This is a genomic window from Pseudomonas guariconensis (genome assembly GCF_900102675.1).
GTDB classification, from domain to species: domain Bacteria; phylum Pseudomonadota; class Gammaproteobacteria; order Pseudomonadales; family Pseudomonadaceae; genus Aquipseudomonas; species Aquipseudomonas guariconensis.
Genome location: NZ_FMYX01000006.1, coordinates 113,608 through 169,803, shown reverse-complemented (window position 1 = coordinate 169,803; position 56,196 = coordinate 113,608). Strand labels below are relative to the sequence as shown.

Annotated in this window: 50 protein-coding genes and 1 tRNA gene (2 of these 51 cut by a window edge); 28 read left to right on the top strand and 23 right to left on the bottom strand. The window is 63.7% G+C overall.

The features are described from left to right. Window positions 1-1,145 carry the 5' portion of a sensor histidine kinase gene (locus BLS27_RS12380; protein WP_043206459.1) on the bottom strand. Its footprint begins 235 nt before the window's first position, so the window shows 1,145 of its 1,380 coding nt (coding positions 1-1,145); it begins with the start codon at window positions 1,143-1,145; the stop codon falls past the left edge of the window. Continuing rightward, the gene (locus BLS27_RS12375; RefSeq protein ID WP_043206458.1) at window positions 1,138-1,809 is read right to left on the bottom strand and encodes a response regulator; all 672 of its coding nucleotides are present in this window, start codon (window positions 1,807-1,809) and stop codon (window positions 1,138-1,140) included. Before BLS27_RS12375 ends, BLS27_RS12380 begins: the two co-directional genes overlap by 8 nt. 201 nt (window positions 1,810-2,010) lie before the next feature. Here BLS27_RS12375 and BLS27_RS12370 point away from each other — a divergent pair, with 201 nt between their 5' ends. From BLS27_RS12370 to BLS27_RS12350, 5 genes are all read left to right on the top strand, one after another. Next, window positions 2,011-3,300: an OprD family porin gene (locus BLS27_RS12370; protein WP_043206457.1), complete on the top strand. Its 1,290-nt coding sequence runs from the start codon at window positions 2,011-2,013 to the stop codon at window positions 3,298-3,300. A 31-nt stretch (window positions 3,301-3,331) separates the two neighbouring features. Continuing rightward, window positions 3,332-4,312, top strand: coding sequence for a Bug family tripartite tricarboxylate transporter substrate binding protein (locus BLS27_RS12365; RefSeq protein WP_070574884.1), 981 nt, complete (start codon window positions 3,332-3,334; stop codon window positions 4,310-4,312). A 147-nt stretch (window positions 4,313-4,459) separates the two neighbouring features. Then, window positions 4,460-4,918, top strand: coding sequence for a tripartite tricarboxylate transporter TctB family protein (locus BLS27_RS12360; protein ID WP_043206454.1), 459 nt, complete (start codon window positions 4,460-4,462; stop codon window positions 4,916-4,918). Between the two features lie 3 nt (window positions 4,919-4,921). After that, the gene (locus BLS27_RS12355) at window positions 4,922-6,436 is read left to right on the top strand and encodes a tripartite tricarboxylate transporter permease (RefSeq protein ID WP_043206453.1); all 1,515 of its coding nucleotides are present in this window, start codon (window positions 4,922-4,924) and stop codon (window positions 6,434-6,436) included. Beyond that, entirely contained in the window at window positions 6,429-7,457 is a 1,029-nt protein-coding gene (locus BLS27_RS12350) for an AbrB family transcriptional regulator (protein WP_090344998.1), read from the top strand. The genes BLS27_RS12355 and BLS27_RS12350 overlap by 8 nt, the downstream gene beginning before the upstream one ends. A gap of 93 nt (window positions 7,458-7,550) precedes the next feature. Here the strand turns inward: BLS27_RS12350 and ung are convergent, their stop codons facing one another. Further along, the gene (ung, locus tag BLS27_RS12345) at window positions 7,551-8,243 is read right to left on the bottom strand and encodes a uracil-DNA glycosylase (protein ID WP_043206451.1); all 693 of its coding nucleotides are present in this window, start codon (window positions 8,241-8,243) and stop codon (window positions 7,551-7,553) included. A gap of 125 nt (window positions 8,244-8,368) precedes the next feature. Here ung and BLS27_RS12340 point away from each other — a divergent pair, with 125 nt between their 5' ends. After that, window positions 8,369-9,475 carry an enoyl-CoA hydratase/isomerase family protein gene (locus BLS27_RS12340; RefSeq protein ID WP_043206450.1) on the top strand — a complete coding sequence of 369 codons (1,107 nt, stop codon included), beginning with the start codon at window positions 8,369-8,371 and terminating at the stop codon, window positions 9,473-9,475. A 39-nt stretch (window positions 9,476-9,514) separates the two neighbouring features. On the opposite strand, the gene BLS27_RS12335 is transcribed toward BLS27_RS12340, so the two are convergent. Beyond that, complete coding sequence (locus BLS27_RS12335) at window positions 9,515-9,988, bottom strand: hypothetical protein (RefSeq protein ID WP_090344996.1); 474 nt, start codon at window positions 9,986-9,988, stop codon at window positions 9,515-9,517. A gap of 202 nt (window positions 9,989-10,190) precedes the next feature. On the opposite strand from BLS27_RS12335, the gene BLS27_RS12330 reads away from it, so the two are divergent. From BLS27_RS12330 to BLS27_RS12305, 6 genes are all read left to right on the top strand, one after another. Then, entirely contained in the window at window positions 10,191-10,412 is a 222-nt protein-coding gene (locus BLS27_RS12330) for a cysteine-rich CWC family protein (RefSeq protein ID WP_043206448.1), read from the top strand. A 25-nt stretch (window positions 10,413-10,437) separates the two neighbouring features. After that, a complete protein-coding gene (locus tag BLS27_RS12325; RefSeq protein ID WP_090344994.1) occupies window positions 10,438-11,130 on the top strand; it encodes a pseudouridine synthase in 693 nt (230 codons plus the stop codon). 368 nt (window positions 11,131-11,498) lie between these two features. After that, window positions 11,499-12,383, top strand: a complete 885-nt coding sequence (locus BLS27_RS12320; RefSeq protein ID WP_043206446.1) for an alpha/beta fold hydrolase — start codon at window positions 11,499-11,501, stop codon at window positions 12,381-12,383. A gap of 117 nt (window positions 12,384-12,500) precedes the next feature. Next, window positions 12,501-12,574: transfer RNA gene (locus BLS27_RS12315), tRNA-Gly, on the top strand. A 306-nt stretch (window positions 12,575-12,880) separates the two neighbouring features. Continuing rightward, complete coding sequence (locus BLS27_RS12310) at window positions 12,881-14,584, top strand: SulP family inorganic anion transporter (protein ID WP_090344992.1); 1,704 nt, start codon at window positions 12,881-12,883, stop codon at window positions 14,582-14,584. A 132-nt stretch (window positions 14,585-14,716) separates the two neighbouring features. Beyond that, the gene (locus tag BLS27_RS12305; RefSeq protein WP_043206441.1) at window positions 14,717-15,733 is read left to right on the top strand and encodes a DUF4917 family protein; all 1,017 of its coding nucleotides are present in this window, start codon (window positions 14,717-14,719) and stop codon (window positions 15,731-15,733) included. Window positions 15,734-15,774: 41 nt separating this feature from the next. Here the strand turns inward: BLS27_RS12305 and BLS27_RS12300 are convergent, their stop codons facing one another. Continuing rightward, window positions 15,775-16,992: a class I SAM-dependent methyltransferase gene (locus BLS27_RS12300; RefSeq protein WP_090344990.1), complete on the bottom strand. Its 1,218-nt coding sequence runs from the start codon at window positions 16,990-16,992 to the stop codon at window positions 15,775-15,777. Window positions 16,993-17,097: 105 nt separating this feature from the next. Continuing rightward, window positions 17,098-17,715, bottom strand: coding sequence for a TPM domain-containing protein (locus BLS27_RS12295; protein ID WP_070574840.1), 618 nt, complete (start codon window positions 17,713-17,715; stop codon window positions 17,098-17,100). Between the two features lie 228 nt (window positions 17,716-17,943). Here BLS27_RS12295 and bglX point away from each other — a divergent pair, with 228 nt between their 5' ends. The 4 genes from bglX (at window position 17,944) to BLS27_RS12275 (ending at window position 25,012) form a co-directional block, all read left to right on the top strand. Then, window positions 17,944-20,235 (top strand): beta-glucosidase BglX, encoded by a 2,292-nt coding sequence (bglX, locus tag BLS27_RS12290; RefSeq protein WP_043206527.1) that lies wholly within the window; start codon window positions 17,944-17,946, stop codon window positions 20,233-20,235. Between the two features lie 117 nt (window positions 20,236-20,352). Continuing rightward, complete coding sequence (locus tag BLS27_RS12285; RefSeq protein WP_043206439.1) at window positions 20,353-22,110, top strand: ATP-binding protein; 1,758 nt, start codon at window positions 20,353-20,355, stop codon at window positions 22,108-22,110. Further along, complete coding sequence (locus BLS27_RS12280; RefSeq protein WP_090344988.1) at window positions 22,104-23,438, top strand: sigma-54-dependent transcriptional regulator; 1,335 nt, start codon at window positions 22,104-22,106, stop codon at window positions 23,436-23,438. The genes BLS27_RS12285 and BLS27_RS12280 overlap by 7 nt, the downstream gene beginning before the upstream one ends. A gap of 254 nt (window positions 23,439-23,692) precedes the next feature. Continuing rightward, window positions 23,693-25,012, top strand: coding sequence for an MFS transporter (locus tag BLS27_RS12275; RefSeq protein WP_043206437.1), 1,320 nt, complete (start codon window positions 23,693-23,695; stop codon window positions 25,010-25,012). Window positions 25,013-25,117: 105 nt separating this feature from the next. On the opposite strand, the gene BLS27_RS12270 is transcribed toward BLS27_RS12275, so the two are convergent. Continuing rightward, window positions 25,118-25,867: a COG4705 family protein gene (locus BLS27_RS12270; RefSeq protein WP_090344986.1), complete on the bottom strand. Its 750-nt coding sequence runs from the start codon at window positions 25,865-25,867 to the stop codon at window positions 25,118-25,120. A gap of 328 nt (window positions 25,868-26,195) precedes the next feature. On the opposite strand from BLS27_RS12270, the gene BLS27_RS12265 reads away from it, so the two are divergent. Both BLS27_RS12265 and BLS27_RS12260 read left to right on the top strand, forming a co-directional pair. Continuing rightward, complete coding sequence (locus BLS27_RS12265; RefSeq protein ID WP_090344984.1) at window positions 26,196-26,600, top strand: heme utilization protein; 405 nt, start codon at window positions 26,196-26,198, stop codon at window positions 26,598-26,600. A 117-nt stretch (window positions 26,601-26,717) separates the two neighbouring features. Further along, a complete protein-coding gene (locus BLS27_RS12260) occupies window positions 26,718-27,323 on the top strand; it encodes a flavin reductase family protein (RefSeq protein WP_043206434.1) in 606 nt (201 codons plus the stop codon). Here the strand turns inward: BLS27_RS12260 and BLS27_RS12255 are convergent, their stop codons facing one another. Further along, window positions 27,324-27,557, bottom strand: coding sequence for a hypothetical protein (locus tag BLS27_RS12255; RefSeq protein WP_090345107.1), 234 nt, complete (start codon window positions 27,555-27,557; stop codon window positions 27,324-27,326). A gap of 112 nt (window positions 27,558-27,669) precedes the next feature. After that, window positions 27,670-27,963: a putative quinol monooxygenase gene (locus BLS27_RS12250; RefSeq protein ID WP_090344982.1), complete on the bottom strand. Its 294-nt coding sequence runs from the start codon at window positions 27,961-27,963 to the stop codon at window positions 27,670-27,672. A gap of 200 nt (window positions 27,964-28,163) precedes the next feature. Between BLS27_RS12250 and BLS27_RS12245 the strand changes: the two genes are divergently transcribed. Further along, window positions 28,164-29,081, top strand: a complete 918-nt coding sequence (locus tag BLS27_RS12245) for an AraC family transcriptional regulator (RefSeq protein WP_090344979.1) — start codon at window positions 28,164-28,166, stop codon at window positions 29,079-29,081. Window positions 29,082-29,170: 89 nt separating this feature from the next. On the opposite strand, the gene BLS27_RS12240 is transcribed toward BLS27_RS12245, so the two are convergent. Continuing rightward, window positions 29,171-30,808, bottom strand: a complete 1,638-nt coding sequence (locus tag BLS27_RS12240) for a 5-guanidino-2-oxopentanoate decarboxylase (protein WP_090344977.1) — start codon at window positions 30,806-30,808, stop codon at window positions 29,171-29,173. A gap of 113 nt (window positions 30,809-30,921) precedes the next feature. Here BLS27_RS12240 and BLS27_RS12235 point away from each other — a divergent pair, with 113 nt between their 5' ends. Continuing rightward, the gene (locus BLS27_RS12235) at window positions 30,922-31,830 is read left to right on the top strand and encodes a LysR substrate-binding domain-containing protein (RefSeq protein ID WP_090344975.1); all 909 of its coding nucleotides are present in this window, start codon (window positions 30,922-30,924) and stop codon (window positions 31,828-31,830) included. Here BLS27_RS12235 and BLS27_RS12230 read toward each other — a convergent pair. Then, entirely contained in the window at window positions 31,801-32,415 is a 615-nt protein-coding gene (locus BLS27_RS12230) for an NAD(P)-dependent oxidoreductase (RefSeq protein WP_090344973.1), read from the bottom strand. The two genes, BLS27_RS12235 and BLS27_RS12230, sit on opposite strands and share 30 nt — an antisense overlap. Window positions 32,416-32,443: 28 nt before the next feature. Further along, the gene (locus BLS27_RS12225) at window positions 32,444-33,319 is read right to left on the bottom strand and encodes an MBL fold metallo-hydrolase (RefSeq protein WP_090344970.1); all 876 of its coding nucleotides are present in this window, start codon (window positions 33,317-33,319) and stop codon (window positions 32,444-32,446) included. Window positions 33,320-33,422: 103 nt separating this feature from the next. Between BLS27_RS12225 and BLS27_RS12220 the strand changes: the two genes are divergently transcribed. Continuing rightward, window positions 33,423-34,328, top strand: coding sequence for a LysR family transcriptional regulator (locus tag BLS27_RS12220; protein ID WP_043206427.1), 906 nt, complete (start codon window positions 33,423-33,425; stop codon window positions 34,326-34,328). Between the two features lie 32 nt (window positions 34,329-34,360). Here BLS27_RS12220 and BLS27_RS12215 read toward each other — a convergent pair whose 3' ends face one another. Continuing rightward, window positions 34,361-35,230 carry an isocitrate lyase/PEP mutase family protein gene (locus tag BLS27_RS12215; RefSeq protein ID WP_043206426.1) on the bottom strand — a complete coding sequence of 290 codons (870 nt, stop codon included), beginning with the start codon at window positions 35,228-35,230 and terminating at the stop codon, window positions 34,361-34,363. Between the two features lie 383 nt (window positions 35,231-35,613). Here BLS27_RS12215 and BLS27_RS12210 point away from each other — a divergent pair, with 383 nt between their 5' ends. Further along, a complete protein-coding gene (locus tag BLS27_RS12210) occupies window positions 35,614-37,065 on the top strand; it encodes an MDR family MFS transporter (protein WP_090345105.1) in 1,452 nt (483 codons plus the stop codon). A gap of 92 nt (window positions 37,066-37,157) precedes the next feature. Here BLS27_RS12210 and BLS27_RS12205 read toward each other — a convergent pair whose 3' ends face one another. Next, window positions 37,158-37,790: a TetR family transcriptional regulator gene (locus tag BLS27_RS12205; RefSeq protein WP_043206425.1), complete on the bottom strand. Its 633-nt coding sequence runs from the start codon at window positions 37,788-37,790 to the stop codon at window positions 37,158-37,160. 255 nt (window positions 37,791-38,045) lie between these two features. Here BLS27_RS12205 and ttgA point away from each other — a divergent pair, with 255 nt between their 5' ends. The 6 genes from ttgA to BLS27_RS12175 all read left to right on the top strand — a co-directional run bounded on the left by ttgA (window position 38,046) and on the right by BLS27_RS12175 (window position 47,117). Next, window positions 38,046-39,200, top strand: a complete 1,155-nt coding sequence (gene ttgA, locus BLS27_RS12200; RefSeq protein ID WP_070576014.1) for a toluene efflux RND transporter periplasmic adaptor subunit TtgA — start codon at window positions 38,046-38,048, stop codon at window positions 39,198-39,200. A gap of 3 nt (window positions 39,201-39,203) precedes the next feature. Beyond that, entirely contained in the window at window positions 39,204-42,356 is a 3,153-nt protein-coding gene (ttgB, locus tag BLS27_RS12195; RefSeq protein WP_043206423.1) for a multidrug efflux RND transporter permease subunit TtgB, read from the top strand. After that, window positions 42,353-43,807: an AdeC/AdeK/OprM family multidrug efflux complex outer membrane factor gene (locus tag BLS27_RS12190; protein ID WP_070576017.1), complete on the top strand. Its 1,455-nt coding sequence runs from the start codon at window positions 42,353-42,355 to the stop codon at window positions 43,805-43,807. Before ttgB ends, BLS27_RS12190 begins: the two co-directional genes overlap by 4 nt. 260 nt (window positions 43,808-44,067) lie before the next feature. Further along, entirely contained in the window at window positions 44,068-45,321 is a 1,254-nt protein-coding gene (locus BLS27_RS12185) for an OprD family porin (protein WP_090344968.1), read from the top strand. Window positions 45,322-45,511: 190 nt separating this feature from the next. Continuing rightward, a complete protein-coding gene (locus BLS27_RS12180; RefSeq protein WP_090344966.1) occupies window positions 45,512-46,441 on the top strand; it encodes a LysR family transcriptional regulator in 930 nt (309 codons plus the stop codon). 151 nt (window positions 46,442-46,592) lie between these two features. Next, window positions 46,593-47,117, top strand: coding sequence for an Mpo1 family 2-hydroxy fatty acid dioxygenase (locus BLS27_RS12175; protein ID WP_090344964.1), 525 nt, complete (start codon window positions 46,593-46,595; stop codon window positions 47,115-47,117). Window positions 47,118-47,160: 43 nt separating this feature from the next. On the opposite strand, the gene pcaC is transcribed toward BLS27_RS12175, so the two are convergent. The 9 genes from pcaC to pcaR all read right to left on the bottom strand — a co-directional run. Continuing rightward, window positions 47,161-47,553: a 4-carboxymuconolactone decarboxylase gene (pcaC, locus tag BLS27_RS12170; RefSeq protein WP_043206417.1), complete on the bottom strand. Its 393-nt coding sequence runs from the start codon at window positions 47,551-47,553 to the stop codon at window positions 47,161-47,163. Between the two features lie 10 nt (window positions 47,554-47,563). Next, complete coding sequence (pcaD, locus tag BLS27_RS12165) at window positions 47,564-48,355, bottom strand: 3-oxoadipate enol-lactonase (RefSeq protein WP_090344962.1); 792 nt, start codon at window positions 48,353-48,355, stop codon at window positions 47,564-47,566. A gap of 11 nt (window positions 48,356-48,366) precedes the next feature. Beyond that, window positions 48,367-49,719, bottom strand: a complete 1,353-nt coding sequence (locus tag BLS27_RS12160; protein ID WP_090344959.1) for a 3-carboxy-cis,cis-muconate cycloisomerase — start codon at window positions 49,717-49,719, stop codon at window positions 48,367-48,369. A gap of 9 nt (window positions 49,720-49,728) precedes the next feature. Beyond that, window positions 49,729-51,018: an MFS family transporter gene (locus BLS27_RS12155; protein ID WP_043206413.1), complete on the bottom strand. Its 1,290-nt coding sequence runs from the start codon at window positions 51,016-51,018 to the stop codon at window positions 49,729-49,731. 174 nt (window positions 51,019-51,192) lie between these two features. After that, window positions 51,193-52,398 carry a 3-oxoadipyl-CoA thiolase gene (gene pcaF / locus BLS27_RS12150; RefSeq protein ID WP_180962712.1) on the bottom strand — a complete coding sequence of 402 codons (1,206 nt, stop codon included), beginning with the start codon at window positions 52,396-52,398 and terminating at the stop codon, window positions 51,193-51,195. After that, window positions 52,395-53,174: a CoA-transferase subunit beta gene (locus BLS27_RS12145; protein WP_043206411.1), complete on the bottom strand. Its 780-nt coding sequence runs from the start codon at window positions 53,172-53,174 to the stop codon at window positions 52,395-52,397. Before BLS27_RS12145 ends, pcaF begins: the two co-directional genes overlap by 4 nt. Beyond that, window positions 53,171-54,031 (bottom strand): CoA transferase subunit A, encoded by an 861-nt coding sequence (locus BLS27_RS12140; protein ID WP_043206410.1) that lies wholly within the window; start codon window positions 54,029-54,031, stop codon window positions 53,171-53,173. The genes BLS27_RS12145 and BLS27_RS12140 overlap by 4 nt, the downstream gene beginning before the upstream one ends. A gap of 258 nt (window positions 54,032-54,289) precedes the next feature. Next, complete coding sequence (gene pcaK, locus BLS27_RS12135) at window positions 54,290-55,636, bottom strand: 4-hydroxybenzoate transporter PcaK (protein WP_090344955.1); 1,347 nt, start codon at window positions 55,634-55,636, stop codon at window positions 54,290-54,292. Window positions 55,637-55,976: 340 nt separating this feature from the next. Continuing rightward, window positions 55,977-56,196, bottom strand: partial view of a pca regulon transcriptional regulator PcaR gene (gene pcaR, locus BLS27_RS12130; RefSeq protein ID WP_232095196.1) — the 3' portion only. 656 nt of this gene lie beyond the right edge of the window; only the last 220 of its 876 coding nucleotides appear in the window; the start codon falls outside the window, past its right edge; its stop codon occupies window positions 55,977-55,979.

Genomic DNA, 56,196 nt, shown 5'->3' with positions numbered 1-56,196 from the left:
TTGCCGCCCTTGGGCGTATGGGCCAGGGCATTGTCCACCAGGTTGCTGAGCAGCTCATTGAGCAAAGTCGGCTCGCCTTTGAGCCATACCGGCGCCTCGGCTTCCAGCGCCAGGGCCACGCCCCGGGCATGGGCCAGAGGCGCCATGGCCATGCCGAGCTCACGCGTCAATTGGCACAGGTCCAGACGCTGGGCACCCCCTTCGGCAATCGCGCGGGCCCCATTTTCCACCCGCGCCAGGGACAACAACTGATTGGCCAGGTGAGTCAGACGGTCAGTACCCTGGGTGGCGGCTTCGAGGGTTTGTCGCCACTGCTCCGGCTCCTGGGAGCGCAAGCCCAGCTCAAGCCGCGCCTTGAGGGCGGCCAACGGCGTGCGCAACTCATGGGCGGCGTCGGCGATGAATTGTGCCTGACGCTCGAACTGACCACGCAGCCGCTCGGTGAAATGGTTCAAGGCGTGCACCAAGGGCCCGAGCTCTCGCTGCACCTGAACCACCGGCAAGGACCGCAAGTCATCGGGTTGGCGCTCTTCGACCGCCGTACGCAGCCGCTCCAGCGGCCGCAGTGCTGCGCTCACGGCGAACCAGACCATCATGAGCGCCCCCAGCGCCAGCATGCCCAGACGCAGCAAGGTATCGGCCATCAGGCCCCGGGCCATGCGCACCCGTGCCTCCTCGGTCTCGGCCACGCGGATCTCGGCCATGCCGTTCATGTTCGGTTCGCTGACTGGCTTGAGCAAGCTGACCACGCGTACATCCTGGCCCTGGTAGGTGGCGTTGTAGAAACGCGCCAAGGCCGGATAGTCGTCGGTACGCGGGGTGCCCGGCGGCGGAGGCGGAAGGTTCTCGTAGCCGGAAATCAGCCGCTGATGAATATCCAGCACTTGGTAGTAGATACGTCCGGCGCTGTCGTAGGCAAAGGTGTCCAGGGCCACGTAGGGCACATCCGCGCTCAGGGTCCCGTCGCGCTGCGACAGGCCTGCGGCGATGGTCCGTGCCGAAGCCAGCAACGTGCGATCGTAAGCGGTGTCGGCGGCCTCGCGGCCGTTCCAGTAGGCGCTCAGGCCGCTGGCGAGCATCAGCACCACCAACAGCAGCGCCAAATTGCCCAGCAAACGCCCACGCAGGCTGCCGTTGTCACGCATCGCGGTGCTCGAGCAAATAACCCAGGCCGCGGAACGTGACGATAGCCACTGGATGGCCATCGAGCTTCTTGCGTAGCCGATGGATGTAGATCTCGATGGCATCGGGGCTGGCCTCTTCGTCCAGGCCAAATACCTGGGCCGCCAGTTGCTCCTTGCTCATCACTCGGCCCGGGCGGGCGATCAGGGCTTCGAGCACGCTTTGCTCGCGCTGGGTCAGGGTCAGAGCTTCTTCACCCAGGGTGAAGCGGCGGGTATCCAGATCGTAGACCAGCGGCCCGCAGCGCTGCTGACGCTCGCCACCGAGCACGCTACGGCGCAGCAGTGCCTTGACTCGCGCTTCCAGTTCGGTCAGTTCGAAGGGTTTGGCCAGGTAGTCATCGGCGCCCAGGTTCAGGCCATGTACCCGATCCTTGACATCGCTGCGCGCGGTGAGCATCAGCACCGGCAGCGTCTTGCCACGGCCACGCAGGCGCGCCAGCACTTCGAAGCCGTCCATGCGCGGCAGGCCGACATCGAGCACTGCCACCGCATAGTCCTCGCTGGCCAGGGCCAGGTCGGCGGCCACGCCATCGTGCAGCACATCCACGGTCAGACCTTGGCTTTTAAGGGCCAGGGCCACGCTTTCGGCCAGTTGCAGGTGGTCTTCGACCAGCAACACTCGCATCGGATTCTCCCTGCTCGGGTGGGGCTTTGGCGCGGAGTGTACCGCCGTCGGGGGGCCTGTGAAGCCCTCCCGGCAAACCTTTCACTCTGAAAGGTTAGCGAAAGGTTCATTACCTAGCATCGCACCACGGTCGCCCCGCGCGCCGAAAAAAAGCACCAGCAAGGTGCGCCCGATAAGAACAATAAACGGAGTCTCCCGACGATGCTGTCCATGCAGCCGCAGGCGTTCGCGCCTACCCGTTCCCTGTCCGCACGCCCGTCCGCCATCGCCAGCGCCCTTGCGCTAGCCGGTGTCGCCCCGCTGAGCCAGGCCGCTTTTTTCGAAGACAGCACGGCCACCTTCGAAACCCGCAACATGTACTTCAACCGTGACTTTCGCGATGGCACCAGCAGCCAGCAATCCAAGCGCGACGAATGGGCCCAGGGCTTCATGCTCAATTTCGAGTCCGGCTACACCGACGGCACCGTAGGGTTCGGCCTGGACGCGCTGGGCATGCTCGGCATCAAGCTCGACTCCAGCCCAGACCGCACCGACACAGGCCTGCTGCCGACCCATGATGACGGTAAGGCCGCCGACGAATACTCCAAGCTCGGCCTGACCGGCAAGATCAAGGTCTCCAACACCGAGCTCAAGGTCGGCACACTCATCCCGGAACTGCCGACCCTGCAGCCCAACGACGGGCGCATCCTGCCGCAGACCTTCGAGGGCGGCCTGCTCACCTCCAAGGAACTCAAGGGCCTGACGTTCACCGGCGGGCGCCTGGAAAAAGCCAAGGACCGCAACGACACCAACTGGGAAGACCTCGCCCTCAACAACAAGAATGGCCGTTTCGGCGGCACTTTCAGCGCCGACAACTTCGACCTGGCCGGGCTGGATTACCAGTTCACCGATCGCATCACCGGCAGCTACCACTTCGCCGAACTCGACGACATCTACCGTCAGCATTTCATCGGCATGGTCGCTACCCAGCCCTGGGGCCCGGGCACCTTCGGTGCCGACCTGCGCCTGGCAGTGAGCGACGATGCAGGTCAGGCCAAGGCCGGCAACATCGACAACACCACCGTCAACGGCATGCTCAGCTATGCCCTTGGCGGTCACAAGGTCAGCGCCGCCTACCAGCACCTGTCGGGCGACAGCGCCTTCCCCTACGTCGATGGCGCCGACCCGTACCTGGTCAACTTCGTCCAGATCAACGACTTCGCCGGCGCCGACGAGCGCTCCTGGCAAGCACGCTACGACTACAACTTCGCTGCCCTGGGCATCCCCGGGCTGACCTTCATGACCCGCTATATCAGCGGCGACAACGTCAGCCGCGCCGACGGTGGCGAGGGCAAGGAGTGGGAGCGCAACACCGAGTTCAAGTACGTGGTACAAAGCGGCCCGTTGAAGGACGTCGCCGTTCGCCTGCGCAACGCCACCTTCCGCTCCAACTTCGCCCGCGACGCCGACGAAGTCAGGCTGCTGGTGAGCTACAGCGTGGCTCTGTGGTAACCCATAACAACAACGCTCACGGAGATAGACGATGACCTTTTCAATGCGCCGCCTCGTCCTGGCTACCGGTTGCCTGCTGCTGGCTGGCAACGCCCTGGCCGCTGAACCGAAACGCCCCGAATGCATCGCCCCCGCCTCGCCCGGTGGCGGCTTCGACCTGACCTGCAAACTGGTGCAAAGTGCCTTGGTCAACGAGAAGATCCTCTCCAAGCCCATGCGCGTGACCTACATGCCCGGCGGCGTCGGCGCGGTGGCCTACAACGCCGTGGTCGCCCAGCGCCCGGCCGATGCCGGCACTCTGGTGGCCTGGTCCAGCGGCTCCCTGCTCAACCTGGCCCAGGGCAAGTTCGGGCGCTTCGACGAGAACGCCGTGAAATGGCTGGCAGCTGTCGGCACCAGCTATGGTGCCATCGCCGTGAAGAGCGACTCGCCCTACAAGACCCTCGATGATCTGGTCGCGGCCTTGAAGAAAGACCCGAGCAAAGTCGTCATCGGCTCCGGCGGCACCGTCGGCAGCCAGGACTGGATGCAGACCGCCCTGATCGCCAAGGCCGCCGGCATCAATCCTCGCGACCTTCGCTACGTGGCCCTGGAAGGCGGCGGTGAAATCGCCACAGCGCTGCTCGGCGGGCATATTCAGGTGGGCTCCACCGACATCTCGGACTCCATGCCGCACATCCAGAGCGGTGACATGCGCATCCTCGCGGTGTTCTCCGAAACCCGCCTGGACGAGCCGGAAATGAAAGACATCCCCACCGCCAAGGAACAAGGCTACGACATCGTCTGGCCAGTAGTACGCGGCTTCTACCTAGGGCCAAAGGTCAGCGACGAGGACTACGCCTGGTGGAAAGCCTCCTTCGACAAACTGCTGGCCTCCGAGGACTTCGCCAAGCTGCGTGACCAGCGTGAGCTGTTCCCGTTCGCCATGACCGGGCAGGAGCTGGACACCTACGTGAAGAAGCAGGTCGCCGACTACAAGGCCCTGGCCCGGGAATTCGGCCTGGTCCAGTAGATCGAGCTGCAACGCTGCTCCCCTTTAGGGGGCGGTTTACCCGCGAAACGGACACCGCCGACGCGTGGCCTGGGCTGCGCCCTGGGTCGCAGGTAAACCCGCTCCCAAAGGGTCGGCGCCGTACCGAACAATTCCGAGGATTCCCTCATGATCCTGCAACGCATTTTTGCCCTGGCTCTGCTGGCGGTATGCGCCGCCCTGGCCGTGATGGCCTGGCCGTACCAGGCTGCGTTTTCCTACGAGCCTGTAGGTCCACGGGCCTATCCCTTGCTGATGCTCGGCCTGATGGGCGTGGCTCTGCTCTACCTGGCCGTTCGCCCAACGCCCATCGTGCGCAAGGACGACGAACCGCCGCTGGACCGTGAAACCCTGGTCAAGATCAGCGGCTGTGTGGGCCTGCTGATCGTCTTCGCCAGCACCTTCGAGTCGCTCGGTTTCATCCTCAGCGCCGTACTCGTCGGCGTACCCATGGCACGCCTGTATGGCGGGCGCTGGCTGCACAGTCTGATCGTGGTGGGCGCCATGAGCCTGCTGCTCTACTGGCTGTTCGACCGCGTGATGGATGTACCTCTGCCCCTCGGCCTGCTGGATGTACTGGAGAACTGACACATGGATACCTTGAGCTATCTGGGCCAGGGCTTCGGCGTCGCCCTGAGCCCGTACAACCTGGTCACCGCCCTGACCGGCACCCTCATCGGCACCGTGGTCGGCCTGCTGCCGGGCCTTGGGCCGATCAATGGTGTGGCACTGCTGATCCCCATCGCCTTTGCCCTGGGCCTGCCACCTGAATCGGCGCTGATCCTGCTGGCCGCGGTCTATCTCGGCTGCGAGTATGGCGGAAGGATCAGCTCGATCCTGCTGAACATTCCCGGCGAAGCCTCCACCGTGATGACCACCCTTGACGGCTACCCCATGGCCCGCCAAGGCCTGGCCGGCGTCGCTCTGTCGCTGTCGGCGTGGAGCTCGTTCATCGGCGCCTTCATCGCCACCTGCGGCATGGTGCTATTCGCTCCGCTGCTGGCGAAATGGGCGATCGCCTTCGGGCCCGCCGAATACTTCGTGCTGATGGTGTTCGCCATCGTCGCCCTGGGCGGCATGGCCGGCGACAAACCACTGAAGACCTTCATCGCCGCGCTGATCGGCCTGTTCCTGTCCAGCGTCGGCATCGACGCCAACAGCGGCGTGTACCGCTTTACCGGCGACAGCGTGCACCTGGCCGATGGCATCCAGTTCGTGGTGCTGGTACTGGGTCTGTTCTCCATCAGCGAGATCTTGCTGTTGCTGGAAAAGACCCACCATGGCCACGAAGCGGTGAAGGCCACTGGGCGCATGCTGTTCAACCTCAAGGAAGCCGCTTCGGTGTTCATCGTCAACCTGCGCTGCGGCCTGCTGGGCTTCGTCATGGGCGTACTGCCCGGCGCCGGCGCGACCCTGGCCAGTGCCGTGGCCTACATGACCGAGAAACGCATCGCTGGCGACAAGGGCAAGTTCGGCAAGGGCGACGCGCGCGGCCTGGCCGCTCCGGAAACCGCCATCGGCGCCTCCTGCTGCGGCGCCCTGGTGCCGATGCTGACCCTGGGCGTGCCGGGTTCCGGCACCACCGCGGTGATGATCGGTGCACTGACCCTGTACAACATCACCCCAGGCCCGCTGCTGTTCGAACAGCAACCTGACATTGTCTGGGGGCTGATCGCCTCGCTGTTCATCGCCAACATCATGCTGGTGATCCTGAACATTCCGATGATCCGCATCTTCACCCGCATCCTCGCCGTGCCGAATTGGGCGCTGGTGCCGGTGATCGCGATCATCACCGGGATCGGCGTGTACGCCGTGCATGCGACCACCTTCGATCTGTTCCTGATGGTCGGCATCGGCATCATGGGCTACATCCTGCGCAAGCTGGACTTCCCGCTGTCGCCGATTCTGCTCGGCTTCATCCTGGGCGGGCTGATGGAGCAGAACCTGCGCCGCGCACTATCGATCTCCAACGGCGAGCTGGGCATCCTCTGGTCGAGCCCGATCAGCATGTCGGTGTGGGTGCTGACCTTCTGCATGCTGACCCTGCCGTTGCTGCGCAGCTGGCGTAAACGTAGCCTGCAGCGTCGGGCGATGGCCGATGCCTGATCGGTCACCGCCGTTCTGGGCTACCGGGCTGGTCGGTCTTGCTGGCGGGTTTCTCGCCAGCAAGGTCGGCTGGCCTTTGCCGTGGATGGTCGGCTCGTTGTTGGCAATCATCCTGGTGCGCTGCCTGACACCCTGGCAGCTGTCGGAAATCCCCAATGGCCGCAAGTGCGGGCAGTGGATCATCGGCATCGGTATCGGCCTGCACTTCACCCCAGCGGTCATCGAGCAAGTGGCCAGCCACTTTGGTCTGATCTTCTTCGGGGCACTGTTCACCACGTTGTCAGCAGTGATCAGCGTCTGGCTGCTCAGGCGTACCGGTGAAGACCGCGCCACGGCGTTCTTCGCCAGCATGCCGGGGGGCTCGGGTGAGATGGTCAACCTGGGCGCACGCAACGGTGCGGTGCTCAGCCAGGTGGCCGCAGCCCAGAGCCTGCGGGTGTTGGCAGTGGTGCTGTGCGTGCCGGCGCTGTTCAAGTTTTTGCTCGGCGATGGCGTGCCGCTGACCCACGCAGGCAGCGTCAGTTGGGGCTGGCTGACCCTGATCGCGCCGTTTGGTGTGTTGGCCGCGTTGATCTGGCAGCGCCTGCGCCAGCCCAACCCGTGGCTGTTCGGTCCGCTGTTGGTTGCCGCCTGCGTGAGCCTGGCGGGGAACCTGCAGATCGCCCTGCCGCCCGGCGCCAGCCAGATCGGACAGTGGCTGATCGGCAGTGGCTTGGCCTGCCACTTCAACCGGGCGTTCTTTCGCCGGGCGCCGTCCTTCCTGGGGCGGACCTTGCTGGCGACCTTCCTGTGCATGTTGATCGCCGCCAGCGCGGCCTGGGTGTTGAGTATGATGACCCAGCTGGACCTGCGCTCGCTGACCCTGGGAATGATGCCTGGCGGTATCGCCGAAATGAGCCTGACGGCCGAGACCTTGCAACTGTCAGTACCGTTGGTGACGGCACTGCAGGTGATGAGGTTGCTGTTCGTGCTGTTTCTGGCCGAGCCGTTGTTCCGGCGCTGGAACACGAACCGACCGTGACGGCGTGCAGTTTTCTTCGCGGGTAAACCCGCTCCCACAAGGCTTATCGCCGCCCCTGTGGGAGCGTTCCCGCGAAGAAGGCCACACGTTTTTTCAGAGCGGCGGCAACGACCAGTTGATCGGCGCCAGCCCACGCTGCTCGAGGAAGCTGTTGGTGCGGCTGAAATGCCCGCATCCGAAGAAGCCCCGATACGCCGACAGCGGCGACGGGTGCACCGACTTGAGTACCAGGTGCCGAGTGCCGTCGATCAGCTTCTGCTTGCTCTGGGCATGCGAGCCCCACAGCAGGAACACCACGTTTTCGCACTGCTCGCTGACCACCTGGATGACCCGATCGGTGAATGGCTGCCAGCCCGCGTTGGCGTGGGAGGCCGCGTTGCCGCGTTGCACGGTCATGGTGGTGTTGAGCAGCAACACCCCCTGCTCCGCCCAGCTTTGCAGGTAACCATGGTTGGGAATCGGCAAGTTGAGGTCGCGGTGCAGCTCTTTGTAGATGTTCACCAGCGACGGCGGCGTCGGCACGCCAGGCTGCACCGAGAAGCACAGGCCATGGGCCTGGCCTGGCCCGTGGTAAGGGTCCTGGCCGAGGATCACCACCTTCACCTTGTCCAGCGGCGTGGAATTGAGCGCGTTGAAGATCAGCGGCCCCGGCGGGTAGATCTCCTTGCCCGCCGCATATTCCTCGCGCAGGAACTCGCGCAGCTTGTGCATGTAGGGTTGGTCGAACTCGGCGCGCAACGCGGCCTTCCAGCCGGGTTCGAGTTTGATGCGATCGTCGTCAGTCATGGGGCCATCCGTAAACAATGGCGCGACACTAGGTAAGCCGCCCGGCCTTGTCAATCGATCCGACCGACGACCGCCATGATCGTCTGTGGGGTCCATACTTGTGCGATGACTACACGAGGTCGCCCATGTCCATTCAATGCGAGGTACTCACAGGCGCCGATGGCGCGCGCATCGGCATCGCCACCCTGGATGCGCCCAAGGCGCTCAATGCCCTGAACCTGCCTATGATCGAGGTCCTCGATGAGCGCCTGCGCGCCTGGGCCAACGATCCGGGCATCGTCTGCGTGCTGCTGCGCGGCAGCGGGCCCAAGGCGTTCTGTGCAGGCGGCGATGTACGTGCGCTGGTCCAGGCCTGCCGCGACCACCCCGGTAGCGTCCCGCCCCTGGCCGCCACCTTCTTCGCCGCCGAGTACCGGCTCGATTATCGCCTGCACACCTATCCCAAGCCCTTGCTGTGCTGGGGGCATGGCCACGTGCTCGGCGGGGGGATGGGCCTTCTGCAGGCCGCGGGCATCCGCATCGTCACTCCCAGCAGCCGGCTGGCCATGCCGGAAATCAGCATCGGGCTGTATCCGGACGTCGGCGCCAGCTGGTTCCTTTCCCGCCTGCCCGGCAAGCTCGGCCTGTTCCTTGGGCTGACTGGCGCGCCGATCAACGCCCGCGACGCCCTGGACCTTGGCCTGGCTGATCGCCTGCTGGGCGAGCATCAGCAAGAAGCCCTGATCGAGGAACTGCTGCAACTGAATTGGCAGGAGCAGACCGCCCTACAGCTGAACAGCCTGCTCAAGGCCGAACAGCACCGGGCCTGCGCCGACCTGCCCGAAGCCCAGTGGTTGCCGCGCCGGGCATTGATCGACGAGCTGCTCGACGTAGCCGACCCTGCTGCCGCCTGGCGGGCGTTATCCGACCTGAGCCGTCATGCCGACCCACTGCTGGCCGAGGCCGGCCGACGCTTGCACGAGGGCTGTCCGCTGACCGCGCACTTGGTGTGGGAGCAGATCCGCCGGGCCAAATACCTGTCGCTGGCCCAAGTGTTCCAGATGGAATTCACCATGAGCCTGAACTGCTGCCGTCACCCGGAGTTCAGCGAGGGCGTGCGTGCCCGTTTGCTGGACAAGGACAACCAGCCACGCTGGCACTGGCCGGACATCGCCCAGGTGCCAGCGGCGGTGGTCGAGGCGCATTTCACCAAAGTCTGGGAGGGGCGCCATCCCCTGGCTGATCTGGAATGAGCGCCGCTCCGGCAGGCAGACCGGGCTCAAGCCCGGTGATCAACGCCGCCAGTTACGACCGTCGTCCCCGTGCCTGCCATCATGACGACGATTGTTGTCGCCTCGACCATTGGAATGCCAACGGTCGTTCTGCGGCCGGCGATTGTCGTTGCGATAGTCATGACGGTCCCGGTCCCGCCCATAGTCATAGCGATGACGGTTGCCATAGTCGTTGCGCGGATTGCCATGCCATTGATTCACCTGATGCCCCGGGTAAGGCCGATAGTGGGGCGTGGGCGCCGGGCGGTAATAACGAGGTGCGGGTTGATAGTAGCGAGGCGCGCTCTGGTAGTAGCGCGGCTGGCTGATGTAGTAACGATCCTGACGGTAATAGCCCGGATAATAGTCGCGGTCGCTTGAGTAGTAGTCCGAGCGGTAGTAACCCGAGCGGTAGTAACCTCCGTCCTCGTAGTAAGGGACGCAGGCGCTGGTGAGGAGTGCCAACAAGGCGATCAGCAGAATTCGTAGGTACATGGCGGCCTCCTGGACCGCGGGAGTGCCCGACACAGCGGCGCTGGCGAGCATCGATGGCAATACGTACATCGACACCGAATAAGACCGTTGCGCCCGGGTGCAGTGCCATTTTCGCAATGAATTGAAACAGGTTGCCGACAGCCGGAAACACCCTGTCGCCATAACCGGTAGAATGCCTGCTACCTAGACGTCTGGATCCGACATGAACGACAAACAGCGCTGCCCGGCCTGTGGCGCCCTGAATCAGTGCAGCCTGGCCGACCCACGCCTCGCCACGCAGCCCTGCTGGTGTTTCACCGTCACCATCGATCCGGCCGCGCTCAGGGCGCTGCCCGACGAATTGCGCAACAAGGCTTGCCTGTGTCCTCGATGCGCCGAGGTCGATGACCAGCTCAAGGCGGCGCAATCAGCGTCCAACCGCTAGCCCTTTTTTCGAACCGCTCAGTGCCATGCGTCTTGATCGTTTTCTCGCCAACTTGCCCTGCTACAACCGCCAGCAGGTCCGCCTGCTGCTGGTGCAACAGCGCGTGCGCGTCGATGGCATGGTTGCCACCGACCCGCGCCAGGAAGTACGCGAATTCAGCCGGGTCGAAGTGGACGAGCAAGTACTCCAAGCCGGTCGCCCGGCGCGCTACCTCATGCTGCACAAGCCCAGCGGCTGCGTCAGCGCCACCCAGGATCCACAGCACCCTACCGTGCTAGACCTGCTGCCGGCCGAACTGCGCGAAGACCTGCACATCGCTGGCCGCCTGGACTACAACACCACCGGGTTGATGATCCTGACCAACGACGGTCAATGGTCGCGGCGCCTGACCCAGCCCAAGACCAAGCTGCCGAAGATCTATCACGTCCAGACCGAAGACGAGATCGGCGAGCACTACGTGGCCAAGTTCCGCGAAGGCTTCTACTTCGCCTTCGAGGACCTCACCACCCTCCCCGCGCAACTGGACATTCTCGGACCGCGCCAGGCGCGGCTGGCAATCGTCGAAGGCCGCTATCACCAGGTAAAGCGCATGTTCGGGCACTTCGACAACAAGGTGGTGGGGCTGCACCGGGAGCGGATGGGCTGCATTGGCCTGGATCCTGCTTTGGCTCCGGGTGAGTATCGTGAACTGACGGCCGAAGAGATCGCCTCGGTCTGAACCTCGAAGCCTCTGCGCAGGTGGGCCCCTGCATAGAGCGGTATAGACAGGTTCATCCCGTTGTTTTTCTCGTGCCATCCCCCTGAACGGCACTTGCGAGATCGCCACCCTGCTGCTTGAATCAAACTCGTCGGTCCGCATGTGACTTATCGGTCACGATTGCAGTCCAAGACGCCTTTTGCCGGTCACCCAGGGTCTCGATGCCCTGGGGCACGGCAAACCGCCCACCTAGAACAAATACCGTCGACGACCGTGCCATGGATCGACACAAGGGCCCCCGGTTTCTCTTCCAGGCGTATGCCTACCTGTCATAAACAACGTGCACCCTAGGTCACGCGAATACCCTTTTTGCGCCAGGAGTCGATGACATGAGGCCAGAAATCGCTGTGCTTGATATCCAAGGTCAGTATCGGGTTTACACGGAGTTCTATCGCGCGGAAGCAGCAGAGAAGACGATCATCCTGATCAATGGATCGCTGGCCACAACGGCCTCTTTCGCCCAGACGGTGCGCAGCCTGCACCCGCATTTCAACGTTGTGTTGTACGACCAGCCCTATGCTGGCAAGTCCAAGCCGCACAACCATCAGGAACGGCTGATCACCAAGGAGACCGAGGCGCACATTCTCCTGGAGCTGATCGAGCACTTCCAGGCCGACCATGTGATGTCGTTCTCCTGGGGCGGTGCCTGTGCCCTGCTGGCGCTGGCGCACCAGCCGAGCCGGGTGAAGAAGGCCGTGGTCAGTTCGTTCTCGCCGATCATCAACGAGCCAATGCGCGACTACCTGGCGCGCGGTTGCCAGTACCTGGCCGCCTGCGACCGCTACCAGGTGGGCAACCTGGTCAACGACACCATCGGCAAGTACCTGCCGTCGCTGTTCAAGCGCTTCAACTACCGCCATGTGAGCAGCCTGGACAGCCATGAGTACGCGCAAATGCACTTCCACATCAACCAGGTGCTGGATCATGATCTGGAGCGAGCCCTGAAATCGGCGCGCAACATCGACATCCCGGTGCTGTTCATCAATGGCGACCGTGACGAGTACACCACCGTCGAGGATGCGCGGCATTTCAGCCAGCACGTGGTCCAAAGCCATTTCAGCGTCATCCGCGATGCCGGTCACTTCCTGGATATCGAGCACAAGAGCGCGTGCGAGGACACCCGGGCCGCGATGCTTGGCTTCCTCAACCCGACGCTGCGCCAACCCCGTCAACGCAGTCACTACGTACAGGGGCAGCATGCACTGGCTATCTGAGTGGTTCGGCGACGTCTAGCCCTTGCAGTGCCCCGGGCTACACGTCGCCGACAGGCCTTTTTGCACGGCCGGGCTTCTCATGACTGGCGTGTTCTGGTAAAAATGTCGGCTTCTGAAGCGGGTATAGTTGAATGGTACAACTATAGCTTCCCAAGCTATCGGTGAGGGTTCGATTCCCTCTACCCGCTCCACTTTCCTCCAGGCGCAGCCCGCGCCGATCCAGCCTTAATCAATACAAGCCCCCATCGCCTATCGCGAGGCGCGCCTGTTCGTATCTACGTAGTCCTGGACAATCCAAAGGCCGCTATCCATCGCAGGCTCCGACAGCTTCCGGGATTGTGAACCTCCCCTTCGCTGCCCAATCTCCGCTGTTCTTGACCTAGCCCATAGCCATCATCGACCCGATCAGCTTGAATGCTGTCCGTGGGCTCGCAAGCGAAGCGGCCTCAGGACACTTATGCTGATCAGCACCCCGAAACATTTCCAAGGACGCGTGCATGTTTCTCTCCCGCTGGCTACCGGGCCTGGCCAATCTGCTGCACTACCGCCGCGAGTGGTTCCACGCTGACCTTCAGGCCGGCCTTTCGGTGGCCGCGATCCAGATCCCCATTGCCATCGCCTATGCCCAGATCGTCGGCCTGCCACCCCAGTACGGGCTATACGCCTGCGTGCTGCCGATGATCGTCTATGCCCTGGTCGGCAGCTCCCGCCAACTCATGGTCGGCCCGGACGCCGCTACTTGCGCCATGATCGCCGGCGCCGTCGCCCCACTGGCGATGGGCGATCCGCACCGCATCGCCGAGCTTTCGGTGATCGTCACGGTGCTGGTCGGCGTGATGCTGATCGCCGCCGGCGTCGCGCGGGCGGGCTTCATCGCCAGCTTCTTCTCGCGCCCCATCCTGATCGGCTATCTCAATGGTATCGGCCTGAGTCTGATCGCCGGGCAGATGAGCAAGGTGGTGGGGTTCAAGATCGAAGGCGACGGTTTCATCCTTAGCCTGATCAACTTTCTCCAGCGCCTGGGCGAGATCCACTGGCTGACCCTGGCCATCGGCCTGGTCGGCCTGGGCCTGCTGGTCTGGCTGCCGCGACGCTACCCCCGCTTGCCGGCAGCGCTGGTGACCGTGGCGGTATTCACCTTGCTGGCCGGCCTGTTCGGCCTCGACCGCTTCGGCGTCGCCATTCTCGGCCCGGTGCCAGCAGGCATTCCGGAGCTGGCATGGCCGCAAAGCACCCTGGCGGAAACCAAAAGCCTGTTGCGCGATGCCCTGGGCATCGCCACCGTCAGTTTCTGCAGCGCGATGCTCACCGCTCGCAGCTTCGCCGCCCGCCACGGCTATGCGATCAATGCCAACCACGAGTTCGTTGCCCTCGGCGTGAGCAACCTGGCGGCGGGGATGTCCCAGGGCTTTGCCATCAGCGGCGCCGACTCGCGCACGGCGGTCAACGACATGGTCGGAGGCAAGAGCCAACTGGTCGGCATCATCGCCGCGCTGGTAATCGCCTTGATTCTGCTGTTCTTCACCGCCCCCATGGCGTGGATTCCCCAGGCGGCGCTGGGCGCCGTCTTGTTGATGGCCGGCTGGGGGTTGATCGATGTGAAGTCCCTGAGCAAGATCCACAAGCTCAGCCGCTTCGAATTCTGGCTGTGCCTGCTCACCACCGCCGGCGTCCTCAGTCTGGGTGTGCTGCCTGGGATCATCTTCGCCGTGACCCTGGCGATCCTGCGCCTGCTGTACAGCATCTATCAGCCCACCGACGCCGTCCTTGGCTGGCTGCCCGGCGTCGAGGGCCAGGTCGACGTTCGCCATCACCCCGAAGCGCGGACGGTGCCGGGCCTTGTGGTGTATCGCTTCGACGACGCGATCCTGTTTTTCAACGCCGACTACTTCAAGATGCGCCTGCTCGATGCCGTCCAAGGTGAGAGCAAGCCCCAGGCCGTACTGTTCGACGCCGAGGCGGTGACCAGCATCGACGTCAGCGGCGTCGCCGCCCTGCGCGAAGTGCGCGACACCCTCGCCGCCCAAGGTATCTACTTCGCCATCGCCCGCGCCCGTGGCAACTTCCTGCGCATGCTGGTGCGCTCAGGCATGGCGCGGGAAATGGAAGAAAAGCTGCTGTTCGGCTCGGTGCGTGCAGGAATTCGGGCGTATCGGGTGTGGCGCAACCGCACACGCCGACATCCGGTACTCGAACCGTAAGCAGTCCGTGGCCCGGTCACGAGCAGGCACGCGCTGGGGAGGCCTGGCCTAGGCAAGCGCGGTGCGCGTCCCGCATCAAGGCTGCGGCATGCTAAAGTCCCCGCGTTCCTCGCCTTGCCCAATGGACCTGCCATGCCTTCTCTCGATGCCCACCTGCCCTCCTGGCAGGCGCTCAATGACCGCCATCCCTGCACTGCCCTGCTGGTGGGCAACGGCGCCAGCCGTGCCGTGTGGAAGCCGTTCGGCTACTTCTCGCTGTTCGAGGAGGCCCAGCGGGTCCGTCACAAGGCCTTGGGCGTAAGCGACCAGGCGCTGTTCAAGTCCCTGGGTACCGAGCTGTTCGAGCCGGTGCTCAGCACCCTGAACACCACGGTACGCGCCAATGCCGCGCTGGCCATCAACTCCACCGCGCCACTGAACCGCTACTACTCGATCAAGGAAGCCCTGATCCACGCCACGCGCGCCGTGCACCTGCCCTGGACGCGCGTGCCGAGCGACACCTTGGCGACGATCAACCAGGCTCTGCGCAGCTACCGCAACGTCTACACCAGTAACTACGACCTGCTCCTGCCTTGGGCTGTCAATCAGGCGCCGGAAGGCTTCGCCACGCTGTTCGACGAGCAGGGCTTCTTCGATGTGCGCCGCACCGCGACCGAAGGCATCCGCATCGTTCATCTGCACGGCGGGCTGCACCTGCTCAAACTCCCCGACGGCACCACCCGCCAGCGCAGCGCCGAATGCGCCGAGCTGCTCGAAGGCTTTGCCGTGAACATTCCGGGGGAAGTGCCGCTGTTCGTCAACGAGAGCCGCAGCGAAGAAAAACTGCGCGCTATCCGCGCCTCGGACTACCTGTCGTGGGGGTTGGGCCAACTGTCCGGGGAACGCGAGGGCCTATGCCTGTTCGGCCAGCACCTGGACGCCAGCGATCAGCACCTGCTCGAGGCCATTCGCCAAGCCCGGCCCACGCACCTGTCGATCGCCATCCGCCCCTTGAGCGAAGCGTCGATCATCAACCAGAAGCAGCATTTCATGCAGCGCTTCGCCGACCTGCCAGGAACGGCCGTGCACTTCTTCGACGCCGCCAGCCACCCGCTGGGCAACCCGGCGTTGGCAATCGTGGGACCGGCAGAACACGCCCGACCCAGATGAATGCTCCACCTGTCATGGGCTGCTGTACACCCCAAGACAGGTCAAGCGGCGAGCAACCCATCCTGACGCAACAACGTCTCCAGGCAATGCTCCTTCACGCCATAGAACGCCTTCAGCTGCTCGATCTTGGCCAGCAATGCGGTGTTGTCCCCCGCCTGCCGGCGCTTGACCGCCAGAATCATCTTGTTCTTGTTGGTGTGCTCCAGGGAGATGAACTCGAACACCTTGGTCTCGTAGCCGCAGGCCTCGAGGTAAAGGGCGCGTAGGCTGTCGGTGAGCATCTCGGCCTGCTGGCCGAGGTGCAGGCCGTACTGCAACATCGGCTGGAGCAGGCCTGGGCTGTGCAGTTGCGGGCGGATCTGCTTGTGGCAGCACGGCGAGCACATGATGATCGCGGCGTTGCAACGGATGCCGGTATGGATGGCGTAGTCGGTGGCAATGTCGCAGGCGTGCAACGCGATCATCACCTCGATGGCTTCGGGCACCACGCTGCGCACGTCGCCGCACTGGAACTCAAGGCCAGGGTGCTCCAGCCGCGCGGCAGCGGCGTTGCACAGGTCGACCATGTCCTGACGCAGCTCGACACCGGTCACCAGGGCTTCACGCACCAGGCTGTTGCGCAGGTAGTCGTGCATGGCGAAGGTCAGGTAGCCCTTGCCCGAACCGAAATCCGCCACCCGTAGCGGCTGGTCCATGGTCAGGGGTGCGCTGGCCAGGGCGTGGTCGAAGACCTCGATGAACTTGTTGATCTGCTTCCACTTGCGCGACATGGACGGAATCAACGCGCCCTGGGCATCGGTCACTCCTAGATCGCGCAAGAACGGCCGCGACAGCTCCAGGTAGCGCTTCTTCTCCCGATCATGGGTAGTGGCAGCCTGTTCACGGGCAGGTTGGGCGATGTGGCGCTGGAGCATCGGCTTGCCCTTTTTGCTGAAACCCAGCTGCACCTCGCCCTCGGCGGTGAACAGATGTGCATTGCGAAAACTCTCGGGCAACAGCTCGGCCACCAGCGTCTGGGCCTGCTCCAGCGGCAGGTTGCGGGTAATGTCACGGGTCTGGTGGCGGTAGACCAGCGACAGGCAGTCCTGGCCCTTGACCTGTAAAGGCTTGGCGATGATCCGCTGAAGGGTCTGGTCAACGCCGACATGGCGCGCCAGCACCAGCTTGACCAGGGTACCGGCCTGCAAGGCATCGGCCAGCAAAGCCAGGAACTGGGCACGCGCATCCGGCGCGGTGATAGCGGAGGGAGTGGCGGACATGGAAAGTGGGTGCCTCGAATCGCGGGGGGGGGGCGCGCAGCGCGCAATGGCCGACATTTTACGTCGATGCCCGGCCAGCGCGAAGCTTTAATCGATGGACGCGGCTCAGTCCAGGATCACCAGGCGGTTGGGCAGCTCGTTGCGCGCGAAGGTCGGCGGTACGTGTTCGCTTAGCAGCTCGCCACAGGCTTCGATGCAATCGACGAAGCCCTGCAGGGTCTGGCCCTGGCACACCTGCTCGGTAAAGCGGGCGATGATGGCATCCCACGGCTGCTCGGGCAGATGCCGGGCAATGCCCTCGTCGACCAGGATCTCCACATGTCGCTCGGCCTCGCTGACGAAGATCAGCACCCCGGTAGCACCGGCGGTGTGTTGCAAGTTGAGCTCGAGAAACTGTTGCCGAGCCAGGCCCGAGGCGCGGCGCTGACGCAACAGGCGCGGGACCAGGCGGCTGGCCAAACGTGGATTGCGCAGCAGCAGGCACAGGCCGACGAACGTCACTACCTGGACCACCAACAGGCTGCGCAAATCAGGCCACCCCAAGGCCATGTGCGCCAGGCCCGGTATGGCCAAAGCCAGCAGCGCGGCCCATAGCAGGGGCAGGTAGGCGTAATCGTCCGCGCGGCGCGCCAGCACGGTCACCAGTTCCGCATCGGTGCGTTGCTCGGCCCGAGCGATGGCCTCGGCAATCTGGCGCTGCTCGTATTCGTTGAAGACAGTCATGCCATGGGTCTCTCGATCGTTCTTATTGTTGTTGTCCCGACAGCCGGTCGGCGGGAAGTGTATCTCATGATGCCCGCCATATAAGGCATAATCCGCCGCTGCATTGGACCAGGCAGGGCCGATCAGCCAAGTGAAGCCCGGCGAACTGTACAACAATAGCCGCCAAGAAAAACTCCGGCCGTACACGTATCCCCCTGGATACGGCAAGGGGCCACGACAATGGAATTCATGATGAAACTGTCTTTGCTGGGCCTGGCCATGGGCCTTGCCAGTCAGGCGGCCCTGGCCGCCACCTCCGCACCGCCGCTGCAGGACAAGCAGGCGTTCATCGAACACCTGATCGGCCAGATGACCGAGGCCGAGAAGATCGGCCAGTTGCGCCTGATCAGCATCGGCCCGGAAATGCCCCGCGAGAAGATCCGTGAAGAAATCGCGGCCGGACGCATCGGCGGCACCTTCAACTCGCGCACTGCCCCCGAGAACCGGCCGATGCAGGACGCTGCTATGCGCAGCCGCCTGAAGATCCCGATGTTCTTCGCCTACGACACCATCCATGGCGAGCGCACCATTTTCCCGATCGGCCTGGGCCTGGCGGCGACTTGGGACATGGACGCCATTGCCAAGGTCGGCCGCACCTCGGCGATCGAGGCGGCCGCCGACTCCCTGGACATGACCTTCGGCCCGATGGTCGATATCGCCCGCGACCCACGCTGGGGCCGCACCAGCGAGGGCTTCGGTGAGGACACCTATCTCACTTCGAAAATCGGCCAGGTAATGGTCAAGGCATTCCAGGGCACCAGCCCGGCCGAACCCGACAGCATCATGGCCATCGTCAAGCACTTCGCCCTGTACGGCGCGGTGGAAGGCGGGCGCGACTACAACACAGTCGATATGAGCCTGCCGAAGATGTACAACGACTACCTGCCGCCCTACCGCGCCAGCCTGGAGGCCGGCGCCGGTGGCGTGATGGTCGCACTGAACTCGATCAATGGCGTGCCGGCCACCTCCAACACCTGGCTGATGAACGACCTGCTGCGCAAGGAGTGGGGCTTCAAGGGTGTGACCATCAGCGACCACGGCGCCATCCAGGAACTGATCCGCCATGGCGTGGCCCAGGACGGTCGCGAAGCCGCCAAGCTGGCCATCAAGGCCGGTATCGACATGAGCATGAACGACACGCTCTACGGCGAGGAACTGCCCGGCCTGCTCAAGTCCGGTGAAGTGACCCAGGCCGAACTGAACCAGGCCGTGCGCGAAGTGCTGGGCGCCAAGTACGACATGGGCCTGTTCAAGGACCCGTACGTGCGCATCGGCAAGGCCGAAAACGACGTCAAGGATTACTACGCTGAAAGCCGCCTGCACCGCGAAGCCGCCCGTGACGTGGCACGCCGCAGCCTGGTCCTGCTGGAAAACCGCGACCAGACCCTGCCTCTGAAGAAGGCCGGCACCATCGCCTTGGTCGGCCCTCTGGCCGATGCACCAATCGACATGATGGGCAGTTGGGCCGCCGACGGCAAACCGGAACACTCTGTGACCGTGCGCGAAGGCCTGCGCCGCGCCTTGGAGGGCAAGGCCAAGCTGCTTTACGCCAAAGGCTCGAACGTCACCGGCGACAAGGCCATCTTCGACTACCTGAACTTCCTCAACTTCGCCGCGCCCGAGATCGTCGACGACCCGCGTCCAGCCGCCGTGCTGATCGACGAAGCGGTCAAGGCCGCCAAACAATCGGATGTGGTGGTGGCGGTGGTCGGCGAGTCTCGCGGCATGTCCCACGAATCCTCCAGCCGTACCACGCTGGAAATCCCGGCAGTGCAGCGTGACTTGATCAAGGCGCTGAAGGCTACCGGCAAGCCTTTGGTACTGGTGTTGATGAACGGCCGCCCGCTGTCGCTGGCCTGGGAGCGTGAGCAGGCCGACGCATTGCTGGAAACCTGGTTCAGCGGCACCGAAGGCGGCAACGCGATCGCCGATGTACTGTTCGGCGACTACAACCCGTCCGGCAAGCTGGCGATCACCTTCCCGCGTTCGGTCGGGCAAATCCCGATGTACTACAACCACATGCGCATCGGCCGGCCATACACTCCGGGCAAGCCAGGCAACTACACCTCGCAGTACTTCGAGGAGCCCAACGGCCCGCTCTACCCGTTCGGCTATGGCCTGAGCTACAGCAGCTTCGAACTGTCCGGCCTGTCGTTGGGTAGCCAGCAGCTCAAGCGTGGCGGCACGCTGGAGGCCAAGGTGACGGTGAAGAACACCGGCAAGCGCGACGGCGAAACCGTGGTCCAGCTCTACGTTCAGGATGTCAGCGCTTCCATGAGCCGTCCGGTCAAAGAACTGAAAAACTTCCAGAAACTGATGCTCAAGGCTGGCGAGTCGCGCACCTTGACCTTCCGCATCAGCGAGGATGATCTGAAGTTCTACAATGGCCAGCTGCAACGGGTCGCAGAGCCGGGGCAGTTCAATGTCCAGGTCGGCCTCGACTCCGAGGCTGTGCAGCAGCAGAGCTTCGAGTTGCTGTGACAACTTCCGCCCGCAGGGTTGCGCCCTAAGCACAGCCCTGTGGGCGTGGGTTTACCCGCGCCCACAGTCTGCGTGAAAAACCTTAAACACACCCAGCACAGGCCAAGGATCAGCCGCATGCTATTTTCCTTCCGAACCTTGCGTCTGGCCCTGATCGTCCTGGTGATTGTCATCGGCACCGCGCTCAGCGCTGGCTGGGCGATGCACCAGGCCAAGCGCCAGTCGATGGAGACCGACGCACGTCGGGCCAGCCAGCAACTGACCCTCTACGCCAATGCCCTGCACACCCTGATCGAGCGCTACCGTGCCCTGCCCGCCGTACTGGCGCTGGACCCGGAGCTGATCGCGGCCTTGCGCGGCCCGGTCACCGAACAGGTGCAGGACGCCCTGAACCGCAAGCTCGAACGCATCAACGGCGCCGCCAACTCCTCCACCCTGGAGTTGCTCGATCGCACGGGCTTGGCCATCGCGGCCAGCAACTGGCGCCTGCCGACGACCTATGTCGGCTCCAACTACGGCTTTCGCCCCTATTTCAAGCAGACCCGCAGCCACGGCAGCGGCCGCTTCTACGCGGTCGGTGTCACCAGTGGCGTACCAGGCTACTTCCTGGCCAACGCGGTCACCGACGAACAGGGACGCTTCCTCGGCGCCATGGTGGTCAAACTGGAGTTCCCCGAACTTGAGCGCGAATGGCGCCAAGGCAGCGACATCCTGTTGGTCAGCGATGCCCGAGGCATCACCTTCATCGCCAACCAGGACGGCTGGCGCTACCGTGAGCTACAGCCGATTTCCCCCGCCGACCGCGCCGAGCTTGCCGAGACCCGCCAGTACGACAAGCAACCCTTGGTCCCCCTGCAGCATCAGGTGCTGACCGACTTCGGCGCCAACAGCCATTTGAGCCGCGTGCAAGGCCCGGATGGCAGCGTCGACTACCTGTGGGAAAGCCTGCCGCTGGAGGCAGAAGGCTGGACCTTGCATCTGCTGCGTAAGCCCCAGGTCAGCGCCGACGGACGCAACGCCGCCCTGACCGCGGCGGCGATCTGGCTGAGCCTGGTGTTCGCCGCACTGTTCGTCAGCCAGCGCCTGCGCCTGGCACGCCTGCGCCAGCGCAGCCGCAACGAACTCAAGCGCCTGGTCGAAGAGCGCACCCGCGAACTGCGCACCGCCCAAGAGGGCCTGGTGCAGTCAGCCAAGCTTGCGGCCCTGGGGCAAATGTCGGCGGCTCTGGCCCATGAAATCAACCAGCCCCTGACCACCCAGCGCATGCAGCTCGAGACCCTGCGCCTGCTGCTCGACCACGGTCGCTACGACGAGGCCCGGCAGGCCCTGGAGCCGCTGGAGCAGATGCTCACGCGCATGGCGGCGCTGACCGGCCATCTCAAGACCTTTGCCCGCAACAGCCCCGGCGGGCTACGCGAGCGCCTGGACCTGGCTACCGTGGTCGATCAGGCGTTGCACCTGCTCGATGCCCGCATCCGTGGCGAGGGCGTCGAAGTGGCGCTGTACCTGGCGCGCCCCGCGTGGGTCAGGGGCGATGCGATCCGCCTCGAGCAAGTGTTGATCAACCTGTTGCGCAATGCCCTCGACGCCATGGCCGACAAGCGTTACAAACGCCTGGAGATCCGAATCGAAGCCGATGATGGTCAGTGGCGCCTGAGCGTGCTGGACTCCGGCGGCGGTATCCCCCAGGCGGATCTGGCCCGAATCTTCGATCCGTTCTTCACCACCAAACCGGTCGGCGAAGGGCTCGGCCTGGGTCTGGCGATCTCTTATGGCATCGTCCATGAGGCCGGCGGCCAGTTGCAGGCCGAAAACCTGCCCGGTGGCGCCCGCCTGAGCCTTACCTTGCCCCGCGACCTGGAGCCTGTATGTTGAATTCGGTGATCGTCGTCGATGATGAAGCCAGCATCCGCACCGCGGTGCAGCAGTGGCTGAGCCTTTCGGGCTTCAGCGTGCAACTGTTCGCCCGCGCCGAAGAGTGCCTGGCCCAATTGCCGGAACACTTCCCAGGCGTGATCGTCAGCGATGTGCGCATGCCCGGCATCGATGGCCTGCAACTGCTCGAACGGCTGCAGGCACTGGACCCGGACCTTCCGGTGATCCTGCTCACCGGCCATGGCGACGTGCCCATGGCCGTCGAGGCCATGCGCAACGGCGCCTATGACTTTCTGGAAAAACCCTTTACGCCGCAGACCCTGCTCGGCAGCCTGCGCCGCGCCCTGGAGAAACGCCAGTTGGTGCTGGAGAACCGTCGCCTGCACCAGCAGGCCGATCTCAAGGCGCGCCTGGAAAACACCCTGCTGGGCATGTCCCAAGGCTTGCAGAGCCTGCGCCGGCAGGTGCTGGACCTGGCCAGCCTGCCGGTCAACGTGTTGATCCGCGGCGAAACCGGCAGCGGCAAGGAACGTGTGGCCCGTTGCCTGCACGACTTCGGTCCGCGCGCCGACAAGCCCTTCGTCGCCCTCAACTGCGCGGCGATTCCTGAAACGCTGTTCGAGGCCGAGCTGTTCGGACACGAGAGTGGCGCCTTCACCGGCGCCCAGGGCAAGCGCATCGGCAAGCTGGAATATGCCAACGGGGGAACCGTGTTTCTCGATGAGATCGAGAGCATGCCGCTGGCCCAGCAGGCCAAACTGCTGCGGGTGATTCAGGAGCAGAAGCTGGAGCGCCTGGGCGCCAACCAGAGCATCAGTGTCGACCTGCGCATTATCGCCGCCACCAAACCGGACCTGCTCGAAGAAGCCCGCGCCGGACGCTTTCGCGAAGACCTGGCGTACCGTCTGAACGTCGCCGAACTGCGCCTGGCACCACTGCGCGAACGGCGCGAGGACATCCCCCTGTTGTTCGAACACTTTGCCCGCGCTGCCGCCGAGCGCCTGGGCCGCACGGCCCCGCCGGTGAGCGGTGGGCAGTTGGCGCAACTGCTGGCCCATGATTGGCCAGGCAATGTGCGCGAGCTGGCCAATGCCGCCGAGCGCCACGCCCTGGGGCTGGGCGCGCCGAGCGTCGAGGCCCGCGCCGCAGGGCAATCGCTCGCCGGCCAGATGGAGGCGTTCGAGGCACAGTGCCTGCGCGCCGCGCTGCGACAGTACAAGGGTGAGATCAAGGCCGTGATGGAGGCCTTGCAACTGCCTCGGCGGACACTCAACGAAAAGATGCAGCGTCATGGGCTGGTGCGGGACGATTTTCTCGAGCGCGAATGAGCGGTTTTTTGCCTAGCCATTGTGGCCGATGAGCAAAAAACCGCTTATCGAAAGTATTGAAGGGCGCGGCTACGCAGCCCATCGCGTGGCGACGTTGCGCCTGCAGGGCCTTTGGATTCGCGGGTTATGGAATGGTCGTGCGCCGCGATGGGGCATTCAGGCCCGCCAGTGCACGCCTTTGGCATAGCTTCTGCAAAACCCTTCTCAAGCGCTGACCTGCGCGCTCCACAAAAACAACGAGAAGGTATCCCCTGATGGATAACGCCAGCACCCTGCCCACCGGGGCGGCCATTGCGCCCGCCGCGGAAAAAACCACCGCAAGCCGTCTCAAGTCGATTTTCAGTGGCTCCATCGGCAACATGGTCGAATGGTACGACTGGTACGTCTATGCGGCGTTCTCACTGTACTTCGCCAAGGCCTTCTTCCCGGCCGGCGATACCACCGCACAACTGCTCAACACCGCCGCCATCTTCGCCGTGGGCTTTCTGATGCGCCCGATCGGTGGCTGGCTGATGGGCCTGTATGCGGACCGCAAGGGCCGCAAGGCCGCGCTGATGGCCTCGGTCCTGCTGATGTGCGCAGGCTCCCTGGTCATCGCCCTGACCCCTGGCTACGAGACCATCGGCGTCGCCGCGCCGATCCTGCTGGTCCTGGCGCGCCTGATGCAAGGCCTGTCGGTCGGCGGTGAGTACGGCACCTCGGCCACCTACCTCAGCGAGATGGCCAGCAAGGATCGCCGCGGCTTCTTCTCAAGCTTCCAATACGTGACCCTGATCTCCGGTCAGCTCATCGCCCTGGCGGTGCTGATCATCCTGCAACAGACGCTCACCACCGAGCAGCTGTATGCCTGGGGCTGGCGCGTACCCTTCGTGATCGGCGCGCTGTGCGCGGTGGTCGCCTTGTACCTGCGTCGCGGCATGGAGGAGACCAGCTCCTTCACCAAGAAGGAAAAGTCCAAGGAAAGCCTGATGCGCACCCTGCTGCGCCATCCCAAGGAACTGCTCACCGTGGTCGGCCTGACCATGGGCGGCACCCTGGCCTTCTACACCTACACCACCTACATGCAGAAATACCTGGTGAACACCGTAGGCATGAGCATCAGCGACTCGACCACCATCTCGGCGGCCACTTTATTCCTGTTCATGTGCCTGCAACCGGTGATCGGTGGACTCTCCGACAAGATCGGTCGTCGTCCGATCCTGATCGCCTTCGGCGTGCTCGGAACCTTGTTCACCGTACCGATCCTCAGCACTCTGCACACCGTGCAGACCTGGTGGGGCGCCTTCTTCCTGATCATGGCGGCGCTGATCATCGTCAGTGGCTACACCTCCATCAACGCCGTGGTCAAAGCCGAGCTGTTCCCTACCGAAATCCGCGCCCTGGGCGTCGGCCTGCCCTACGCTCTGACCGTCTCGATCTTCGGCGGCACCGCCGAGTACGTGGCCCTGTGGTTCAAGAGCAACGGCATGGAAACCGGCTTCTACTGGTACGTCACCGGCTGCATCGCTTGCTCGCTGCTGGTCTACGCGACCATGAAAGACACCGCCAAGCATTCGCGGATCACGACTGACTGATCCTGCTCACGCGGTATTCGAAAAGGGGCGCTCCGGCTGACGGAGCGCCCCTTTTTCATGGTTCGACGAGCAGTGAGCCAATTACGCCCCAGACAGTGACGGCCGTCAGGAAGCTTCTAACTCCCGACGCGCTTCGCGGTGATAGAACGACGCCATCAGAATCAGCACCAACAAGATGCCGCCGAGCACCGCTGAAGAGCCCACCGTACCGAAGTCCATCCCGCCTTTTTCGTGCGGTTTTGTCAGGAAGTCGCCCAAGGTCGCACCGAATGGGCGGGTCAGGACGAATGCGATCCAGAACAGCGCCACGCCTGGGATACGGGTCCAGTAGCGGGCCAGCACCACCAGGCCGATGGTGCTGCCGATCAGCAGTGCGCCACCGGCGAAACCGAGGCCTGAGTCGTCCGCCAGGAAGTCGCCCAGCGCGGTGCCAAGGGTGTTGGAAAACAGGATTGCCACCCAGTAGAACAGCTCGCCGCCTCGGTTCTTGATGCGGGTGACGTCCAGCGGATTTCCGCTCAGGCGCCAAAGGGCGAACGTCAGCAGCAAGATGCCGATCAGGATGGCCGAACCCGCGGCATAGCCCAGGCCCAGGGTACGGTCCATGAAATCGGACATCGTGGTGCCCGCAGTACTGGTGGATAGGATGACCAGCCAGTAGAGCCAGGGATTGTATGAACGAGAGTAAAGCTGGGTGAGCAATGTCACCAGAAACACGCTGATCAACAGCAGCGAGCTCATGGCATAGCCAATATCGAGGGTCATCGACAGCAGGTCGCCCGCCGTCTCGCCCAAAGTGGTGGCGCAGATCTTCATGACCCAGAAGGCCAAGGTGATTTGCGGAAGTTTATTCATTGTTTGCCGCTCCTGGGTTGAGTGGGCGCGATGCTGAGCGGGCGGGTTTGAAAAAACGGTTGGTGGAGCATGAAAAAAGCGTTCGTTCATCGAAGGTTTCATTTAACTCGGGATTAATTCCCCTCCCGCATCCTTAAACCGTGGAGAGACGAGGGCGCGAAGCGCCTGTCTCGCAGCACCTCTGTCGTTTAAAAGACGAAAGCGCGCCCAAACACATCGATTAAATCGATTTTTATGCGTGATTTTTTGCGCTTTTTAATCAAATTAATCGGCGTAGCATTAAACCCATAGAAACAAACAACCCGCGAATCTCACTGGAGCAACGACCATGAAAAGCAAACTGATCCTGACCCTGGCTCTGTCGGCACTGGCTACCGGTGCATTCGCCGAAGACGGTTTCGACCGTACCAGCGCCCACAGCTTCGCCGCCGCCCAGACCCAATCGGCAACTTACGCAGAAGATGGCTACGACCGCACCGGCGCACAGCGCTTCGCTGAAGATGGCTACGACCGCACCGGTGCACAGCGCTTCGCTGAAGACGGCTACGACCGCACCGGCGCACAGCGCTTCGCCGAAGACGGCTACGACCGCACCGGCGCACAGCGCTTCGCCGAAGATGGCTACGACCGCACCGGTGCACAGCGCTTCGCTGAAGACGGCTACGACCGCACCGGCGCACAGCGCTTCGCCGAAGACGGCTTCGACCGCACCAATGCCCACCGCATCAGCTGATCCGATGCGAGCGCCCAGCCCGGCTTCGGCCGGGCTTGATCATTTCCAGCGGGCTGGAGCCTTGGCACACTAGGCACCTCGTCCACAACAAGGAAAGGGCCTACGGGCCTTGCGCAGATGTACTACTACGAACCCGCCAAAGGCCATGGCCTGCCCCACGACCCGTTCAATGCCATCGTTGGCCCCCGCCCTATCGGCTGGATCTCTTCCCAGGACCAGCAAGGCCGCCTCAATTTGGCGCCTTACAGTTTCTTCAACGCCTTCAACTACATTCCTCCGATCATCGGTTTCTGCAGCGTTGGGCGCAAAGACAGCCTGAACAATATCGAGCAGACCGGCGAATTCGTTTGGAACCTGGCGACCCGAACACTGGCCGAGCCGATGAACCAAAGCTGCGCGGCGGTAGCCGCGGATGTCGATGAGTTCGAATTGAGCGGTCTGACTCCGACGGCATCGCGCATCGTCGGTGTACCTCGAGTAGGCGAAAGCCCGGTGGCCTTCGAATGCAAGGTGAGCCAGATCGTGCAGCTCAAGCGGGCCGACCAGGCGCTGGTGCCCAGTTGGCTGATCCTGGGGGAAGTCGTGGCCGTGCACATCGCCGAGCATCTGCTCAAAGATGGCATCTACGACACCGCCGCCGCCGAGCCGATCCTGCGGGGAGGAGGCCCAGCGGACTACTTCGAGCTGGGCAATCTGTTCAAGATGGCCCGCCCGCAGGTCTGATCAGAAAATCAGTTCGCCTTCCTCGCCCACGCCTTGCAGGCGTGCGAGTTCGGTACAGGCGGCCTCGTCGGCCGCCACTGCACTCTGAAACACCTGGCCATCGAGCACCTTGTGAAAGCGCGGCGCGCCGCCCATGCCCAGGGCTTTTACGGCGATGGCCGCGTTGTAACCACCGCCTTGTACAGGGACCATCGCCGAAACAGCTTCGAAGTGGGAAAACTCTCTACGTGCCATGCTGCAAATCCGCATCCGAAAAACGAGGGCCGCCATTCTACCCCTCAATTACGGATGAAGTTTCACGCCTCTGTAGGAGCAGGTTTGCCCGCAAAAAGTCCATGCATACACATCAGGCAAACGTATGCAGGTCCAGGCTGCTCACCACCTGGGCCTGCACCAGCTCGCCAAACACCTCGAGGGTCGGCGAAGCGAAGTAGCCGCTCATGGCTTGCTGATCGCTCCAGCTGCCGCTGAGCAACCACAGGTCGTCGTCGGCCTGGGACCGCTGTATGGTAAAACTCAGGCAACCCGGTGTACGCAACGAAGGCTCCAGCAGGTCGCGCAGACGCGCGCCCAGTTCCGCCGAACGACCGCTGCTGGCACGGATGAAAGCCAGGTGAGTGACCGGTTGTGGCTGGGTCATGAACGATCTCCTTGAAGCATGCGGACGGAAAAACCAGGCTGCCAAGGTTAGTGCCCCGCCCTCGCGCGACGTTAGGTCATTACTGCCGCTCGATTGCCTGATCCTGCCGCGCGGCAGGATCAGGCAATCGAGCGGCAGCTTTCGACTAGCGCCTGTCATTGCCCAAACCTATGCTGCGTCGGTCAGCAGAGGAAACCGCCATGCCCGCAACACCCTTGGAACCCACCCTCGAGGCCCAGCGCCAGGAGCTGGCCGACCTGATTGGCCGCCATGCCGGCGAGCCTTATGGTCCGGCATCGGCCATCGAGGATCTGTACCTGGTCCGCTACCGCGAAAGCGTGCGCTCGATGCCGGCCCTGGCGCAGCCGGCGTTGTGCGTCCTGGCCCAGGGCAGCAAGACCTTGTTCCTGGGCGATGAGCGCTACGCCTATGATCCGCTGCATTACATGGTGGTGTCGGTGACCTTGCCGATCAGCGGTGCGCTGCTCGAAGCCAGCCCCGAGAACCCGAGCCTTGGCCTTCGCATGGACATCGATCCGGCGCAGATCAGCCAGCTGATCGCCGAAAGCAGCCCGATGATGGTGCCCAACCTACCGTCTGGCCGCGGCCTGTATGTGGAAAGGACCGATCCGCAGTTGCTCGACGCCTTGCTGCGCCTGCTCCGGTTGCTCGATTCTCCAAGGGACATCCCGGTGTTGGCGCCACTGATTCGCCGCGAGATTCTCTACCGGTTACTGCGCGGCCCGCAGGGCCATCGCCTGTATGAAATCGCCCTGGCCAACAGCCAGACCCACCGCGTCTGCCAAGCCATCACCTGGCTCAACCGCCACTATCAGCAGCCGCTGCGCATCGAAGACCTGGCCCGGGAAGTGAACCTCAGCACCTCGACATTGCACCACAGGTTCAAGGCCGTGACCTCGATGAGCCCCTTGCAGTACCAGAAACAGCTGCGCCTGCAGGAAGCCCGTCGGCTGATGCTCAATGACGGACTGGAAGCCGCCGTGGCGGGCTATCGGGTGGGGTATGAAAGCCCCTCGCAGTTCAGCCGTGAATACAGCCGGTTGTATGGGGCGCCGCCGATTCGGGACGTGGCGCGGCTGCGGGCCAACGCCAGTTGAGGCAAGGCCGCTTCCAGCAAGGCCTGCCTAAGGAGACCCAGTGGAAGCGGCTTTATCCGCGAACATGACCTCAGGGCTGGTGTTCGCCCTCAACCTGCCACCGCAGCTTGCCACTGCGTCTGGTCGACCTGGATCAAGGTCGGTCCCTTGCGCTCGACCGCTTTGTGCAGCGCCGCCTGCAACTGCGCGACATCGCCCACATTGCATGCCGCCGCGCCCAGCGCCTGGGCCACGCCGATGAAGTCAGGGGTATGGATGTCCACACCCACCGGCTCAATGGCTCGGTTGACCATGTACTTCTTGATTTCCTCGTACCCCTGGTTGTTCCACAGCAGCACGATCAACGGCACCTGGGCCTCCACCGCGCTGGCGAGCTCCGGCAGGGTGAACTGCAAGCCACCATCGCCGATCAGGCAAACCGCGGGCGATCGGTCCGCTGCGTCTTCGGCGCTGCCGAGCCAGGCGCCCATGGCGGCCGGCAAGGCGTAGCCCAGGGTGCCGTAGCCGGTCGAGGCGTTGAACCAGCGCCGTGGCTGGGACATGTCCAGCGTGAGATTGCCGGTGTACACCGGTTGGGTCGAGTCGCCCACCAGGATTGCCGTAGGCAGGGCCTCGAGAATGCCGGTGAGTAGACGGGTCTGGCTCAGGGTCGGCTGGTCCCAGGTGCTGGCCAGGTCCCTGCGCAGGCGTGCGGCACGGGCACTACCCCAGGCGGCGTTCAGCGCAGGTGTAGGCAGCGCTTGCAAGGCAGCCAGCAGCGCCTCGGCGGCTTGTTCGGCGTCAGCGACGAGTGCCAGCTCCGGCAGGTAGTTGCGCACGGTCTGGTCGGGATCGATGTCGATGCGCAGCAAACTACCCGGGATTTCGAAACCGCCCTTGAAGGTAACGTCATAGTCGGTTTCGGCCAGCTCGGTGCCGATCGCCAGCACCACATCGGCCTCCGCCACCAACGCGCGCGTCGCGACCAGCGATTGGGTCGAGCCGATCTGCAATGGATGGCTGGCCGGCAACAGGCCCTTGGCATTGATGGTCAGGGCCACCGGTGCCTGCAGGTGCTCGGCAAGCGCCGCCAGTGCAGGGCCTGCCGCCAGCGCACCGCCACCGGCCAGGATCAGCGGACGCTGGGCCTTGGCCAGGCGCTCGGCCATCAGCGCCACAGTCCGAGGCGCTGCCCCCGCACGAGCGGTGCGTACAGGCCGCGCCGGCAACAGGTGGTCGGCGGGCTCGACCAGCACATCCAGGGGGATCTCGATATGCACAGGCCGAGGACGTGCGCCCTCGAACACCGCGAAGGCGCGCGCCAGCACTTGCGGCAGGTCGTCAGCGCTCATCAGGGTGTGGGAAAACGCCGCCACGCCGGCAACCAACGCACCTTGGTTGGGCAGTTCATGCAGTTTGCCGCGACCACCACCAAGCTGGTCCCGGGACTGCACGCTGGAAATCACCAGCATCGGAATCGAGTCGGCGTAGGCCTGACCCATGGCGGTGGTGATGTTGGTCATGCCCGGGCCGGTGATGATGAAGCAGACCCCGGGCTTGCCGCGGGTACGGGCATAGCCGTCGGCCATGAACCCAGCGCCCTGTTCATGACGAGGGGTGATGTGGCGGATGGAGGAACCCGCGAGACCCCGGTAGAGCTCCACGGTATGCACGCCCGGAATCCCGAAGACATGGTCCACGCCATAGCCTTCGAGGAGATTGACCAATACTTCGCCGCAGGTTGCCATCGGATTCACCCTGGTTCTTGTTGAAAATCTGTGTTTATGGAACCAAGGCGCAGCTATCGCCACAATGCAAAAAAACACATACTAGCCATGTCTCAGGATCATGGCTCACATCGATGAAACGCCTCCCGCCCCTCCCCGCCCTGCACACCTTCCTGATCACCGCCCAGCACTGCAACTTCACCCGGGCAGCCCAGCAGTTGCACATCACTCAAGGTGCAGTCAGCCGGCAGATCGCCGGGCTGGAAGAGCACCTGGGCTATGCGCTGTTCCAGCGTCAGGCGCGTGGCCTGAGCCTGACCCGGGAGGGTCAGGACTGGCTGCCGCGGGTACAGCAGATTTTCGCCCTGATCGAACAGGGTGTGCGCGAGGTCGGCCGCCACAGTGCCACGCTGCAGCTCAAGGCGCCCACCTGTGTCATGCGCTGGTTGCTGCCGCGGCTGATGGAATGGCAGGCATTGCGTCCGGACGTGCCGGTGGAGCTGACCACCACGGTGCAGCATGGCGTGGATTTCCGTCGCGAGGGCTTCGACGCCGCCGTGGTGTATGGCGCACTGCCCAACGGGGGACTGCAAGTACGCAAGCTGTTCGATGAGCAACTGACGCCGATGTGCGCGCCCTCGCTGCTCGAAGGGCAGTTGCCGCTTACGCGGCTCGAAGACCTGTCCCGTCACATGCTGCTGCATCCGTCACGGGACGAGCAAGACTGGCGCCTATGGCTGCAGGCTGCAGGCGCCAGTATCGAGCTCAACGGGCCGCGCCAGCATTTCGAGACGCTGGACATGGCGATGGCCATGGCGTCCCAGGGTACGGGAGTCGCGATCGGCGATTGGGCATTGGTCGGCGATGACCTACGCAGTGGCAGGCTGTGCATGCCGTTCGGGCTGAAGGTGCTCACGGGCAAAGGCTACTACCTGGTCAGCCCTGCCCGGAGCCTGCCGCCGGGGTTGGTCGAATTGCTGGACTGGCTCCAGGCACAGGCCAGACCAGACGACTCAGTACCCCACCGTGAACCGCTCCCGTGAATGGGCTGGTTTCTCCAATTCGTCGATCATTGCGATAGCGTAGTCAGCGAAGGTGATCCAGCTCCGGCCATCGGCACCGATCAGCAACTGATCCTTGCCCAGACGGTAGTGCCCGCTTCGCGCACCTTCGACGAACTCCGCCGAGGGCGAGAGGAAGGTCCAATCCAGGCCCGACGTCTGACGCAATGCGTCGAGAAAACGCACGCCGGCGCTGGCTTCGGCTTTGTAGGCCTCGGGGAAGTCCGGGCTGTCGATGACCCGTTGCCCGGAGGGTAGCAGCAGGCTGCCGGCACCGCCCACCACCAGCAAGCGGGCCACGCCCGCACGCTTGACCGGCTCGATGATCGCCTGGGGCTCGATCGTCGCGAAATGCGCCGCGCTCAGCACGGCCTCCGTCCCGGCCACGGCGGCCTGCAGGGCTGCACTGTCCTTGGCGTCCAGCGCCTTGGCGGTAACGCCTTCACGCCCGTCCAGCATCGACGGGTCACGGGCGATGGCCACGACCTGATGGCCGCGGCGCAGGGCCTCTTCCAGCAACTGGCTACCGGCACGACCGGTGGCACCGATGATTGCGATCTTGCTCATGAGGACACACTCCATCAGTTGAAAAGAACTACCACTGCATTTCGCCCTTGGCGACCTTGGCGCTGAGTTCCAGCGAACTGGCGTCGCCCAGCTTTGGATACCGCTGCTCCATCGCCTTGATCAGCGCATCGGCATCGGCGGCCTTGGCTGCTTCGGCGTCGAAGGCGCGGATGTAACCGGCGGTGAAACGTACTGCGTCCAGCGAGCGGCTGCTCTGCCCGAGGTAGTGGCCGGGGATCACTGTGCGCGGAGCGAGCCGCTCGATGCGCTCGAGGGTGGCAAGCCAATCGGCATGGGACTGGGCGGTCTGGGTGTCGGCCATCCAGACATGAATGTGCTCGGCCACGACCACGCCACCGACCACAGCCTTGATCGAGGGAATCCACACGAAACTACGGTCTGGCTGTGGCCCATCGAGACCGACGACTTCCAGCGTCTGCCCTTCCAGCGCCAGGCGATCCCCCACCAGCACCTGCGGCACGACCAGTTTCGCGGGCCTGTCGCTGCCCATTTGCGGGCCCCAGTAGTCCAGCTTGGCGTCCATGGTCTTGCGGATATGCTCCACAGTGGCGGCCGAGGCGACCACTCGGGCCTGGGGAAACGCACGCGTCAGGGTGTCCAGCCCAAAGTAATAGTCCGGATCGCCATGGCTGACATAAATGGTGGTCAATCGCTTGCCACCAGCCTTGAGGCGCTGTACCAGTTGCTCGGCCTGGGCCTTGCCGAACTGGGCGTCAACCAGGATGGCATCGTGCTTGCCACTGACGATCACCGAGCTGACCGGGAAGATCGCCTCATGGCCTGGGTTGTACACCTCGAGCTGAAGGGGTTCGGCGGCCAACGCCTGGCCGGCCAGGGCGAGGCTGGCCAGTACCAGACTGCGCAGGGTGGAGATGAGCGACATCGGACATTCCTGTGAACGGGAGAGTGAGCAACAGCATAGTTGCCCAATCCATCACAAAAAATGCGATGCTCAGACATAGTTTGTTTCTGAAAGCGGACAAATCATGGACCGTCTAAACGCCATGCGCGTCTTCGTCACCGTGGTCGACCTGGGCAGCCAGTCAGCCGCGGCCGACCATCTGCAACTCTCTCGGCCTGTGGTGTCGCGCTATCTGGCGGAACTGGAGGACTGGGTCGGTGCGCGTCTGATGCAGCGCACCACACGCAAGCTCAGCCTCACCGCCGCCGGCCAGCAAACCCTGCCGCGCTGTCGCCAATTGCTGGAGCTGGCCGGTGATCTACAGGCCGCTGTACGCCAGCCGGACGACGCGCCACGCGGCGAGCTGCGCATCAGCGTCAGCACCTCGTTCGGCCAGGCCCAGTTGGTGGATGCGGTGGCCGACTACGTACGGCGTTACCCGGGAGTGAAGGTGGAACTGCAGATGCTCGATCGTACGGTCAACCTGGTGGACGAACGCATCGACCTGGCGATCCGCACCAGCAACGACCTGGACCCGAATCTGATCGCCCGGCGCCTGACAGTGTGTCGCTCAGTGGTATGCGCCGCGCCGAAGTACCTGGCCGAACATGGCATGCCGCAGCAGGTCGAAGAACTGAGCCAGCACAATTGCCTGACCCACGCCTACTTCGGGCATAGCCTGTGGCAGTTCGAAGTCGGGGGGCGGCATGTGGCCGTGCCGGTGCAAGGCAACATCAGCGCCAACGAGGCCATGACCTTGCAGAAGGCCGCGCTGGCCGGTGCCGGCATCGCCATGCTGCCGACCTACCAGGCGGCGGGAGCGCTACGCAGTGGAGAACTGGTCCGTCTGCTGCCCGAGGCGCGCCCGCGCGAGCTGAACCTGAATGCCGTGTACACCTCGCGTAAGCACATGCCGGCAACCCTGCGCAGCATGCTGGATTTTCTCGCGCAGCGGTTCACCGATGAGCCGCAGTGGGATGAAGACCTCTGACCCGCAGGCGGCTGCGCCGAGTCAGTCGCCGGTCACTCCTCGACGCTCATGTACTCCTTGGCCCAACGGATGTAATCCTCAGGTTGGGTATAGGTGTGGGAAAGCTCGGTCGCGTTGAGGTTGTCGGATTTGTTCTGCTGCCCACGCTGAAGGCGCAGACAGTCATAGGTGGCTTTGATGGCGGCGAAATAGGCGGCATGGCCATCGACCACGATCCGCACCCCCAGGCTCGCCAGCCGCGCATCGTCACGCAGGTTGGGGTTGCCGTAGCTCACCAGCATCAGGGGCACCGTCAGGTGCTCGGCGATCTGCTCCAGTTGATCGAAATCCTTGACGCCTACCATGCAGATACCGTCGGCACCAGCCTTCTGGTAGCTCTGGGTGCGATGGATGATTTGCTCGGTCGACAGCACACCGGCGTTGGTCCGGGCGATGATCGACAGCGCCGAGTCGACCCGCGCCTCGATGGCCGCACGGATCTTGCCGACGCCCTCCTCCACTGAGATCAGGTCCGTGGATTTGCGACCGAACTGGGCCGGCAGCAGGGTGTCCTCAATGGTCAGCGCGGCGACACCGGCGCGCTCCAGCTCGATCACCGTGCGCATGACGTTGAGCGCATTGCCATAGCCATGGTCGGCGTCGGCGATCACCGGCAACTGTGCGACACGGCCAATGCGGGTGGCCTGCTCGACGAACTCGCTCAGGGTGATCAAGGCAAAGTCCGGCGCGGCCAGTACCTGCAGCGAGGCAACCGAACCACCGAGGATACCGACCTCAAAACCCAGGTCAGCGGCGATGCGGGCCGACATGGGGTCGAACACCGATGCGGTGTGATAGCACGAACCGGACGCAAGCAGTTCACGGAAGGCAAAACGCAGATCGTGGTGGGAAGCCTTGGGCATGATCACTCCGCAATAACAGGAAATTTGAACGGGCTGACTACTGACCCTTGAATCGGGTCTACCTGACCTGTTCCAACCGTCGCCATCAGGGCGGTCATGCTCGACATGCAGGCAGAGGAATAGAAGGTGTGGGGTACAACAGCATGAAATCCGCACGTAAATGGCTGCACCATGCTGGTGCAAAGCCCGGATTTCAGCCGTTGCGGTCAGATCACGATATCACGCAGCCATGCGCTACTGGATGGATGCGCCAATGCCGATCTTGCATAGGGGATGCGCATAGTACATAGGAAGCTACGTAACTCAGCTACAATGCGGCCTTGCTCCGCGCTTGGCTGAGCCGCGGCCAACCCCCAGACAGCGACCACGACAAGGTATTTTCCGTGACTGCCGCCCTGCCCCCTACTGTCCTGCGCACAGTCCTCACCGCCCTGATGCTGGCGATTTTTCTCGGTGCGCTGGACCAGACCATTGTCGCCGTGTCCATGCCAGCGATTTCCGCACAGTTCAACGATGTTGGTCTGCTGGCCTGGGTCATCTCCGGTTACATGGTAGCCATGACCATCGCCGTGCCGATCTACGGCAAGCTCGGCGACCTGTATGGCCGGCGGCGCATGATCCTCACGGGCACGGCCTTGTTCACCCTGGCTTCGGTGGCCTGCGCCCTGGCCCAGGACATGCAGCAGTTGGTACTGGCGCGGGTGGTCCAGGGGATTGGCGCAGGGGGCATGGTTTCGGTGAGCCAGGCGATCATTGGCGATTTCGTGCCGCCTCGCGAGCGCGGCCGCTACCAGGGCTATTTCAGCAGCATGTACGCCCTGGCCAGCGTCGCCGGACCGGTGCTCGGTGGCTGGTTGACCGAATACCTGTCCTGGCGCTGGGTGTTCTGGATCAACCTGCCCCTGGGTCTGTTCGCCCTGTGGGCGATCCGCCGTGCCCTGGCCGGCATGCCGGTACAGCGCCGAGAGGCCCAGGTGGATTACCTCGGTGCGCTGCTGCTGATCCTGGGCCTGGGCAGCCTACTGCTGGGTATCACCTTGGTCGGTCAGGGCCACGCCTGGCTATCGCCGCCGGTACTGGCACTGCTGGGCGGTGCCCTGCTGGGCCTTGTGGTGTTCATCGGCCATGAGCGGCGCTGCCCAGAGCCGCTGTTGCCGCTCAAGTTGTTCGGCAACCGCACTGCAATGCTGTGCTGGTGCGCGATCTTCTTGGCCAGCTTCCAATCGATCTCGCTGACCATGCTGATGCCTCTGCGCTACCAGAGCATCACCGGCGCAGGCGCCGACAGCGCCGCGCTTTATCTGTTGCCGCTGGCGATGGGGCTGCCCCTGGGCGCCTTCACCGGTGGACGCCTGACCAGTCGCACAGGTCGCTATCGCCCGCAAATCGTTATCGGTTTCGTACTGATGCCCTTGGCTATCCTCGGCATGGCCCTCACGCCACCGCAATCGGCGCTGCTCGGCGCGGTGTTCATGCTGTTGACCGGTATTGCCTGCGGCTTGCAGTTCCCGACCTCCTTGGTGGGGACCCAGAGCGCGGTGGAGCACAAGGACATCGGCGTTGCCACCAGTACCACCAACCTGTTCCGCGCCCTGGGCGGCGCCATGGGGGTGGCCTGCATGTCCAGTTTGCTGTTGGCGCTGCTGCATCAGGACGGTTTCGAGGCGTTGGACAATCCGCTGCTGGGTAGCCTGCAGGCAGGCGAACCGGACCCATTGACCCAAGCGCGGCTGTTGCGAACCTTCCGTCACTTGCTGATGACCAGTGCCGCCCTGTCGCTTCTGGGCCTAGCCGCCGCGCTGGTCATGCCCGACCGGCAACTACGAGGACGTTGATGTCATCTGCCACACTGCATTGGGCTGCGCATAACCATTAACTCCCCCTTAATGAAAGGGGGAAACACTTCATCACAATCATTCACAAAGTGTCATTTGCGCAAGGAAGGGCTCAAGCGCAGCATATCCAACCCTGTGTCGACCCAACGCTCCACATCGCGCAGCAGGTCGAAGCTGTCCGGCAGCAACAGCCAGCGCCCGATCAGGCCATCGACATAGGCGAACAACGCAACAGCGGCACGTTGCACATCCAGATCCTCGGGCAACTGCCCACGGCGCACGGCATTGGCCATGGCCAAGGCGATGCCTTCGTGGCAGTCCAGCACAGCGCCTTGGCGCTGCTGGCGGATCTCGCACATGTCGTCGGTGAACTCACATTTGTGGTGCAGGATTTCATTGATGCGTCGGGTCCTGGCATCGAGCACCAGGTCATTGAGCACCTGCAGCAACAGGGTGCGAATGCAGCCAAGCGGGTCGAGTTCGTCCTCGCTCTCGCTGGCGCGGGCCAGGTGGTCATGGGTTTCATGCAGGCTGTCCAGCAGCGCCTGCACCAGCTCGGCCTTGTTGTTGAAATGCCAATAGATCGCCCCACGGGTCACACCCGCCAGTTCAGCGATGTCGGCCAGGGTGGTTCGCGCAACCCCGCGCTTGTAGAAGGCCTTTTCCGCTGCCTCGATGATCTGGGCACGGGTTTCCTGGGCTTCCTCTTTGGTTCGACGGACCATGGCAGCTCAACCTCATCACGACCCGCAGGCTCGACCGGCGCGCGGGGTTCAGGCCGGGGTCGCCTCTTTAAGGGCGCCTCCCGGGGAGTATTCGACGGATCCGCAGCGCCCGTTCAAGGCTGACTGCGGTATTTACAAACAAGCATGAATGTAAGTATATTCGTTAGTAAGCTATTTATCCACCGGATAGCACCTTTTCTGAAAACACTTCAATTATTCTTGAGCGTCTCCCTGCTCTAGCGACCCGAGGATCCTATGCAATTCAAGCCAGCCGTCACCGCCCTGGTTTCCGCCGTCGCCCTGGCAACCCTGCTAAGTGGCTGTAAGAAAGAAGAAGCAGCGCCTGCGGCGCAGGCTCCTCTGGTCGGCGTTGTCACTCTCCAGCCTCAGGCCTATACCCTGACGTCCGAGCTACCGGGGCGTACCACCGCCTTCCGCGTCGCCGAGGTCCGCCCACAGGTCAATGGCATCATTCTCAAGCGCCTGTTCAAGGAAGGCAGTGACGTCAAGGAAGGTCAGCAGCTGTATCAGATCGACCCGGCCGTCTACGAAGCCAACCTGGCCAATGCCCAGGCCAACCTGCAAGCTACCCGTTCGCTGGCCGAGCGCTACAAGCAACTGATCGACGAGCAGGCTGTCTCCAAGCAGGAATACGACGACGCCAATGCCAAACGATTGCAGGCCGAGGCTTCGCTCAAAAGCGCCCAGATCGACCTGCGCTACACCAAGGTTCTGGCGCCGATCAGCGGTCGTGTCGGGCGCTCGTCCGTCACCGAAGGTGCCCTGGTGAGCAATGGCCAAGCCAACGCGTTGGCCACCATCCAGCAGCTCGACCCGATCTACGTCGATGTCACCCAGTCCACCGCCGAGCTGCTCAAGCTGCGACGCGACCTGGAAAGCGGCCAGTTGCAGAAGGCCGGCGAGAACGCCGCCTCCGTCCAGCTGGTGCTTGAGGATGGCAGCCTGTTCAAACAGCAAGGTCGCCTGGAGTTCTCCGAAGTCGCGGTCGACGAAACCACCGGTTCCGTGACCTTGCGCGCCATCTTCCCCAACCCTGACCACACCCTGCTGCCGGGCATGTTCGTTCACGCCCGCCTGAAGGCCGGGGTCAATGCCAACGCCATCCTGGCACCACAACAGGGCGTGACCCGTGACCTGAAGGGCACCCCCACCGCGCTGGTGGTCAACCAGGAAAACAAGGTCGAACTGCGCCAGCTCAAGGCCAGTCGTACCCTGGGCAGCGACTGGCTGATCGAGGAAGGCCTGAACCCAGGCGACCGCCTCATCACCGAAGGGCTGCAGTTCGTGCGCCCTGGTGTCGAGGTCAAGGTCAGCGAAGCCACCAACGTCAAGAAGCCAGGCAGCCCAGACCAGGCCAGCACTGCGAAAGTAGACGCCAAAGCGGAGTAAACCATGTCGAAGTTCTTTATCGATCGCCCGATCTTCGCCTGGGTGATCGCCTTGGTCATCATGCTGGTCGGCGCGCTCTCCATCCTGAAGCTGCCGATCAACCAGTATCCGAGCATCGCACCGCCGGCCATCGCGATCGCCGTGACCTATCCGGGCGCCTCGGCGCAAACGGTGCAGGACACCGTGGTACAGGTCATCGAGCAGCAGCTCAACGGTATCGACAACCTGCGTTATGTCTCCTCGGAGAGCAACTCCGACGGCAGCATGACCATCACCGCCACCTTCGAGCAGGGCACCAACCCTGATACCGCGCAGGTCCAGGTGCAAAACAAACTGAACCTGGCTACCCCGCTGCTGCCGCAGGAAGTGCAGCAGCAAGGTATCCGCGTCACCAAGGCAGTGAAGAACTTCCTGTTGGTGATCGGCCTGGTGTCCGAAGACGGCAGCATGACCAAGGACGACCTGTCCAACTACATCGTCTCCAACATGCAGGATCCGATCTCGCGGACTGCCGGCGTGGGTGACTTCCAGGTGTTCGGTGCCCAGTACGCCATGCGTATCTGGCTCGATCCGGCCAAGCTGAACAAGTTCCAGCTGACTCCGGTCGACGTGCGCAACGCGGTCAGCGCGCAGAACGTGCAGGTATCCTCCGGTCAGCTCGGCGGTCTACCTGCCATGCCCGGTACCCAGCTCAACGCCACCATCATCGGCAAGACCCGCCTGCAGACCGCCGAGCAGTTCGAAAAGATCCTGCTCAAGGTCAACAGCGACGGCTCCCAGGTGCGCCTGAGCGATGTCGCCAAGGTCGGCCTGGGCGGTGAGAACTACGCCATCAGCGCCCAGTACAACGGTTTCCCGGCCTCGGGCCTGGCGATCAAGCTGGCCACCGGGGCCAACGCCCTGGATACCGCCAAGGCGCTGCGCAAGACCATCAGCGACCTGGAGCCGTTCTTCCCGCCGGGCGTGAAGGCCGTGTTCCCTTACGACACCACTCCGGTGGTCACTGAATCCATCAGCGGCGTGATCCACACGCTGATCGAGGCGGTGGTCCTGGTGTTCCTGGTGATGTACCTGTTCCTGCAGAACTTCCGCGCCACCATCATCACCACCATGACCGTACCGGTGGTGTTGCTGGGTACCTTCGGCATCCTTGCCGCCGCGGGCTTTAGCATCAACACCCTGACCATGTTCGCCATGGTCCTGGCCATCGGCTTGCTGGTGGACGACGCCATCGTCGTGGTGGAGAACGTCGAGCGGGTCATGTCCGAAGAGGGCTTGCCGCCCAAGGAGGCCACCAAGCGCTCCATGGAACAGATTCAGGGTGCCCTGGTGGGTATCGCCCTGGTGCTGTCGGCGGTACTGCTGCCGATGGCTTTCTTCGGCGGCTCCACCGGTGTGATCTACCGTCAGTTCTCCATCACCATCGTTTCGGCCATGGGCCTGTCGGTGCTGGTGGCGCTGATCTTCACCCCGGCACTGTGCGCCACCATGCTCAAACCCCTGAAAAAGGGCGAGCATCATGTGGCCAAGCGCGGCTTCTTCGGCTGGTTCAACCGCAACTTCGACCGCAGCGTGCAAGGCTATGAGCGCAGCGTCGGCGGCATCCTGCGCAACAAGTTCCCGTTCCTGTTGGCCTACGCCCTGATCGTGGTCGGCATGGTCTGGCTGTTCATGCGCATTCCCACCGCGTTCCTGCCCGAGGAAGACCAAGGCGTGCTGTTTGCCCAGGTCCAGACCCCGGCCGGCTCCAGTGCCCAACGTACCCAGGTGGTCGTCGACCAGATGCGCGAGTACCTGCTCAAGGACGAAGCTGACACCGTCTCCTCGGTCTTCACCGTGAACGGCTTCAACTTCGCTGGCCGCGGCCAGAGCTCGGGCATGGCCTTCATCATGCTCAAGCCATGGGACGAACGCTCGGCGGAAAACAGCGTGTTCAACCTCGCGGCCCGCGCCCAGCAGCACTTCTTCAGCTTCCGTGACGCCATGGTGTTCGCCTTCGCGCCACCTGCGGTACTCGAACTGGGTAACGCCACCGGCTTCGACGTGTTCCTCCAGGACCGCGCCGGTGTCGGCCACGCGAAACTGATGGAAGCACGCAACCAGTTCCTGGCCAAGGCCGCCCAGAGCAAGGTGCTCACCGCGGTGCGTCCGAACGGCCTGAACGACGAGCCGCAGTACCAGCTGATCATCGATGACGAACGTGCCAGCGCCTTGGGCGTGACCATCGCCGACATCAACGCCACCCTGTCGATCGCCCTGGGCGGCAACTACGTCAACGACTTCATCGACCGCGGTCGGGTCAAGAAGGTGTACATCCAGGGCGAACCAAGCGCCCGGATGAGCCCGGAAGACCTGCAGAAGTGGTACGTGCGCAATGGCGCGGGCGAGATGGTGCCGTTCTCCTCCTTCGCCAAGGGCGAATGGAGCTATGGCTCGCCGAAGCTCTCGCGCTACAACGGTGTGGAAGCGGTCGAAATCCTCGGTGCCCCGGCACCGGGCTACAGTACCGGCGAAGCCATGGCCGAGGTCGAGCGCATCGCGGGCGAACTGCCAGCTGGCATCGGCTATTCCTGGACCGGCATGTCCTACGAGGAGAAACTCTCCGGCTCGCAGATGCCGGCGCTGTTCGCCCTCTCGGTCCTGTTCGTGTTCCTGTGCCTGGCAGCGCTGTACGAAAGCTGGTCGATTCCGATCGCCGTCGTGCTTGTCGTACCGCTGGGTATCATAGGTGCGCTGATCGCCGCCAGCCTGCGCGGGTTGTCCAACGACGTGTACTTCCTGGTCGGCCTGCTGACCACTATCGGCCTGGCGGCGAAGAACGCGATCCTGATCGTCGAATTCGCCAAGGAACTGCACGAGCAGGGCCGCAGCCTGTATGACGCGGCCATCGAGGCCTGCCGCATGCGTCTGCGCCCAATCATCATGACCTCGCTGGCGTTCATCCTCGGCGTGGTACCGTTGACCATCGCCAGCGGCGCAGGCTCGGGCAGCCAGCACGCCATCGGCACCGGGGTGATCGGCGGTATGATCAGTGCGACCGTGCTGGCCATCTTCTGGGTACCGCTGTTCTTCGTTGCAGTGTCGTCGCTGTTCGGCAGCAAGAAGCCTGAATCCGACGCCACCCCTGAAACTACTCGTTATGAGGCTGGGCAATGACCAAGTCTTTGTTATCCCTGGCGGTAACCGCTTTCATCCTTGGCGGCTGCTCGCTGATCCCTGACTACCAGACCCCTGAATCGCCAGTGGCGGCGCAGTGGCCGCAAGGCCCTGCGTACTCGCCGACCCAGTCGGCCGACGTAGCCGCGGCCGAGCAGGGCTGGCGTCAGTTCTTCCATGATCCTGCGCTGCAGCAACTGATCCAGACCGCGCTGGTCAACAACCGCGACCTGCGCGTCGCCGCCCTGAACATCGATGCCTACCGGGCCCAGTACCGCATCCAGCGGGCCGACCTGTTCCCGGCGGTATCGGCCAATGGCAGCGGCAGCCGCCAGCGGGTACCGGCGAACATGTCGCAGACCGGCGAAGCGGGCATCACCAGCCAGTACTCGGCCACCCTGGGTGTCAGCGCCTATGAGCTGGACTTGTTCGGCCGTGTGCGCAGCCTCACCGAGCAGGCCTTGGAGACCTACCTCTCCAGCGAGCAGGCCCGCCGCTCCACGCAAATCAGCCTGGTCGCCAGCGTGGCCAATGCCTACTACACCTGGCAGGCCGACCAAGCGCAGCTCAAGCTGACCGAAGAGACCCTCAAGACCTACGTCGAAAGCTACAACCTCACCCGCCGTAGCAATGAGGTGGGTGTTGCCTCAGCGCTCGATGTGAGCCAGGCCCGCACCGCCGTTGAAGGCGCGCGGGTCAAACTCGCGCAGTACCAGCGCCTGGTCGCCCAGGACCTGAACAGCCTGACCGTGCTGCTGGGCACTGGCGTGCCGGCTGACCTGCCGGCACCGCTTCAGCTCGACGCCGATCAACTGGCCGAGGTCCCGGCCGGCCTGCCATCGGATCTGCTGCAACGGCGTCCGGACATCCAGGAAGCCGAGCACCTGCTCAAAGCCGCCAACGCCAATATCGGCGCGGCCCGCGCTGCGTTCTTCCCGAGCATCAGCCTGACCGCCAACGCCGGCACCCTGAGCCCGGACATGGGCGGGCTGTTCAAGGGCGGGTCGGGCACTTGGCTGTTCCAGCCGCAGATCAACCTGCCGATCTTCAACGCCGGCAGCCTGAAAGCGAGCCTGGACTACTCGAAGATCCAGAAGGACATCAACGTCGCCAAGTACGAAAAGACCATCCAGACCGCCTTCCAGGAAGTCTCCGATGGCCTGGCCGCACGCAAGACCTTCGAGGAGCAGCTGCAGGCCCAGCGCGACCTGGTGGCCGCCAACCAGGACTACTACCGCCTGGCCGAGCGCCGCTACCGCATCGGGATCGACAGCAACCTGACCTTCCTCGATGCCCAGCGCAACCTGTTCAGTTCGCAGCAGTCGCTGATCAACGACCGGCTCTCGCAGCTGGTCAGCGAGGTCAACCTGTACAAGGCCCTCGGTGGCGGCTGGTACGAGCAGACCGGGCAGGCCAACCAGCAGGCTTCGGTGGAAACACCGAAAGGCTGAGCGACCCGCTAGCAGCATCAAGCCCACCCTCGCGGTGGGCTTTTTTTATGGGACAGCCCCACCGCGCCCCCGAATTAACCACCTCGACATTCCGTTCGATAATCGCCCCGTTCCGCATTGGGCGAATTGCCTCGCCCTCACCTTGCACCGCACCATCGCCCACGCAACGTTGCACACGCTCTCACAAAAGACGCCACACCCTGCGGCCCGCACCCGCAGCGCACCGGCTCGCCCGAATAAAAACAAGAGATCCGCAACCGATGAGCACTTTGCAACCCGCACGCCAACTGCTGCCCGGCCTGTTGGCCCTGTCCTGCGCCCTGCCCTCCCTGGCCGCTGAAAGCGGTTTCGTGGAAGGCGCCAAGGCCACCCTCAACCTGCGCAACTTCTACATCAACCGCAACTTCGTCGACCCGGTCAATCGCCAGAGCAAAGCCGAGGAATGGACTCAGAGCTTCATCCTCGATGCCCGCTCCGGCTTCACCCAGGGCACCGTCGGTTTCGGCGTGGACGTGCTCGGGCTGTATTCGATCAAGCTCGATGGCGGCAAAGGCACAGCCGGCACTCACCTGCTGCCCGTGCACGACGACGGCCGCCCCGCCGATGATTTCGGCCGCCTTGGCATCGCGCTCAAAGCCAAGGCGTCGCAGACCGAACTGAAGGTCGGTGAATGGATGCCCGTGCTACCGATCCTGCGCTCGGACGATGGCCGCTCACTGCCACAGACCTTCCGCGGCGGCCAGCTCACCTCCCAGGAGATCGCCGGGCTGACCCTGTATGCCGGCCAGTTCCGTGGCAACAGCCCGCGCAACGACGCCAGCATGGAAGACATGTCGCTCAATGGCCGCGCCGCCTTCACCTCCGACCGGTTCAACTTCGCCGGCGGCGAATACACCTTCAACGACAAGCGCACGCTGGTTGGCCTGTGGAATGCCCAGCTCAAGGACATCTACCGCCAACAGTACGTCAACCTGGTGCACAGCCAGCCTCTGGGCGACTGGACCCTGGGCGCCAACCTCGGTTATTTCGTCGGCGGCGAGGACGGTGCCGAGCGCGCTGGCAAATTGGACAACCGCACCGCCTCGGCCATGCTCTCGGCACGCTACCAAGGTCATACGTTCTACCTGGGCCTGCAGAAGGTCAGCGGTGACGACGCCTGGATGCGGGTCAACGGGACCAGCGGTGGCACCCTGGCCAACGACAGCTACAACTCAAGCTTCGACAACGCCAAAGAGCGCTCCTGGCAGGTGCGACACGACTTCAACTTCGTCGCCCTCGGCGTGCCCGGGCTGACCCTGATGAACCGCTACATCAAAGGCGACAATGTGCAGGCCGGCGGCGTCACCGACGGCAAGGAGTGGGCGCGGGAAACCGAGCTTGCCTACGTGATCCAGGCCGGTTCCTTCAAGGACCTGTCGCTTAAATGGCGCAACTCCACCATGCGCCGGGATTTCAGCACCAACGCGTTCGACGAGAATCGACTGATCATCAGCTACCCGCTGAACCTGCTCTAGCCAGGACACTTCGCGGGTAAACCCGCTCCAACAAAGATCACCGTCGACTTTGTGGGAGCGGGTTCACGCCGCGCATCGTCTGATCACCGGCAAATAGCCAAAAAGAATAATTAAATCAAATAACATTCTTTGACGATATATGTAACGACCCGCTAAAACCGAGCCCTGATCCCCGCACCAGAGCCCGAACATGGACCTTCGCCAACTGCGCTACTTCATTGCCCTGACCGAATATCGCAGTTTCGTTCGCGCCGCCGAAGCCATGGGCATTACCCAGCCGGCCTTCAGCCGCGCCATCCAGGGCCTGGAGCAGACCTTGGGTTGCCCGCTTGTCGACCGCGCCAGCAAGGCGCTGCAGCCCACCCCTGAAGGGCAGGTGGTACTGCAACATGCCAGGCGACTGGTCCAGGGTGCCGCGCAGTTGAGCAACGATGTGCTCCAGATGACCAAGCTCGACGCCGGCGAGCTGCATTTCGGCAGCGGGCCGGCCCTGGCTGCGCGTCTGGTGCCCGAGGCTCTGCGCCATTTCATCCAGACCCACCCAGGGATCCTCACCCGCTTGCAAGTGAACAACGCAGAGCAGCTGGGCCAGGCACTGCGCCGTGAGCAAATAGAGTTCTTCGTCGATGACATCCGCCCCTTCGAGGCCGACCCGTACTTTCATACCGAACCGCTGACGCCACGCCCTGGCCTGTTCTTCTGCCGCCCCGGGCACCCCTTGCTGGCCAAGGACAGCCTGTCGACCAACGACCTGTTCGCCTATCCACTGGCCAGCGCCCTGCTCGTTTCCGGTGTGCGCAAACGACTGGCCAACTTGAGCGGGCGCAGCGACTTCACGCCTCACCTGCAAACCGAACACTTGGCCGTGCTGCGCAGTGTCGTGCTGGCCAGCGACGCCATCGGCAACGCCAGCGAAGAGGCGATCGCCGAGGACCTGGCAGCCGGCCGCCTGGTTCGGCTGCACTGGCGCAACCTGCCGCCAAGGCTGGAGGTGCTGAGCGTGCGATGTGGGGTGATCAGCCGCAGTGGCTACCGGCTGTCGCCTGCGGCGCGGGCCATGATCGAGACCCTGGTGAGACTCGACACGCCCGCACAGCCCTCCGCCCGCAGCCTGGGGTAACGCCATTCGCTGCGGTGATAACAGGCCATCACCTGCACCAGGTTCCGGCCATGATGTCCGGGCGCTATGCTCAGACAAGCCCTTTCGCAGGGAAACCTGCGAAAACGCCGGGACAGGCATCAGCCAATCAGGCCCCCAGGGAGAAACAACAATGAAAACCCTCGTCGACCACCTGAGCCAGTACGCCAGCTACCACCGTGACCCACGCAATATCGCCACCCATTTCGTCGGGATTCCGCTGATCGTGCTGGCAGTGACCATCCTGCTGTCACGCCCCGGCGGCTCAATGCTGGGGGTGTGGCTTTCCCCGGCGCTGCTGGTCGCCGCCGCCTCGGTGTGGTTCTACCTGCGTCTGGATGTGCGCTTCGGGCTGGTGATGGGCGCGTTACTGGGCGGGTGCCTGTGGGTTGGCCAGACACTTGCGGTACAGGCCACCGGGCTGTGGCTGAGCGCCGGGCTCGGCGCCTTCGTGGTGGGCTGGATCATCCAGTTCGTCGGCCATTATTACGAAGGCCGCAAGCCGGCGTTCGTGGACGATATCAGCGGGCTGATCATCGGGCCGCTGTTCGTGGTGGCGGAGCTGGCGTTCATGTTGGGGCTGTGTCCGGCGCTCAAGCGCACCGTGGAAACCAAGGCAGGTCCGGTGGCGGTGCGCCAGAAGAAAGCGGCAGCCTGACGTCACACACCTGCGAGGGGCCGCAATGCGACCCCGCCAGGTTTCACTGCCGCGACTCGACCCCCAGCTCATCCCACACCGACTCAGCCAGGTGGAAGGTGGCATTGGCCGCCGGGATCCCGCAATAGATCGCACTCTGCATGATCACTTCCTTGATCTGCTCTCGCGTCACGCCGTTATTGGCGGCCGCACGCAGGTGCAGCTTGAGCTCCTCGTTGCGGTTCATGCCGATCAGCATCGCGATGGTGATCAGGCTGCGGGTATGCCGGGGCAAACCCGGGCGCGTCCAGATATCGCCCCAGGCATGCCGGGTGATCATCTCCTGGAACTCGCCATTGAAGTCGTTGAGCTTTTCCAGGCTGCGGTCCACATGGGCATCGCCAAGTACGGCGCGGCGCACCTGCATGCCTGCCTCGTAGCGTTGTTTCTCATCCATCGCCAATTCCTCAGCAGGTCAGCAGAAAATCGAGCACCCGGCGGGTGAACGGTGCGCCGATCTCGACATTGGACAGGTGCGCCGCAGCAAACTCCACATAGGCTGCCCCCTGGATCTGCACCTGCATGAAGCGACCGTGTTCCGGGGTGGTCACCACATCCTCGGTCCCCGCGACGATCAGGGTCGGCACCTTGACGCTGACCAGTTGCTCACGAAAATCCGCATCACGCACCGCGGCGCAATTGGCCGCGTACCCCTGGGGGGAAGTCTGCGCGAGCATCTGGCAGATACGTTGAGCCTGATCGGGTTGGGCCTGGGCAAATCCTGGGGTGAACCAGCGCGCGATAGAGGCATCGCGCAAATCGACCATCGCCTGCTGACCGCCCTTGAGCACCGTGTCGATACGGGTGTTCCACACTTCGTCGTTGGCGATCTTGGCCGCAGTGTTGCACAGGGTCAGGCTGAGTAGGCGGTGGCCGGCATTGATGCCCAGCCACTGGCCGATCAGGCCGCCCATGGACAGGCCGACGAAGTGGGCCTGCGGGATATCCAGCGCATCGAGCAGCGCTAGCACATCGCGGCCTAGCTGTTCGATGCGGTAAGGGCCTTCGGTGACCTGCGAGCCGCCATGACCACGAGTGTCGTAGCGCAACACGCGAAAATGCTCGGACCACGCCGGAATCTGGGTGTCCCACATGTGCAGGTCGGTACCCAGCGAGTTGGACAACACCAGCACCGGGGCGTGCTCTGGGCCGTCGAATTGGTAGTTCAATACGCCATCGGCCAGTTGCAGTAGCGCCACAGCGGTCTCCTTCAGGCAGTGAAACGTTGATGTTCGGCCACGGCCCGCGCCACCCAGACGCGGGCCTGGCCCAGGTAGTGGGCAGGGTCGAGCAGACGGTCGAGTTCTTCGGCGCTCAGCTCGGCGCTGACTTGCGCGTCCTCGCCCAGCACCGCGCGCAGATGGCGCTGCTCGGCCACCGCACGTTGGCAACAGTCCTCTAGCAGATGGTGGGCGCGATCACGCCCCAGGCGCTGGGCCAGGACGATGCTCACCGCCTCGGCCAGCACCAGGCCCTGGGTCAAATCCAGATTGCGGCGCATGCGCGTAGCATCGACCTCCATGCCCTCGGCGATCACCTGGGCCTGGCGCAGGGCGCCGGACACCAGGCAGCAGATTTCCGGCAGGGTTTCCCATTCGGCGTGCCACAGGCCCAGGCTACGCTCGTGTTCCTGAGGCATGGCGGCGTACATCGTCGATACCAAGCCCGGCACCCGCGTGGCGGCGCCGATCAGCACCGCGGCGCCTACCGGGTTGCGTTTGTGCGGCATGGTCGAAGAGCCGCCCTTGCCCGGCGCGGAGGGCTCGAACACCTCCCCAGCCTCGGTCTGCATCAGCAAGCTCACATCGCGCCCGAATTTGCCCAACGTGCCGGCCACCAGCCCCAGTACCGAGGCGAACTCCACCAGCCTATCGCGCTGGGTATGCCAAGGTTGCTCGGGCAGGCTCAGGCCCAGGTCCGCAGCAAGCCCTTCAGCGACCGGCAGAGCCTTGCTGCCCAAGGCCGCAAGACTGCCAGAAGCACCGCCGAACTGCAGGCAGAGCAGCCGTGGACGCAGTTGTGCAAGACGCTGACGATGGCGGGTCAACGCGCCCAGCACACCGGCCAGCTTCATGCCCAGGGTGACGGGTGTGGCGTGTTGCAACCAAGTGCGCCCTACCAAAGGGGTATCGGCATGTAGCAGGGCCTGGCGCGCCAGGGTCTCGGCCAGCTTGGCAAGATCGGCCTCGATCAGCGCCAGGGCATCGCGTAGTTGCAGCACCAGACCGGTATCCATCGCGTCCTGACTGGTCGCGCCCAGGTGAACGTAACGCTCGGCCTCCGGTACGCCGCTGGCGATCACTTTGCCCAAGGCCTTCACCAAGGGAATCGCCGAGTTGCCCGCCGTGGCGATGGCCTCGGCTAGGGCGCGGATGTCATAGCGCTCGGCATGGCAGGCGGTCTCGATGGCCGCCACGGCACTGTGCGGTACCAGCCCGACGGCCGCTTCGGCGCGCGCCAGGGCAGCCTCGAAATCGAGCATGCCCTGCAGGCGACCGCGATCGCAGAAGATCTCGCGCATGGCGGGCGCTGTGAAGTAAACGTCGAAGAGCTGGTGGGTCATGCAACGTCCTTAATGATCATGGTGCAGGTACGCAGCCTGCTTCGGCAGGCGCAGACTGAACAGGAAGGCCACCGCCATCATGGCGGTCACGTACCAGTAGAAGGTGTTCTCCATTCCCAGGGTTTTCAAGCCCAGGGCCACGTATTCGGCTGAACCGCCAAATACCGCGTTGGCCACCGCATAAGCCAGGCCGACGCCCAAGGCACGCACTTGCGTGGGGAACATCTCGGCTTTCACCAGGCCGCTGATCGAGGTGTAGAAACTGACGATGCACAGCGCCAGCGTCACCAGGACGAAGGCCAGCAATGGGCTGGTCACGGTCTTGAGCGCCATCAGCAGTGGCACGGTGAACAGCGTCCCCAAGGCGCCGAACAACATCATCGAGTTACGCCGGCCAATGCGGTCGGACAACATGCCGAACAGCGGCTGCAGGATCATGAATAGGAACAGCGCCCCGGTCATCACGAAGCTGGCGCTCTTGGCGTTCATCCCGGCGGTGTTGACCAGGAACTTCTGCATGTACGTGGTGAAGGTGTAGAAGATCAGCGAACCGCCGGCGGTATAGCCCAGCACGGTGATGAACGCCGCGGCGTGGTTACGGAACAGCCCGCTGATGGTGCCGGCCTCTTTGTCCTGGCGGGTTTCGGCGCTGCTGGTCTCTTTCAGCGAACGGCGCAGCATCAGCGAGATCAGCGCGGCGATGGCGCCCACCACGAACGGGATACGCCAGCCATAGGCACGCAGCTCATCCTCGGTCAGCAACTGCTGCAGGATCACCACCACCAGCACCGCCAGCAACTGCCCACCGATCAGCGTGACGTACTGGAAAGAGGCAAAGAAGCCGCGCTGCCCGCGCAGTGCCACTTCACTCATGTAGGTCGCGGTAGTGCCGTATTCACCGCCCACCGACAGGCCCTGGATCAGCCGCGCCAGCAACAGGAGGGCCGGCGCCCAGGTGCCGATGCTCGCATAGGTAGGCAGACAAGCGATGATCAGCGAGCCGCCGCACATCATCAGCACCGAGATCATCAGGGAATTCTTGCGCCCATGGCGGTCAGCCAGACGGCCGAAGATCCAACCTCCGATCGGACGCATCAGGAAGCCTGCGGCGAACACCCCAGCAGTATTGAGCAACTGCACGGTGGGATCGTCCGAAGGGAAGAACGCCGGGGCGAAGTAGATCGCGCAGAAGGCATAGACGTAGAAGTCGAACCATTCCACCAGGTTGCCCGAGGAGGCACCGACGATCGCGAAGATGCGCTTACTGCGTTCTTCGCCTGTGTAATAGCTAGAGGTCATGACGTGCTTACTCCTGGAAGGCCATTGCTAAGTCTAGACACACCCAGTAACAGTCTCGTTCCGCAGCCCGGCCTGCACCTTACGTGGAGCGAGGTTCCGGCAGTCCCTATTCGCGGGTAAATCGGAGCGCTAAACCGCCGCTCCGATTTCCCCGCGATGGGTCCAAACACCCGATCAAACGCGCTCGATCGCCAATGCCAGCCCCTGCCCAACGCCCACGCACATGGTCGCCAGGCCTTTGCGCCCGCCGCGCTTCTCCAACTGATGCAGTGCGGTCAGCACCAGGCGGGCCCCGCTCATGCCCAGCGGATGGCCCAAGGCAATGGCCCCGCCGTTGGGGTTGACCTGAGGGGCGTCATCGGCGACACCCAGCTCGCGCAGTACGGCCAGGCCCTGGCTGGCGAAGGCTTCGTTCAGCTCGATGACATCGAAATCTGTCACCGCAATGCCCAGCCGCTCCGTCAACTTGCGCACCGCAGGCACCGGACCGATTCCCATCACCCGAGGCGCCACACCGGCGCTGGCCATGCCCAGCACCCGTGCACGCGGGGTGAGGCCGTGCTTTTTCACCGCTTCAGCCGACGCCAGGATCAACGCGGCCGCACCGTCGTTGACGCCCGAAGCGTTGCCGGCAGTGACCGTCTTGTCCGGGCCATTGACCGGTTTGAGCTTGGCCAGAGCCTCCAGAGTGGTCTCCGGGCGCAGGTGCTCGTCCTGCTCGACCAGGGTCTCGCCCTTCTTGTGAACGATACGCACCGGTACGATCTCTTCGGCGAAGAACCCAGCCGCCTGGGCTGCCGCAGCCTTCTGCTGGCTGCGCAGGGCGAAAGCGTCCTGGTCGGCGCGCGAAACCTGATAGTCGTCCGCCACGTTGTCGGCCGTCTCGGGCATGGCATCCACGCCGTACTGGGCCTTCATCAGCGGGTTAATGAAGCGCCAGCCGATGGTGGTGTCCTCAAGCTTCATGTTGCGCGAGTAGCCGCTCTCGGCCTTGCCCATGACGAAAGGAGCACGGGACATGGACTCCACCCCGCCAGCGATGGCCAGCTCCATCTCGCCGCTGGCGATGGCGCGGAACGCGGTGCCGACAGCATCCATTCCCGAGGCACACAGGCGGTTGAGGGTCACGCCCGGAACGCTTTGTGGCAGGCCGGCCAGCAGCAGCGCCATGCGCGCCACGTTACGGTTATCCTCGCCGGCCTGGTTGGCACAGCCCAGGAACACTTCGTCGAGCTGCGTCCAGTCGACCTGCGGGTTGCGCTCGATCAATGCCTTGAGCGGCACCGCCGCCAGGTCATCGGCACGCACGCCGGCCAAGGCGCCGCCGAAGCGGCCGATGGGGGTGCGGATGGCGTCGCAGATGAATACGTCACGCATCAGGCTTCTCCTGCCGTCTGGCCATGGGCGGCGGCGGTACGGGCCTCAAGGTCGCGCAGCGCGCCCAGCTCGACCTCGGTGGGGGCATCGGTGGTCTGCACGCTGTCGGCAAAGCGGATCGGCCAACCGGTGGCGGCAATGATCTGCTCGCGGGTCACGCCTGGATGAATCGAGGTGACCACGAACTCATGGGTGCCGGCTTCCGGTTCCATGATGCACAGGTCGGTGATGATCCCGACCGGGCCCTCGCCCGGCAGGCCCAGGCGTTTGCGCGAATCGCCGCCCTCGCCGTGACCGACCGACGTGATGAAGTCCAGTTTCTCGACGAACGCACGAGGCGACTGCTTGAGGATGATCAGCACCTGCTTGGCGGAACCGGCGATCTCCGGTGCGCCGCCAGCACCCGGCAGGCGCGTCTTGGGCGCGTGGTAGTCACCGACAACGGTGGTGTTGATGTTGCCGAAGCGGTCGACCTGGGCAGCGCCAAGGAAGCCCACGTCAATGCGCCCGCCTTGCAGCCAATAGCGGAAGATCTCGGCGGTTGGCACTACGGTATCGGCGGTTTCAGCCAGCTCGCCGTCGCCGATCGACAGCGGCAACACGCTGGGCTTGGCACCGATCGGGCCGGATTCGTAGATCAGCACCACGTCCGGGGAGGACGTCAGGCGTGCCAGGTTGGCGGCCTTGGACGGCAGGCCGATCCCCACGAAGCAGACCGCGCCGTTACGCAGGCGACGGGCTGCGGCGACAGTCATCATCTCGGAAGTGGAATAGTTCATTGCGCAGCCTCCGCGGTGCTGGCCAGCTTGGCCTTGAATTCATTGAAGTCAGCGGTGCCACGGATGTAGGTGTCGATCCAGGCAGTGAACGACTCACGGTTGCGCGCAATCGGGTCCCAGGCTTGGTAGAAGCGGTTGTCGCGCTCGTAGTAACCATGGGCGTAGGACGGATGGGCGCCGCCGGGCACCAGACATACGGCGCTGAGCGCCCAGGTCGGCAGTACACAGGCGTTCATCGGGGCCTGCAGGTCATCGACGATTTCCTCGACCGTGACGATGCAGCGCTTGGCCGCCAGGGCCGCTTCCTTCTGCACGCCCAGGATGCCCCAGAGCAGTACGTTGCCCTTGCGGTCGGCTTTTTGTGCGTGGATCACGGTGACATCCGGGCGCACCGAAGGCACGGCGGCGAGTACTTCGCCGGTGAACGGGCAGGTCACGCTCTTGATCAGCGGGTTGACCTTCGGCAGGTCGGAACCTGCGTAGGCGCGCAGCACGGCAAAGGGCAAGCCCGAAGCACCGGCGACGTAGGCATTGGCCAGGTCGGCGTGGCTGTGCTCTTCGATTTCGATGGCGTGAGGCCAGTGTTTTTCCACCGCATCGCGCAGGCGGTGCAGCGAGCCCACACCGGGGTTCCCGCCCCAGGAGAAGATCAACTTGCGCGCGCAACCGGCACCGATCAATTGGTCGTAGATCAGGTCCGGGGTCATGCGCACCAAGGTCAGGTCCCGCTTGTTCTGACGGATGATCTCATGGCCGGCGGCGGTCGGGATCAGGTGGGTGAAACCTTCGAGGGCGACGGTGTCGCCATCCTGGATGAATTGCTTCACGGCATCATGAAGCGAGAGGATTGCTGCCATTGGAGACTCCTGGTCAGGACGAGTCGGGTCAGGGAGCAGCGGGCCGATGCATCGCTGCGATGGGCTCAGATTAAGGAGGACGCCGGGGCGCTTACAATCCGATAATCGCACTTTTGTGCGATTATCGAACCATTTGTTGTTCCGCTATCAATTCGTCCCAGACCCAGGGCACACCTGCGTGGAGCCGGGTTTAACCGCGAAACAACGGTGAGGTGCACCCTCTCATCTGCGGGTAAATCGCTCCTCCACCCTGAGCGATCAGGTCGCGTCGGCGTGGCTCACCAGCCCTTTGACCACCACACCCACGGTGGCCAGCGCCGCTGGCACCAGCAGCGCGGTCAGCACCTGTTCGAAGTTCCAGCCAAGTCCCAGCAACGTCGCGCCGCTCCAGGCCCCGAGGATCGCGCCGAACCGGCCGATGCCGAGCATCCAAGACACCCCGGTGGCACGCCCTTGAGTGGGGTAGAACCGCGCTGCCAACGAGGGCATGGCCGATTGCGCGCCGTTAATGCACATGCCCGCCACCAGCACCAGGGTGGCCAGCAGAGTCATGTTGCCCAGGCTCTGCCCGACTGCGTAGGCGAACACACCCGCCAATAGATAGAACAGACCAATGACCTTGTGTGGGCTGAAGCGGTCCATCGCCCAGCCCACGCCAACCGCGCTGAGTACGCCACCGAACTGGAACAAGGCGCCAATGAACGCGGCCTGCTCCATGCTGGCACCACTGTCACGCATCAGGGTCGGCAGCCAGCTGGTCAGCAGGTAGACGATGACCAGCCCCATGAAGTAGGTCAGCCAGAGCAAAACGGTGCCCAGACCATAGGTGCCGGAGAAGATCACCGTGAACACGTTGCCGGCGGCCACCGCCTTCTGTTCCGGCACACTGAAGCTCGCCGCCTCAGCTACCTTGGCAGGAGCGATCGGAGCCAAGGCCTTGCGAACCTTGTCGATCCCGCGATTGCGCACCACCAGAAACCGCGCGGACTCCGGCAACCACACCAGCAGCACCACCGCCAACAGCAGCGGCAGCACGCCACCGAGCACCAGCAGGCTATGCCAGCCGTAGGCGGGGATCAGCTTGGCGGAAATGAAACCACCGCCTGCCATGCCCAGATTGAAGCCACAGAACATGCTGGTGACCAGCAATGACTTGAGCCGCTCGGGGGTGTACTCGGAGAGCAGCGTGGTGGCATTGGGCATACCAGCGCCCAGCCCCAGGCCAGTGAGAAAACGCAGCACCAGCAGTTGATCGACGTCGGTGGCATAGGCCGAGGCCAGGCTGAAGCCGCCGAACACCAGCACCGCCCCGACCAGCACGCCCTTGCGCCCGAAGCGGTCAGCCAAAGGCCCCGACCCCAGGGCACCGAACACCATGCCAATCAGCGCAGCGCTCATCACCGGGCCAAGGCTTGCGCGATCGATGCCCCACTCCTGGGACAGGGCCGGCGCGATGAAACCCATGGCCGCGGTATCCAGGCCATCGAGGAAGACGATCAGAAAACACAGGATCACCACCCGCCACTGATAGCGGGACAGTGGCTGGTCGTTGATGAAGGACTGGACGTCGAGGCAGTTTCCGACAGCGGTTTGCGGTTTATTCATTGTTGTTGTCCGGAAAATGAGGCGCAGACAGGCCACTGCACACGGAGGATGTGCAGGGAGCAGGATAAGCGAATGCGTCGGTGGATCAGCCGGAAAGCGGCGACGCTGCAGGCGGGTGCGGCCGCGACAGCGAAAGGACAATGCTCATGGGGTGCGTCTCGAATGTTGTTATTGTCCGGTCGGCAAACCGACCGTTGCGCAAGACATTAATCAGCGCATCCCAGGTGCGCAATTCATGGAAAACGAGACTGTGCGTTAATCGAACAAGAAACGCGTGGCGCCGTTCGGCCTGTGGATAAATGCAGACCGTGAATGGGCCGCGAAGCGGCCCTGGGCATTGCTATCCAAATAGCTGGTGGCAGAGGTCGCGGCTGGCCGCCAGCAGGATCGGCAGGAAGCGCTGCTCCAACTCGCTGCGCGTCACCCGACCCACGTGAGTACTGACGTTGAGAGCGGCCAGTACCTGCCCCGAGGCGTCGTAGATCGGCACCGCGATCGAGCGCAGGCCCTGTTCCAGCTCCTGGTCCACCACGCACCAGCCTTGGGCGCGCACCTGCTGT

What these genes read in the sequence shown, in the direction of transcription:
- BLS27_RS12140 (WP_043206410.1), bottom strand. Translation starts at nt 54,031, where the DNA reads ATGGCAGCAATCCTCTCGCTTCATGATGCCGTGAAGCAATTCATCCAG.
- BLS27_RS12235 (WP_090344975.1), top strand. Translation starts at nt 30,922, where the DNA reads ATGAAACGCCTCCCGCCCCTCCCCGCCCTGCACACCTTCCTGATCACC.
- BLS27_RS12350 (WP_090344998.1), top strand. Translation starts at nt 6,429, where the DNA reads ATGCCTGATCGGTCACCGCCGTTCTGGGCTACCGGGCTGGTCGGTCTT.
- BLS27_RS12185 (WP_090344968.1), top strand. Translation starts at nt 44,068, where the DNA reads ATGAGCACTTTGCAACCCGCACGCCAACTGCTGCCCGGCCTGTTGGCC.
- BLS27_RS12255 (WP_090345107.1), bottom strand. Translation starts at nt 27,557, where the DNA reads ATGGCACGTAGAGAGTTTTCCCACTTCGAAGCTGTTTCGGCGATGGTC.
- BLS27_RS12365 (WP_070574884.1), top strand. Translation starts at nt 3,332, where the DNA reads ATGACCTTTTCAATGCGCCGCCTCGTCCTGGCTACCGGTTGCCTGCTG.
- BLS27_RS12330 (WP_043206448.1), top strand. Translation starts at nt 10,191, where the DNA reads ATGAACGACAAACAGCGCTGCCCGGCCTGTGGCGCCCTGAATCAGTGC.
- BLS27_RS12180 (WP_090344966.1), top strand. Translation starts at nt 45,512, where the DNA reads ATGGACCTTCGCCAACTGCGCTACTTCATTGCCCTGACCGAATATCGC.
- BLS27_RS12370 (WP_043206457.1), top strand. Translation starts at nt 2,011, where the DNA reads ATGCTGTCCATGCAGCCGCAGGCGTTCGCGCCTACCCGTTCCCTGTCC.
- BLS27_RS12205 (WP_043206425.1), bottom strand. Translation starts at nt 37,790, where the DNA reads ATGGTCCGTCGAACCAAAGAGGAAGCCCAGGAAACCCGTGCCCAGATC.
- BLS27_RS12230 (WP_090344973.1), bottom strand. Translation starts at nt 32,415, where the DNA reads ATGAGCAAGATCGCAATCATCGGTGCCACCGGTCGTGCCGGTAGCCAG.
- BLS27_RS12335 (WP_090344996.1), bottom strand. Translation starts at nt 9,988, where the DNA reads ATGTACCTACGAATTCTGCTGATCGCCTTGTTGGCACTCCTCACCAGC.
- BLS27_RS12265 (WP_090344984.1), top strand. Translation starts at nt 26,196, where the DNA reads ATGAAAAGCAAACTGATCCTGACCCTGGCTCTGTCGGCACTGGCTACC.
- BLS27_RS12360 (WP_043206454.1), top strand. Translation starts at nt 4,460, where the DNA reads ATGATCCTGCAACGCATTTTTGCCCTGGCTCTGCTGGCGGTATGCGCC.
- BLS27_RS12240 (WP_090344977.1), bottom strand. Translation starts at nt 30,808, where the DNA reads ATGGCAACCTGCGGCGAAGTATTGGTCAATCTCCTCGAAGGCTATGGC.
- BLS27_RS12215 (WP_043206426.1), bottom strand. Translation starts at nt 35,230, where the DNA reads ATGCCCAAGGCTTCCCACCACGATCTGCGTTTTGCCTTCCGTGAACTG.
- BLS27_RS12175 (WP_090344964.1), top strand. Translation starts at nt 46,593, where the DNA reads ATGAAAACCCTCGTCGACCACCTGAGCCAGTACGCCAGCTACCACCGT.
- ttgB (WP_043206423.1), top strand. Translation starts at nt 39,204, where the DNA reads ATGTCGAAGTTCTTTATCGATCGCCCGATCTTCGCCTGGGTGATCGCC.
- BLS27_RS12155 (WP_043206413.1), bottom strand. Translation starts at nt 51,018, where the DNA reads ATGACCTCTAGCTATTACACAGGCGAAGAACGCAGTAAGCGCATCTTC.
- BLS27_RS12355 (WP_043206453.1), top strand. Translation starts at nt 4,922, where the DNA reads ATGGATACCTTGAGCTATCTGGGCCAGGGCTTCGGCGTCGCCCTGAGC.
- BLS27_RS12305 (WP_043206441.1), top strand. Translation starts at nt 14,717, where the DNA reads ATGCCTTCTCTCGATGCCCACCTGCCCTCCTGGCAGGCGCTCAATGAC.
- bglX (WP_043206527.1), top strand. Translation starts at nt 17,944, where the DNA reads ATGATGAAACTGTCTTTGCTGGGCCTGGCCATGGGCCTTGCCAGTCAG.
- BLS27_RS12275 (WP_043206437.1), top strand. Translation starts at nt 23,693, where the DNA reads ATGGATAACGCCAGCACCCTGCCCACCGGGGCGGCCATTGCGCCCGCC.
- BLS27_RS12295 (WP_070574840.1), bottom strand. Translation starts at nt 17,715, where the DNA reads ATGACTGTCTTCAACGAATACGAGCAGCGCCAGATTGCCGAGGCCATC.
- BLS27_RS12190 (WP_070576017.1), top strand. Translation starts at nt 42,353, where the DNA reads ATGACCAAGTCTTTGTTATCCCTGGCGGTAACCGCTTTCATCCTTGGC.
- BLS27_RS12225 (WP_090344970.1), bottom strand. Translation starts at nt 33,319, where the DNA reads ATGTCGCTCATCTCCACCCTGCGCAGTCTGGTACTGGCCAGCCTCGCC.
- BLS27_RS12250 (WP_090344982.1), bottom strand. Translation starts at nt 27,963, where the DNA reads ATGACCCAGCCACAACCGGTCACTCACCTGGCTTTCATCCGTGCCAGC.
- pcaK (WP_090344955.1), bottom strand. Translation starts at nt 55,636, where the DNA reads ATGAATAAACCGCAAACCGCTGTCGGAAACTGCCTCGACGTCCAGTCC.
- BLS27_RS12220 (WP_043206427.1), top strand. Translation starts at nt 33,423, where the DNA reads ATGGACCGTCTAAACGCCATGCGCGTCTTCGTCACCGTGGTCGACCTG.
- BLS27_RS12340 (WP_043206450.1), top strand. Translation starts at nt 8,369, where the DNA reads ATGTCCATTCAATGCGAGGTACTCACAGGCGCCGATGGCGCGCGCATC.
- BLS27_RS12270 (WP_090344986.1), bottom strand. Translation starts at nt 25,867, where the DNA reads ATGAATAAACTTCCGCAAATCACCTTGGCCTTCTGGGTCATGAAGATC.
- BLS27_RS12320 (WP_043206446.1), top strand. Translation starts at nt 11,499, where the DNA reads ATGAGGCCAGAAATCGCTGTGCTTGATATCCAAGGTCAGTATCGGGTT.
- BLS27_RS12245 (WP_090344979.1), top strand. Translation starts at nt 28,164, where the DNA reads ATGCCCGCAACACCCTTGGAACCCACCCTCGAGGCCCAGCGCCAGGAG.
- BLS27_RS12145 (WP_043206411.1), bottom strand. Translation starts at nt 53,174, where the DNA reads ATGAACTATTCCACTTCCGAGATGATGACTGTCGCCGCAGCCCGTCGC.
- ttgA (WP_070576014.1), top strand. Translation starts at nt 38,046, where the DNA reads ATGCAATTCAAGCCAGCCGTCACCGCCCTGGTTTCCGCCGTCGCCCTG.
- BLS27_RS12325 (WP_090344994.1), top strand. Translation starts at nt 10,438, where the DNA reads ATGCGTCTTGATCGTTTTCTCGCCAACTTGCCCTGCTACAACCGCCAG.
- BLS27_RS12285 (WP_043206439.1), top strand. Translation starts at nt 20,353, where the DNA reads ATGCTATTTTCCTTCCGAACCTTGCGTCTGGCCCTGATCGTCCTGGTG.
- BLS27_RS12300 (WP_090344990.1), bottom strand. Translation starts at nt 16,992, where the DNA reads ATGTCCGCCACTCCCTCCGCTATCACCGCGCCGGATGCGCGTGCCCAG.
- BLS27_RS12260 (WP_043206434.1), top strand. Translation starts at nt 26,718, where the DNA reads ATGTACTACTACGAACCCGCCAAAGGCCATGGCCTGCCCCACGACCCG.
- BLS27_RS12310 (WP_090344992.1), top strand. Translation starts at nt 12,881, where the DNA reads ATGTTTCTCTCCCGCTGGCTACCGGGCCTGGCCAATCTGCTGCACTAC.
- pcaC (WP_043206417.1), bottom strand. Translation starts at nt 47,553, where the DNA reads ATGGATGAGAAACAACGCTACGAGGCAGGCATGCAGGTGCGCCGCGCC.
- BLS27_RS12375 (WP_043206458.1), bottom strand. Translation starts at nt 1,809, where the DNA reads ATGCGAGTGTTGCTGGTCGAAGACCACCTGCAACTGGCCGAAAGCGTG.
- BLS27_RS12160 (WP_090344959.1), bottom strand. Translation starts at nt 49,719, where the DNA reads ATGACCCACCAGCTCTTCGACGTTTACTTCACAGCGCCCGCCATGCGC.
- ung (WP_043206451.1), bottom strand. Translation starts at nt 8,243, where the DNA reads ATGACTGACGACGATCGCATCAAACTCGAACCCGGCTGGAAGGCCGCG.
- BLS27_RS12280 (WP_090344988.1), top strand. Translation starts at nt 22,104, where the DNA reads ATGTTGAATTCGGTGATCGTCGTCGATGATGAAGCCAGCATCCGCACC.